This is a genomic window from Streptomyces liliiviolaceus, assembly GCF_018070025.1.
Classification (GTDB): Bacteria; Actinomycetota; Actinomycetes; order Streptomycetales; family Streptomycetaceae; genus Streptomyces; species Streptomyces liliiviolaceus.
In genome coordinates, this window is sequence record NZ_JAGPYQ010000001.1 from 4120738 (window position 1) to 4177274 (window position 56537).

Annotated in this window: 52 protein-coding genes and 2 pseudogenes (2 of these 54 only partly in view); 41 read left to right on the forward strand and 13 right to left on the reverse strand. The window is 69.8% G+C overall.

All coding sequences use genetic code 11. The features are described 5' to 3' along the window. Together J8N05_RS18045 and J8N05_RS18050 are read right to left on the reverse strand one after the other, a co-directional pair. Positions 1-895: pseudogene (locus tag J8N05_RS18045) on the reverse strand (branched-chain amino acid ABC transporter permease) (its annotated part extends 953 nt beyond the left edge of the window); the annotation flags it as partial. 23 nt (positions 896-918) lie between these two features. Then, on the reverse strand, positions 919-1452 hold the full coding sequence (locus tag J8N05_RS18050; RefSeq protein ID WP_210884021.1) for a hypothetical protein: 534 nt from the start codon (positions 1450-1452) through the stop codon (positions 919-921). 127 nt (positions 1453-1579) lie between these two features. Here J8N05_RS18050 and J8N05_RS18055 point away from each other — a divergent pair, with 127 nt between their 5' ends. The 4 genes from J8N05_RS18055 to J8N05_RS18070 all read left to right on the forward strand — a co-directional run bounded on the left by J8N05_RS18055 (position 1580) and on the right by J8N05_RS18070 (position 5634). Then, entirely contained in the window at positions 1580-2119 is a 540-nt protein-coding gene (locus J8N05_RS18055; RefSeq protein WP_210884023.1) for a hypothetical protein, read from the forward strand. Next, entirely contained in the window at positions 2094-3392 is a 1299-nt protein-coding gene (locus J8N05_RS18060; RefSeq protein WP_210884024.1) for an ABC transporter substrate-binding protein, read from the forward strand. Before J8N05_RS18055 ends, J8N05_RS18060 begins: the two co-directional genes overlap by 26 nt. 143 nt (positions 3393-3535) lie before the next feature. Beyond that, a complete protein-coding gene (locus J8N05_RS18065; protein WP_210884025.1) occupies positions 3536-4804 on the forward strand; it encodes a glycosyltransferase family 4 protein in 1269 nt (422 codons plus the stop codon). After that, positions 4801-5634 (forward strand): hypothetical protein, encoded by an 834-nt coding sequence (locus J8N05_RS18070; RefSeq protein ID WP_210884026.1) that lies wholly within the window; start codon positions 4801-4803, stop codon positions 5632-5634. The genes J8N05_RS18065 and J8N05_RS18070 overlap by 4 nt, the downstream gene beginning before the upstream one ends. Before the next feature lie 70 nt (positions 5635-5704). Here J8N05_RS18070 and ctaD read toward each other — a convergent pair whose 3' ends face one another. Next, entirely contained in the window at positions 5705-7435 is a 1731-nt protein-coding gene (gene ctaD / locus J8N05_RS18075) for an aa3-type cytochrome oxidase subunit I (protein ID WP_210884027.1), read from the reverse strand. Positions 7436-7870: 435 nt separating this feature from the next. On the opposite strand from ctaD, the gene J8N05_RS18080 reads away from it, so the two are divergent. Next, positions 7871-8086 (forward strand): I78 family peptidase inhibitor, encoded by a 216-nt coding sequence (locus J8N05_RS18080; RefSeq protein ID WP_210884031.1) that lies wholly within the window; start codon positions 7871-7873, stop codon positions 8084-8086. A gap of 342 nt (positions 8087-8428) precedes the next feature. Here J8N05_RS18080 and J8N05_RS18085 read toward each other — a convergent pair whose 3' ends face one another. Together J8N05_RS18085 and J8N05_RS18090 are read right to left on the reverse strand one after the other, a co-directional pair. Further along, the gene (locus J8N05_RS18085) at positions 8429-9460 is read right to left on the reverse strand and encodes a phosphatase PAP2 family protein (protein WP_210884032.1); all 1032 of its coding nucleotides are present in this window, start codon (positions 9458-9460) and stop codon (positions 8429-8431) included. 237 nt (positions 9461-9697) lie between these two features. Then, a complete protein-coding gene (locus J8N05_RS18090) occupies positions 9698-10867 on the reverse strand; it encodes a glycosyltransferase family 39 protein (RefSeq protein WP_210884034.1) in 1170 nt (389 codons plus the stop codon). A gap of 271 nt (positions 10868-11138) precedes the next feature. On the opposite strand from J8N05_RS18090, the gene J8N05_RS18095 reads away from it, so the two are divergent. Then, complete coding sequence (locus tag J8N05_RS18095) at positions 11139-12752, forward strand: MFS transporter (protein ID WP_210884036.1); 1614 nt, start codon at positions 11139-11141, stop codon at positions 12750-12752. Between the two features lie 219 nt (positions 12753-12971). Further along, complete coding sequence (locus tag J8N05_RS18100; RefSeq protein WP_210884038.1) at positions 12972-14162, forward strand: acyl-CoA dehydrogenase family protein; 1191 nt, start codon at positions 12972-12974, stop codon at positions 14160-14162. A gap of 81 nt (positions 14163-14243) precedes the next feature. Here J8N05_RS18100 and J8N05_RS18105 read toward each other — a convergent pair whose 3' ends face one another. Beyond that, positions 14244-14687 carry a cell division protein SepF gene (locus J8N05_RS18105; RefSeq protein ID WP_210884040.1) on the reverse strand — a complete coding sequence of 148 codons (444 nt, stop codon included), beginning with the start codon at positions 14685-14687 and terminating at the stop codon, positions 14244-14246. A gap of 288 nt (positions 14688-14975) precedes the next feature. Between J8N05_RS18105 and J8N05_RS18110 the strand changes: the two genes are divergently transcribed. Next, the gene (locus J8N05_RS18110; protein ID WP_210884042.1) at positions 14976-16154 is read left to right on the forward strand and encodes a DUF5685 family protein; all 1179 of its coding nucleotides are present in this window, start codon (positions 14976-14978) and stop codon (positions 16152-16154) included. A 221-nt stretch (positions 16155-16375) separates the two neighbouring features. Here J8N05_RS18110 and J8N05_RS18115 read toward each other — a convergent pair whose 3' ends face one another. Next, on the reverse strand, positions 16376-17350 hold the full coding sequence (locus J8N05_RS18115; protein WP_210884047.1) for an ABC transporter substrate-binding protein: 975 nt from the start codon (positions 17348-17350) through the stop codon (positions 16376-16378). 471 nt (positions 17351-17821) lie between these two features. Between J8N05_RS18115 and J8N05_RS18120 the strand changes: the two genes are divergently transcribed. The 9 genes from J8N05_RS18120 (at position 17822) to J8N05_RS18160 (ending at position 27443) form a co-directional block, all read left to right on the forward strand. Continuing rightward, positions 17822-18667, forward strand: a complete 846-nt coding sequence (locus J8N05_RS18120) for an amino acid ABC transporter permease (protein WP_210884048.1) — start codon at positions 17822-17824, stop codon at positions 18665-18667. Next, positions 18664-20472 carry an FAD/NAD(P)-binding protein gene (locus J8N05_RS18125; RefSeq protein WP_210884050.1) on the forward strand — a complete coding sequence of 603 codons (1809 nt, stop codon included), beginning with the start codon at positions 18664-18666 and terminating at the stop codon, positions 20470-20472. Before J8N05_RS18120 ends, J8N05_RS18125 begins: the two co-directional genes overlap by 4 nt. Before the next feature lie 90 nt (positions 20473-20562). Further along, positions 20563-21444, forward strand: coding sequence for an amino acid ABC transporter permease (locus J8N05_RS18130; RefSeq protein ID WP_210884051.1), 882 nt, complete (start codon positions 20563-20565; stop codon positions 21442-21444). 59 nt (positions 21445-21503) lie between these two features. Further along, positions 21504-22256, forward strand: coding sequence for an amino acid ABC transporter ATP-binding protein (locus J8N05_RS18135; RefSeq protein ID WP_210890238.1), 753 nt, complete (start codon positions 21504-21506; stop codon positions 22254-22256). 79 nt (positions 22257-22335) lie between these two features. After that, complete coding sequence (locus J8N05_RS18140; RefSeq protein WP_210884052.1) at positions 22336-23307, forward strand: ABC transporter substrate-binding protein; 972 nt, start codon at positions 22336-22338, stop codon at positions 23305-23307. A 113-nt stretch (positions 23308-23420) separates the two neighbouring features. Beyond that, a complete protein-coding gene (locus J8N05_RS18145; protein WP_210884053.1) occupies positions 23421-24398 on the forward strand; it encodes an LLM class flavin-dependent oxidoreductase in 978 nt (325 codons plus the stop codon). Beyond that, positions 24395-25414 carry an LLM class flavin-dependent oxidoreductase gene (locus J8N05_RS18150; RefSeq protein WP_210884054.1) on the forward strand — a complete coding sequence of 340 codons (1020 nt, stop codon included), beginning with the start codon at positions 24395-24397 and terminating at the stop codon, positions 25412-25414. The genes J8N05_RS18145 and J8N05_RS18150 overlap by 4 nt, the downstream gene beginning before the upstream one ends. 4 nt (positions 25415-25418) lie before the next feature. Further along, the gene (locus J8N05_RS18155) at positions 25419-26204 is read left to right on the forward strand and encodes a DUF1684 domain-containing protein (protein ID WP_210884055.1); all 786 of its coding nucleotides are present in this window, start codon (positions 25419-25421) and stop codon (positions 26202-26204) included. Between the two features lie 333 nt (positions 26205-26537). Next, the gene (locus tag J8N05_RS18160; protein ID WP_210884056.1) at positions 26538-27443 is read left to right on the forward strand and encodes a S1 family peptidase; all 906 of its coding nucleotides are present in this window, start codon (positions 26538-26540) and stop codon (positions 27441-27443) included. Positions 27444-27643: 200 nt separating this feature from the next. Here the strand turns inward: J8N05_RS18160 and J8N05_RS18165 are convergent, their stop codons facing one another. Next, positions 27644-28525, reverse strand: a complete 882-nt coding sequence (locus J8N05_RS18165) for an alpha/beta fold hydrolase (RefSeq protein WP_210884058.1) — start codon at positions 28523-28525, stop codon at positions 27644-27646. Between the two features lie 89 nt (positions 28526-28614). Here J8N05_RS18165 and J8N05_RS18170 point away from each other — a divergent pair, with 89 nt between their 5' ends. Together J8N05_RS18170 and J8N05_RS18175 are read left to right on the forward strand one after the other, a co-directional pair. Then, positions 28615-29727: a slipin family protein gene (locus J8N05_RS18170; protein WP_247706312.1), complete on the forward strand. Its 1113-nt coding sequence runs from the start codon at positions 28615-28617 to the stop codon at positions 29725-29727. Between the two features lie 286 nt (positions 29728-30013). Beyond that, a complete protein-coding gene (locus J8N05_RS18175) occupies positions 30014-31096 on the forward strand; it encodes a S1 family peptidase (protein WP_210884060.1) in 1083 nt (360 codons plus the stop codon). Positions 31097-31355: 259 nt separating this feature from the next. On the opposite strand, the gene J8N05_RS18180 is transcribed toward J8N05_RS18175, so the two are convergent. Further along, a complete protein-coding gene (locus J8N05_RS18180) occupies positions 31356-32393 on the reverse strand; it encodes an ABC transporter permease (RefSeq protein ID WP_210884061.1) in 1038 nt (345 codons plus the stop codon). 166 nt (positions 32394-32559) lie between these two features. On the opposite strand from J8N05_RS18180, the gene J8N05_RS18185 reads away from it, so the two are divergent. From J8N05_RS18185 to J8N05_RS18195, 4 genes and pseudogenes are all read left to right on the forward strand, one after another. Further along, positions 32560-36159 carry a DNA polymerase III subunit alpha gene (locus J8N05_RS18185; RefSeq protein WP_210884062.1) on the forward strand — a complete coding sequence of 1200 codons (3600 nt, stop codon included), beginning with the start codon at positions 32560-32562 and terminating at the stop codon, positions 36157-36159. After that, entirely contained in the window at positions 36156-37130 is a 975-nt protein-coding gene (locus tag J8N05_RS18190) for a DNA polymerase Y family protein (protein WP_210884063.1), read from the forward strand. Before J8N05_RS18185 ends, J8N05_RS18190 begins: the two co-directional genes overlap by 4 nt. A 118-nt stretch (positions 37131-37248) precedes the next feature. Beyond that, positions 37249-37332, forward strand: a pseudogene (locus tag J8N05_RS47335) (MarR family transcriptional regulator); the annotation flags it as partial. 171 nt (positions 37333-37503) lie between these two features. After that, the gene (locus J8N05_RS18195; RefSeq protein WP_210884066.1) at positions 37504-38382 is read left to right on the forward strand and encodes an esterase/lipase family protein; all 879 of its coding nucleotides are present in this window, start codon (positions 37504-37506) and stop codon (positions 38380-38382) included. 85 nt (positions 38383-38467) lie between these two features. Here the strand turns inward: J8N05_RS18195 and J8N05_RS18200 are convergent, their stop codons facing one another. Then, positions 38468-39502 (reverse strand): lytic polysaccharide monooxygenase auxiliary activity family 9 protein, encoded by a 1035-nt coding sequence (locus J8N05_RS18200; protein ID WP_210884067.1) that lies wholly within the window; start codon positions 39500-39502, stop codon positions 38468-38470. 618 nt (positions 39503-40120) lie between these two features. Between J8N05_RS18200 and J8N05_RS18205 the strand changes: the two genes are divergently transcribed. The 3 genes from J8N05_RS18205 (at position 40121) to J8N05_RS18215 (ending at position 43211) form a co-directional block, all read left to right on the forward strand. After that, positions 40121-42067 carry an AAA family ATPase gene (locus J8N05_RS18205; protein WP_210884068.1) on the forward strand — a complete coding sequence of 649 codons (1947 nt, stop codon included), beginning with the start codon at positions 40121-40123 and terminating at the stop codon, positions 42065-42067. 134 nt (positions 42068-42201) lie between these two features. Continuing rightward, positions 42202-42639, forward strand: coding sequence for a GntR family transcriptional regulator (locus tag J8N05_RS18210; protein WP_210884069.1), 438 nt, complete (start codon positions 42202-42204; stop codon positions 42637-42639). 11 nt (positions 42640-42650) lie between these two features. Then, positions 42651-43211 (forward strand): HD domain-containing protein, encoded by a 561-nt coding sequence (locus J8N05_RS18215; RefSeq protein WP_210884071.1) that lies wholly within the window; start codon positions 42651-42653, stop codon positions 43209-43211. On the opposite strand, the gene J8N05_RS18220 is transcribed toward J8N05_RS18215, so the two are convergent. Further along, on the reverse strand, positions 43208-43681 hold the full coding sequence (locus J8N05_RS18220; RefSeq protein WP_210884073.1) for an NUDIX hydrolase: 474 nt from the start codon (positions 43679-43681) through the stop codon (positions 43208-43210). The genes J8N05_RS18215 and J8N05_RS18220 overlap by 4 nt on opposite strands. Continuing rightward, on the reverse strand, positions 43678-44448 hold the full coding sequence (locus J8N05_RS18225; RefSeq protein ID WP_210884075.1) for a helix-turn-helix domain-containing protein: 771 nt from the start codon (positions 44446-44448) through the stop codon (positions 43678-43680). Before J8N05_RS18225 ends, J8N05_RS18220 begins: the two co-directional genes overlap by 4 nt. Positions 44449-45085: 637 nt before the next feature. On the opposite strand from J8N05_RS18225, the gene J8N05_RS18230 reads away from it, so the two are divergent. The 14 genes from J8N05_RS18230 to J8N05_RS18295 all read left to right on the forward strand — a co-directional run bounded on the left by J8N05_RS18230 (position 45086) and on the right by J8N05_RS18295 (position 55655). After that, the gene (locus tag J8N05_RS18230; RefSeq protein ID WP_210884077.1) at positions 45086-45388 is read left to right on the forward strand and encodes a hypothetical protein; all 303 of its coding nucleotides are present in this window, start codon (positions 45086-45088) and stop codon (positions 45386-45388) included. Next, entirely contained in the window at positions 45385-45552 is a 168-nt protein-coding gene (locus J8N05_RS18235) for a hypothetical protein (protein ID WP_210881319.1), read from the forward strand. The genes J8N05_RS18230 and J8N05_RS18235 overlap by 4 nt, the downstream gene beginning before the upstream one ends. Next, positions 45549-45878 carry a hypothetical protein gene (locus J8N05_RS18240; RefSeq protein ID WP_210884079.1) on the forward strand — a complete coding sequence of 110 codons (330 nt, stop codon included), beginning with the start codon at positions 45549-45551 and terminating at the stop codon, positions 45876-45878. Before J8N05_RS18235 ends, J8N05_RS18240 begins: the two co-directional genes overlap by 4 nt. Continuing rightward, positions 45875-46753 carry a DUF2637 domain-containing protein gene (locus tag J8N05_RS18245; RefSeq protein ID WP_407699915.1) on the forward strand — a complete coding sequence of 293 codons (879 nt, stop codon included), beginning with the start codon at positions 45875-45877 and terminating at the stop codon, positions 46751-46753. Before J8N05_RS18240 ends, J8N05_RS18245 begins: the two co-directional genes overlap by 4 nt. A 17-nt stretch (positions 46754-46770) precedes the next feature. Then, positions 46771-47154, forward strand: coding sequence for an RRQRL motif-containing zinc-binding protein (locus J8N05_RS18250; RefSeq protein WP_210884081.1), 384 nt, complete (start codon positions 46771-46773; stop codon positions 47152-47154). A gap of 33 nt (positions 47155-47187) precedes the next feature. Continuing rightward, the gene (locus tag J8N05_RS18255) at positions 47188-47652 is read left to right on the forward strand and encodes a hypothetical protein (RefSeq protein WP_210884083.1); all 465 of its coding nucleotides are present in this window, start codon (positions 47188-47190) and stop codon (positions 47650-47652) included. An 18-nt stretch (positions 47653-47670) separates the two neighbouring features. Then, entirely contained in the window at positions 47671-48285 is a 615-nt protein-coding gene (gene traA / locus J8N05_RS18260) for a plasmid transfer protein TraA (protein ID WP_247706313.1), read from the forward strand. Between the two features lie 12 nt (positions 48286-48297). Continuing rightward, the gene (traB, locus tag J8N05_RS18265; RefSeq protein WP_247706314.1) at positions 48298-50391 is read left to right on the forward strand and encodes a plasmid transfer protein TraB; all 2094 of its coding nucleotides are present in this window, start codon (positions 48298-48300) and stop codon (positions 50389-50391) included. A 171-nt stretch (positions 50392-50562) separates the two neighbouring features. Next, positions 50563-50874, forward strand: coding sequence for a hypothetical protein (locus J8N05_RS18270; RefSeq protein WP_210884085.1), 312 nt, complete (start codon positions 50563-50565; stop codon positions 50872-50874). 88 nt (positions 50875-50962) lie between these two features. Beyond that, on the forward strand, positions 50963-51871 hold the full coding sequence (locus tag J8N05_RS18275; protein WP_210884086.1) for a bifunctional DNA primase/polymerase: 909 nt from the start codon (positions 50963-50965) through the stop codon (positions 51869-51871). Between the two features lie 164 nt (positions 51872-52035). Next, positions 52036-53496, forward strand: coding sequence for a DNA primase family protein (locus tag J8N05_RS18280; protein WP_210884088.1), 1461 nt, complete (start codon positions 52036-52038; stop codon positions 53494-53496). Between the two features lie 26 nt (positions 53497-53522). Next, positions 53523-53771 carry a helix-turn-helix domain-containing protein gene (locus J8N05_RS18285; RefSeq protein WP_210884090.1) on the forward strand — a complete coding sequence of 83 codons (249 nt, stop codon included), beginning with the start codon at positions 53523-53525 and terminating at the stop codon, positions 53769-53771. Positions 53772-53838: 67 nt separating this feature from the next. Beyond that, a complete protein-coding gene (locus J8N05_RS18290) occupies positions 53839-55032 on the forward strand; it encodes a site-specific integrase (RefSeq protein ID WP_210884091.1) in 1194 nt (397 codons plus the stop codon). Between the two features lie 158 nt (positions 55033-55190). After that, a complete protein-coding gene (locus J8N05_RS18295) occupies positions 55191-55655 on the forward strand; it encodes a GNAT family N-acetyltransferase (protein WP_210884093.1) in 465 nt (154 codons plus the stop codon). Between the two features lie 42 nt (positions 55656-55697). Here J8N05_RS18295 and J8N05_RS47905 read toward each other — a convergent pair whose 3' ends face one another. Continuing rightward, complete coding sequence (locus J8N05_RS47905; protein WP_107021143.1) at positions 55698-55832, reverse strand: hypothetical protein; 135 nt, start codon at positions 55830-55832, stop codon at positions 55698-55700. Positions 55833-56054: 222 nt separating this feature from the next. Here J8N05_RS47905 and J8N05_RS18300 point away from each other — a divergent pair, with 222 nt between their 5' ends. Then, positions 56055-56537: the 5' portion of a class I SAM-dependent methyltransferase gene (locus tag J8N05_RS18300; RefSeq protein ID WP_210884095.1), read on the forward strand. Its footprint extends 132 nt past the window's final position; only the first 483 of its 615 coding nucleotides appear in the window; it begins with the start codon at positions 56055-56057; the stop codon falls past the right edge of the window.

The following is a 56537-nucleotide window of genomic DNA, read 5'->3' on the forward strand; positions in this document are numbered from 1 at the left end:
GGGTCGGTACGCGGGCCGTCGCCGTGCGCGGGAGGGCGTCCCGGGCGCCGATCCCCGGCAGCACGAGGGCGGCGACCAGCAGGGCGACGACGAAGAGGTTCGCGCCGACCGCCTGGAGGAGGGGTTCGAGGCGGCCCCCGGGGTGCAGCCGGGTCAGCTGGCTCTGGGCGACGCCGATGCCCAGGGCCGCCACCACCGCCACCGGCAGGCTCCGCATCCGGGCGGCCACCGCGACCGCCACCACCTCCATCACCAGCAAGGGCATGCCGTACGGGTCCAGACGTACGTACGGAGCCAGCAGCACCCCCGTCAGGCCCGCGGTGAACGAGCCGAACGCCCAGCCCGCCGCGGCCACCCGGTCCGCGTCGACGCCGGTCAGCGCGGCGAGCGAACGGTCGTCGACGACGGCCCGCAGTTCCCGGCCGAAACGGGTCCACCGGATCACCGCTCCCACCCCCGCGGCCAGGACGAGCGTCACCGCCAACTGCCCCCAGGGGTCCGCGGAGACGAGCGTCGGCGCGTCCGGGCGCGCGCCCGGACCCCATACGAGCGCCGCCCCGCCGACGAGCAGGACGAACACGCCGATGGACGCGACGAGGGTCTGCGCGGGGTCGCCGCCCAGGACGGCCAGGGGACGGAAGACGAATCGTTCCAGCGCCACACCGATCGCCGGGGCCACCACCAGCAGGGTGAGCGGCGCGGCGAGCGCGAGCGGCCAGCCCCACTCGACGGTGAGCCCGCGCAGCAGATAGGCGCACACCATCGCGATCGCGCCGTGCGCGAAGTTGAGCACGCCGGTCGCCCGGTGCGTGACGACCAGTCCGATCCCGGTGAGGGCCGCGGCGCTGCCCACGGAGAGCCCGGCGAGCGTGAGGTCGTACGTCAGCGATGACATCGGTGACGACATGAGTGACGACATCAGCCGGCCGCCCCGGACGAGGAATCGTCCGGGGCGACGTCGGGCGGATCGTCCGGCGGGTCGTCCGAGGCCGTGGGTTCGCAGATCGGGCAGGGGGCGAGGTCGCCGCCCGCGAGGACCCGTGAGTCGACCGGCAGGGCCTCCGGTTTCCCGGCGACCAACGGGCAGTCCGCGCGGTGCCACAGCGTGCCGCCCGGCACCATCAGCAGATCCCCGCCGACCGCCACGGGCGCGGCGGCCGTCCCGTCGGCGGAGGCGGCGTCCTCGGGGTCGGCCGCCACCAGGAGCCCGTACAACTCCTCCACGCGGGCCGCCGCGAGGGCGTTCCCGCCGTGGGCGAGGAGGACCGCCGCGGCGATGATCAGGGCCGCTCCGGGCACCGTGCAGGACGCGAGGTACGGCAACTGCCGTTCCGCGTACCGCTCGCCGGAGATCCCGTACCAGCCCAGGACGCACAGCACCGCGCCCGTGGCGAGCGCCGCCCACCCGGCCCAGAGGACGGGACGCACATTCCGCAGTCGAGCAGTCCGCATGGGGGCTCCACATGATGTGTCCGGCTGTCTTCCAAGTCCGCCGACGGACTTGCACTATGCCTTCTGGAAGCTGTCCCTGAAAGCTCCGGGCGCGCATGGCCCGGACCGACACCCGGTGGTGGGCCAGATGGTTCTCGGGAGTGATCTCAGGCGGGGTACGGGCCGGGGGCTGGTGGTGGCGGTGCTCCTTCTCGCCCCGGCCCTCACGGCGTGCGGCGACGACAGCGGCGGTGACGACACGAGTCCGCCCTCGCCCTCCGCGGAGCGGACCTCGCAGGCCGGACCGAGTCCGAGCGCGAGCGCCCCGGACGACCCGGCGGCGGCCGAGAAGGAGATCGAGGAGAACTGGAAGAAGTTCTTCGACCCCGCCGTCCCCACGAAGGAGAAACAGGCCGTCCTGGAGAACGGCGACGCGATGGGCGCGGTCCTGAAGAGCTTCAGCGGCGACGAGCGCGGCGGGCAGGTCGAGGCGACGGTGAGCAAGGTCGCCTTCACCTCGCCGACCGACGCGGACGTCACGTACACACTCACCCTGAAGGGCGCCACGGTCATGCCGGACGCCGCCGGGACCTCCGTCGAACAGGACGGCACCTGGAAGGTGTCGGTCAAGACGCTGTGCGGTCTGGTCACGCTGAGCGGCAATGCCTCGCCGGGTCCGGGCTGCTGAACCCGCTGTCGTGGGCCTGCTGTTCCTGCTGCTCCTGGTGGGCACGGCCTGCGGCAGCCGCCTCCCGGAGAGCGACTTCGAGAACCGGCCCGACCGCACACCCGCCCCCACCACCGCGGAGCCGATCCGCGTGGGCATCGTCACGAGCGCCACCAGCCCGGTCGGCGGCGACGCCTTCACCGGGCCCCGCGACGGCGCGAAAGCCTGGTTCGACGCCCTGAACGCGCGCGGCGGCATCGCGGGACGCCGGGTCGAGGTCCGTACGTGCGACGACGGCGGCAGCGGCGTCGGCAACAACGAGTGCGTGCACCGGCTCGTCGACGAGGACCAGGTGGTGGCCCTCGTCGCCACCACCGCCCTCGACTACGCGGGCGCCTCCCGGGTCTCCCGCGCGCGCGTGCCCGACATCGGCGGACAGCCCATCGGCGCGGCCTACGACACCTGGCCGCACCTCTACGGGATCTACGGCAGCCTCGCGCCCCGGAACGGAAAGCCCGGCTGGGACGGCGAGTTGTACGGCGGCACCGAGATCTACCGCTACTTCAAGGAGAAACAGGGCGCCCGAACAGCGGCCGTCGTCTCGTACAACCAGTCCGCGTCGGCGGCGTACGCGCGGCTCGTGGTCCGGGGCCTGCGCGCCGAGGGGTACGAGGTCGTCACCGAGCAGGTCGACTTCGCGCTGCCCAACTTCCGTGCCGCCGCGGCCGATCTGAAGGAGCGGGGCGCCGACCTGGTCTTCGACGCCATCGACACCTACGGCAACGCCCGGCTGTGCCAGGCGATGGACGACGTCGGCGCGGAGGTCCTCGCCAAGGTCACCAACGTGCAGAACTGGACGTCCACCGTCCGCGAGGACTACAAGGACGCCCCGCGCTGCCGCAACACCCTGTGGGCGACGGGCGCGAGCCGCAACTACGAGGACACCGGCCACGAGGCCGTACGGGAGTTCAGGGACGGCACGAAGGCACTGAAGACCCGCTCGCAGTGGCAGGTGGAGGGCTGGGCCGCCGCGATGTGGTTCACGGACGCGGCCCGCTCCTGCGCGAAGACGGGCGTCACGCGCGCGTGCGTCGACCGGTACCTGGCCACGGGCAAGCCGTACACCGCGAAGGGACTGCTGCTGCCGGTCCGGTTCGCCCACCTGCCCGAACCGCCCAGGACACGCAGGACGTGTCTGTCGGTGGCCCGTTGGGAGGACGCCCGCGGATGGGTGAGCCAGGGGGACATGGACCGCGACTGCTACGACGTCCCGCAGCTCTCCTACAAGCCCTGATGCGTACGGGCCCCGAAAGGTTCCCTCATCCGGTTACCGATGGCGCAACTGTTGGGGAACAGAGTGATAAGCGAGCCCAACCATCACATCCGTACCCCGGTCTAACCCTCTGGTAGCTGGATGAGCCGGAGATACGGGGACGCATGCAGATTTCCTTCCTTATACACAACGCCTACGGAATCGGTGGGACGATCCGGACGACGTACAACCTTGCGAACACCCTGGCCGAACAGCACGACGTGGAGATCGTCTCCGTCCTCCGCCACCGCGAGGAGCCGGTCTTCGCACGCAACCCGCGCGTGCGCCTGCGCCACCTCGTCGATCTGCGCAAGGGCGGCCCCGGATACGAGGGCGACGACCCCGACCACCGGAAACCGGCCCGGGTCTTCCCGAAGGGAGAGATCCGCTACGAGCAGTACAGCGCCCTGACCGACCGCCGTATCGCCGAGCATCTCTCCACGACCGACGCCGACGTCGTGGTCGGCACCCGCCCCGGCCTGAACGTGCATCTGGCCCGCGAGACCAGGCGTGGCCCGGCCCGTGTCGGCCAGGAGCACCTCACCCTCGACAGTCACTCGGTCGGCCTGCGCACCGAACTGCGCGGCGCCTACCCCCGCCTCGACGCCGTCACCACGACCACGGAGGCGGACGCCGCCGCCTACCGCACGAAGATGCGGCTGCCCGGGGTGCGGGTCGAGGCCGTGCCCAACTCGGTGCCCGCGCCCGTGATAGAGCCCGCGGACGGCACCGGCAAATGGGTCGTCGCGGCCGGCCGGCTCGCCCCGGTCAAGCGGTACGACCTGCTGATCAAGGCCTTCGACCTGGTGCGCGCCGAGCGGCCCGACTGGCGCCTGCGGATCTACGGCAGCGGGAAGCAGAAGGACAAGCTGCGCCACCTCATCGACGAACGCGGCCTCTACAACCACGTCCTGCTGATGGGAGCGGCCCATCCCATCGAGCCGGAGTGGGCCAAGGGCTCCATCGCGGCCGTCACCTCCAGCCTCGAATCGTTCGGCATGACCATCGTCGAGGCCATGCGCTGCGGCCTGCCCGTCGTCTCCACCGACTGCCCGCACGGCCCGGGGGAGATCATCGACAACGGCGTGGACGGACGCCTCGTGCAGGTGGGGAACGTTCAGGCCATCGCGGGCGGCCTGCTCGAACTCATCAACGACGACGCGCTGCGCCGGCAGATGGCGGACGCGGCGCTCAAGGACTCCGAGCGCTTCGACCCGGCACGGATCGCCGAGCGCTACGAATCGATCTTCAGCGGTCTCGCCTCGCGGGGCGGCACCTCGAAGATCGGCCGGGTGCGCGGCTCACTGCACCGCACCCGAGGGGCCCTGCTCGGCGGCGCGTACGCCGTGCGGGACGCCGGACTGACCGTGTTCGGGAAGGAGCGTTCCGCATGATGACGCTGGCTCCGCAGACCGCGCAGACGCCCACCGACGAGGACGCCGCCGTGCCGCCGCGCGCCGACTGCCTCGCCGACTCCGCGGGCGGCCTCACCTTCGACATGGCCGAACCCGCCGAGAACGGGGACACCCACCTCGTACTGATCCACCGCGACGGCATCCAGGAGGTCCGGCTGCCGCTCGCCCCGGCCGCCGACGGACGGCTGCGCGCCGCGCTGCCCAGCTTCGTCGAACTGCCCGAGGGCCGCTGGGACGCCTTCGCGCAGACCGGCGACGGCGAGCCGCAGCGCCTCACCCCCGGCCTCAACGACCTGCGCTCGCTCGTCGACCGGGTGCCGAGCGGCGCACGCGGCCATGTCGCCGTCCGTATCCCGTACGCGACCAAGCACGGCAACCTCTCCGTCCGCAGCTGGCTGCGCGCCCCGCACGCGGAGGCCGGCGAACTGCACATAGGAGAGGGCGGCCTCGGCGTCCACGGCCAGGTGTACGGGGTCGCGCTCACGCCGGACGCGTACGCCGAACTGACCGGCCGCGGGGAGACGCACCCCGGGGCGAGGCTCGGGGTCCACCGGGACCAGGCGCTGTTCCGCTTCACCGTGGACTACGGCGACCTGCCCGAGGGGGTGTGGGACCTGTGGCTGCGCCCGGCGGGGGAGAGCGGGCCGCGGGTACGGATCGCGCGGCTGCTCGACGACATCGCCGACAAGAAGCCCATCTTCACGTACCCGAAGGTCACGGTGGAGACGGAGTACGGCCCGGTGACGGCCGGCCCGTACTACACGAGCGACAACGACCTCTCGGTGACCGTCACGGCGGCGGCCGGCTAGGCCGCGCCCCGAAGGGGCGCGGGGAACTGCGCGCCCGGCCACGACGCGCCCGCGGCCGACGCCGACACGGTCAGTACTGCTCGGGGCCGGCCCCCGGACGCTCCTGGCCGAAGCGGATCTGCGGGCTGTCCTCCTGGCCGGAGCGCGTCCGGGGCGGTGTGATCGCCGCGAACCGCGGATGGTGCAGGTCGAACGCCGGTGACTCGGAACGGATCCTGGGCAGCGTGGTGAAGTTGTGCCGTGGCGGCGGGCACGAGGTCGCCCACTCCAGCGAGCGGCCGAAGCCCCAGGGGTCGTCGGCCTCGACCGGCACGCCGTACCTGGACGTCTTCCAGACGTTGTAGAGGAACGGCAGCGTCGACATGCCCAGCAGGAACGCCCCGATCGACGAGATGGTGTTGAGCGCCGTGAACCCGTCGGCCGCCAGATAGTCGGCGTAGCGGCGCGGCATGCCCTCCGCGCCCAGCCAGTGCTGCACCAGGAACGTGGTGTGGAAGCCCACGAAGAGCGTCCAGAAGTGCAGCTTGCCGAGCCGTTCGTCGAGCATCTTGCCGGTGAACTTGGGCCACCAGAAGTAGAAGCCGCCGAAGGTCGCGAACACGACGGTGCCGAACACCACGTAGTGGAAGTGCGCCACCACGAAGTACGTGTCCGTGACGTGGAAGTCCAGCGGCGGCGAGGCCAGGATCACCCCGGTGAGGCCGCCGAACAGGAACGACACCAGGAAGCCCGTCGCCCAGAGCATGGGCGTCTCGAAGGACAGCGAGCCCTTCAGCATCGTCCCGGTCCAGTTGAAGAACTTCACCCCCGTGGGCACCGCGATCAGGAACGACACGAACGAGAAGAACGGCAGCAGCACCGCGCCCGTCGCGAACATGTGATGGGCCCACACGACCACGGACAGACCGGTGATGGCCATCGTGGCGCCGACCAGTGTCAGATAGCCGAAGATCGGCTTCCTGCTGAAGACCGGGATGATCTCCGTGATGATCCCGAAGAACGGCAGCGCGATGATGTAGACCTCGGGATGGCCGAAGAACCAGAAGAGGTGCTGCCACAGCAGCGCCCCGCCGTTGGCCGAGGCGAAGACCTGCGAGCCGAACCTCCGGTCCGCCTCAAGGACCAGGAGCGCGGCGGCGAGCACCGGGAACGCCAGCAGGATCAGGATCGACGTGAACAGCGTGTTCCACGTGAAGATCGGCATCCGGAACATCGTCATGCCCGGGGCGCGCATCCCGATGATCGTCGTCAGGAAGTTCACCGCGCCGAGGATCGTGCCGAAGCCGGCCAGCGCGAGCCCCATGATCCACATGTCGGCGCCGATGCCGGGGGACCGCTCCATGCTGTTCAGCGGGGCGTACGCGAACCATCCGAAGTTGGCGGGCCCGCCGGGCACCAGCAGCGACCCCAGCACGATCAGCCCGCCGAAGAGGAACAGCCAGTACGACAGCATGTTCAGCCGGGGGAAGGCGACGTCGGGCGCGCCGATCTGCAGCGGCATGATCTCGTTGGCGAAACCGGCGAAGGTCGGCGTCGCGAAGAGCAGCAGCATGATCGTGCCGTGCATCGTGAACATCTGGTTGAACGTGTTGTTGCCGATGAGCTGCGTGCCGGGCCGTGCCAGCTCGGCCCGCATCAGCAACGCCATCAGACCGCCGACCAGGAAGAACGCGAACGACGTGATGAGGTAGAGGTGGCCGATCTTCTTGTGGTCGGTGGTCGTCAGCCAGTCCACGATCAGCCGCCCCGGCCGCTTCACCGGTACGGGCCGTGACGTCGCCTGTGCGGTGTCCGTCCCCATCGCCGCCCCCTCGCTCGTCGCGTTCCGGGCCTCCTGAAGCTCACGCCATGATGCTCGCGGGGCACCACGCTCCGACAGGGGGCGTACGGGGCTCTGTGCTCGGACCGTTCATTTCCTGTGGCGGGCCAACTTCCTTGCGGGGCCGCGCAATCGGAAAGGAAAGGCAGGGAAACCGGTCCGGTTACCCGCTTTCGGCCGGGGTATTCACGGCCGGTTCGGAGATAGTCCCGAGGGGTTCGGAATTACGTTCCGAGGCGGGCGGAAAACGTGTGGAACCGCCCGTTCGTGTGACGGTTCGCTGCGTAACCGCCGATGTCCGCGGGGGCGGAACGAGTGTCGTTGTCCTGTGACAGAAGCGTGACCGGAGGGGGACCGGTGACTGATGGTGGCGGGGCCGGGGTTCCGTGTCCGCACGGGGGCGCCTAACGTGGCGGCATGGCACCGATTCCCACTCCGCCCGCGGAGCCCTCGGACACTCCGGACGCGTACGTCGGCCTCGACGCGGGGGGTGCGGAGCGGCAGGCCCGTGCGCGCGGGTGGTCGACCGTGCGGTCGTTGCCGCCGGGGGCGATCATCACGATGGAGTACTTGTCGGGACGACTGAACTTCGAGGTCACGGAGGGCCGGGTCACGCGCTGCTGGAAGGGGTGACCTGACCTGGTACGGCGTGTGCGGGCCGGTGGGGCCGGTGGGGGGCTTGTCGCGCAGTTCCCCGCGCCCCTGAAAGCGCCCCTGACGGGGCGGAATCGGGTGCGTGCGTGCGATCGTGCGGGTGCGTGGGGGTTGGCCGCGCAGTTCCCCGCGCCCCTAAGAGCGCCCCTGACGGGGCAAAAGCCGGGGCGCAGCCCCGCTTTTGAGGGGCGCGGGGAACTGCGCGCTCAGCCCCCACCGGCCCGCAGATTCAAGCGCACGGGCAGGGGCCCATCAGGGGCGCGGGGAACTGCGCGACAAGCCCCCACTCACCCGCAGGTTCAAGCGCACGGGGCGACGCGTTCAGCCGCCCGCGACGGGCCGCGCCGAGGTCGTGCCGCGGGTCACCCGGTCCGACTGCGGGGGCCGCCGGCTCCCGAGCGGAGTCACCGGCGTGCGCTCCGAGCGGCTCAGATGCGGCCCGGGGGCCATATGCCCCGGCGCCCGCACGGGCCGGGACGCGGCCACCGGCTCACGCACCACCGGCTCCTGCTCACCCGCACCGGTCGCCACCGTCGGGCTGCCGACAGGGGTGAGGGGCGCCGGAACGGGAACCTCGACCGGAGCCGCGCCACGCCGGCGGTCGCGCCAGGCATCACGCAGGTCGAAGATGCCGGACTCCGCGCGTGCGATCAGCGGTTCGAACCAGGGCAGCGCCAGCAGGATCAGCAGCCCCGCGGCCCACCCGAGCACCACATCGCTGAGCCAGTGCGTACCCAGGTACACGGTGGTCAGGCCGACGCCGAGGGAGACCACGGCGGAGAAGGCCGACAGCCAGCGGCGAGCGTTCGGCGTCGAGGCCAGATAGGCGAGGATGCCCCAGGTCACGACGGCGTTGGCGGTGTGACCCGAAGGGAATATGTCGCCGCCCAGCCACATCTCGTTCGAGCCGACGCTGGTGGCGTAGTGCGGACCGAGGCGGCCCATGCTGATCTTCGCCGCGCCGACCGTGAGGTTCAGGAGCAGCAGCGAGGCGCCCAGCGTGAGCAGCGGGCGCAGCGTGTGCTGCCGCCAGGAGCGCCAGCCCAGCCAGGCCGCGATCATCACGGCGGTGGGCCCGCGCTGGCCCAGGACCACGTAGTAGTCGAGGAACGCGTGGATCTCCGGCCACTGCTGGTACGGCCGGAAGAACATGACCTGCCAGTCGAGCCGGACCAGCCATGAGGTGATCACGACGGCCCACACGATGGCCGCGTAGAAGGCGAGCGTGGACGCGAAGAGGACCACCCGGTGCCGGCTCATCCTGGGCACGTCGATGTGGGCCGGCCGTTCCGGCTCACGGTCCAGCCGGGCGAAGACCCGGTCCAGGCGAGTCAGCTTTCGTTCGGTACGCACCCAATCGACGTTACAGCGAGTGAGCTGTGTTCCAGGCCGAAGCACCGTCTTTGTGATGACGATGTGATGTGGGATTGCTCTCAGAAGGGGGTTTATCGCCGTGGATTATGGAATCCCCCGTCCGCTCTTCCTTCAATTCGATTGATCATTCCGGAGCGGAGTTTTAGGGCGCTTTCGAATTCGTTCACCGAATGCTTGCGTGCGCTTCTCCGGGCGCTCACCGGCAACCGTGAGTGATCACGGCGGACCGGACCCGTTCAGCCACCAGGCGCCGTACACCGCCGACGCCACCGCCACACCGGCCAGCACCCACGCCGACCTGGACGTTCGCAGTCGCGCGAGAGCCACGGCGAGGGGCAGCAGCAGGGGGAAGGCGGGCAGCAGAAGGCGTGGTTTCGAGCCGAAATAGCTCGACGCGCACAGGGCGAGGGCGATGACGACCCCCGCGTACACCAGGAGCGGCAACGGCTGCCGCTGCCGTACGCAGATCACGTACAGCCGTACGAGCAGGCCGACCCCGGCGATCAGGCCCAGGCCGGCCAGGGCCGACGGGAACGAGGTGAACTTGTCGGCGACGAACCGGGCGAACGCGTAACCGCCGTCGAAGCCGTTGCGCCAGCCCGCCTGGACGTCGAGATAGCCCAGCGGGCCCCCGCCCGTGCGATGACCGACCCACAGGACGTAACCCGCGGCGCCGAGGGGCGCGATCAGCATCGCCAGGGCGCGCCGCCACCGGGACGCGCCCTCCCCGCCGGGCACGCTCCGCTCCCGTACGAAAGAGGCGATCGCCGTCACCCACACGGCCGCAACGACCGCCGCGCCCACCGGGCGGGTCAGACCGGCCAGCGAGGCGAGCAGGCCCGCGGTCGGCCAGCGGCCGGTCAGGACCGCGTACAGCGACCAGGCCGCGAGCGCCGTGAACAGCGACTCGCTGTACGCCATCGACTGCACGATCCCGACCGGCAGGACCGCCCACAGCAGCACGGCGCAGACCCCGGCCCGGCGGCCGTACACATGGTCCGCGACCGCGAAGATCCCCCAGGCCGCCGCGAGCGAGGCGAGCCAGCTCACCAGCAGGCCCGCGTGCGCGGGGGAGAGAGGGGACACCGCCGACACGGCCCGCTCCAGCCAGGGCAGCAGCGGGAAGAACGCGAGGTTCGAGTGGACGTCCCCGTTGGGCAGGCGCACCTCGTAGCCGTAACCCAGCTCGGCGACCCGCGAGTACCAGAGGGAGTCCCAGCGGGACGAGAGCAGCCGCAGCGCGCTCTCGTCCCGGGTGGCGCTCCACACCGCGAGCACCACCAGGCCGAGCGCGCGCACCGCCGCGTACCCGAGGAGCGCGGGCGCGGCGCGGCGCCAGGACGGCCCCGGACGGGGCGGCGCGGCGGGCGTCTCAAGATCGGTCACGGGCTCGATTATCGAGGGGGCCCGCAACCGCGGACCCTGGCGGGGGGCGCGCCCGGACACGAGACGGGCGGGCGGCGGCGTGGCGCACGCCACACGTGTCCCAGGAGAACGTGAGAGGTCCGCCACCCGACGCCGGGAGGAACTCGCGTACTCTGACGTCCCACTCGCCTTTGTTGCGTGGGCCGGGACACCGCTCCTCCCGAGCCGCAGCCGCAGGGAGTCCCCACCCAGCGGATCGCCGAACGCGAGGGAACATCTGGGAGGTACGTACATGTCCGGGACGACCACGGCTGCCGCGCGTCGCCGTCGGGAGACCGGGGCCGGTGCAAACCGCTGGGTCGTCCTCGTGGTGCTGTGCGTCAGCCTGCTCCTGGTCGCCGTCGACGCCACCGTGCTCCACGTCGCCGTGCCCGCCGTCACCGAGGACCTCACGCCCGGCGCGATAGAGCTGCTGTGGATCGTCGACATCTACCCGCTCGTCTGCGCCTCGCTCCTCATCCTCTTCGGCACCCTGGGCGACCGGATCGGCCGCAGACGCGTCCTCCTCCTCGGCTACGCGCTCTTCGGCGTCGCCTCCGCCGTCGCAGCCCTCGCCGACAGCGCGCAGGTGCTGATCGCGGCGCGCGCCCTGCTCGGCGTCGGCGGCGCGATGATCATGCCCGCGACGCTGTCCATCCTGCGGCAGGTCTTCCCCGCCCGGCGCGAGCGGGCCCTCGCCATCGGCGTCTGGAGCGCCGTCGCCGCGGTGGGCGCGGCCGTCGGACCGCTCCTCGGCGGATTCCTCCTGGAGCACTTCTGGTGGGGCTCGGTCTTCCTCATCAACATCCCGTTGATGCTCGTCAGCCTGCCCGTCGGCCGGCTCCTGCTGCCCGAGTCGAAGGGCGAGCGCGACGGGCCGTGGGACGTCGTCGGCGCGCTGATGGCCGCGGCCGGCCTCTTCGGCGTCGTCCTCGGCGTGAAGCGGCTCGGCGGTGGGGACAACCCGCTGAGCCTGTTCACCGCGGTGCCGCTGATGCTGGGGGCCGGCCTCCTCGTCGGCTTCGTACGGCGGCAGCGGCGGCGCCGGCATCCGCTGGTCGACCTCACGATGTTCGCCCGGCCCGCCTTCAGCACCTCCGTCGGCTGCATCGTGCTGGCGATGCTCGCGCTGGTCGGACTCGAACTGATCGCCGCGCAGTATCTCCAGCTCGTCCTGAAACTCTCCCCGCTGGAGACCGGGCTGCGGCTCCTGCCGCTCACCGTCGCCGCGATGGCCGCGGGGCTCGCCGGGGCGAAGCTGCTGCAGCGCTTCGGGCCGCGGACCATGGTGTGCTCCGGCTTCTGCCTCACCGCCGCCGCGGTCGTCACCCTGACGGCGATGGGCGGCGAGGACAACGCGCCGCTGCTGCTGACCGGGTTCGTGATGCTCGGCTTCGGCCTGGAGGTCACGCTCTTCGGCGCGTACGAGTCGATGCTGAGCGAGGCTCCGCCGGAGCAGGCGGGTGGGGCGGCGGCGATCGGCGAGACGTCGTACCAACTCGGGGCCGGGATCGGCATCGCGCTTCTCGGGAGCGTGATGAACGCGGCGTACGCGCCCGGGCTGGCGTCCGTCTCCGGGGTGCCTCCCCGGGACGCGGCCGCGGCGGGGCATTCGCTGGGGGAGGCGTACGAGGTCGCCGCGCGGCTCGGTGGGGGGTCGGGGGAGGCGCTGCGGTCCGCCGCGCGGCATGCGTTCGTGCACGGACTGCATGTGACCTTGCTGGTCAGCGCGGGGCTGTTGTTGCTGGGGGCGGTGATGGCGTTGCGGTTGCCGCGGGCGATGGAGTGCGTTGAGCCCTCTCGGGCGGAGGTGCCGGGGCCTCGGGAGGGGTCCGGTGCGCCCGTGCGGGTCGAGTCCGTTCGCTGACCGTGCGTCGTGGCTCGCGCCCATGCCTTTCCCGCTCGCACAGCCCGTGGAGGGGGGCTTGCACCGTGCGGGTTTCCCGTGGGGCATTCCCGCCGTCGGCGCCCGCGGGCCGTACCGGGTCGAGAGCCTTCCGGCGATCCTGGACGTGCGCCGTACCTCGTCGTAACGTCGAGGATCGTCCGTAGTTACCACTGCTAGTTTTACGTGTCGGAGGCTCCCATGTCCGCTTCCTCGAAGTTGCCGCCGTTCGACCCCGCCGATCCGCTGGGGGTCGACGACCTGCTGAGCGCGGAGGATCTGGCGGTCAGGGACACCGTGCGGGCCTGGGCCGCGGATCGGGTGCTGCCGTACGTCGCCGAGTGGTACGAGCAGGGGGAGCTGCCCGGCATCCGCGAACTGGCGCGCGAGCTGGGCGAGATCGGCGCCCTCGGGATGTCGCTCGACGGCTACGGCTGCGCCGGCGCCTCCGCCGTGCAGTACGGCCTCGCCTGTCTGGAACTGGAGGCCGCCGACTCCGGAATCCGCTCGCTCGTCTCCGTGCAGGGCTCGCTCGCGATGTACGCCATCCACCGGTTCGGCAGCGAGGAGCAGAAGCAGACCTGGCTGCCGCGCATGGCCGCCGGCGAGGTCATCGGCTGCTTCGGGCTGACCGAGCCCGACCACGGGTCCGACCCCGCGGGCATGCGGACGTACGCCAAGCGGGACGGCGGCGACTGGGTCCTCACCGGACGCAAGATGTGGATCACCAACGGGTCCGTGGCGGGCGTCGCCGTCGTGTGGGCGCAGACCGACGACGGCATCCGCGGGTTCGTCGTGCCGACCGACCGCCCCGGGTTCTCCGCGCCGGAGATCAAGCACAAGTGGTCACTGCGGGCGTCGGTCACCAGCGAGCTGGTCCTGGACGAGGTGCGGCTGCCCGCCGACGCCGTACTGCCGGAGGTCACCGGACTGAAGGGCCCGCTCAGCTGTCTGTCCCACGCCCGGTACGGGATCGTGTGGGGCTCGATGGGCGCCGCGCGGGCGAGTTTCGAGGCGGCGGTGGAGTACGCGAGGACGCGTGAGCAGTTCGGGCGGCCCATCGGCGGATTCCAGCTCACCCAGGCCAAGCTCGCCGACATGGCGGTCGAACTGCACAAGGGGATTCTGCTGGCCCACCACCTGGGCCGGCGGATGGACGCGGGACGGCTCCGTCCCGAGCAGGTCAGTTTCGGCAAGCTCAACAACGTGCGGGAGGCGATCGACATCTGCCGCACGGCACGGACGATCCTCGGTGCCAACGGGATCTCGCTCGAATACCCCGTCATGCGCCACGCGACGAACCTCGAATCGGTGCTGACCTACGAAGGCACCGTCGAGATGCATCAACTGGTACTGGGCAAGGCGCTCACCGGTCTCGACGCGTTCCGGTAGGACCCCGAGGGGGATCCCGCAGGAAGCCCGTGGGGACGTCCCACCGCGGCGCCCGGAGGCGGGTCCGGTGAGCGGCCTTGCCTAGCTCTGGTTGAAGAAGCCGTCCACACGGCGGGCGGCGGGCTCCCCGCTGACGATCTCGGTGTCGGCGGGGGTCAGCAGGAAGACCCGGTTCGACACGCGCTCGATCGAGCCGCGCAGGCCGAAGATCAGGCCGGCCGCGAAGTCGACGACGCGCTTGGCGTCGGCGGGCTCCATGGCCGTGAGGTTCATGATGACGGGCACGCCGTCGCGGAAGAGTTCACCGATGCCACGGGCGTCCCGGAAGCTGTCCGGGGTGACCGTGCCGATCCGTCGGCCCTTCTCCTCGGCGGCCTCCGATGCCACCTTGACCCGAGGATCCGTGACCCAGACCTCCCGGCTCCCGGTCTCGGATCCCTCGGCGTAGTCGTCGTCGTAGTAACGCTCGTCATCGTTGTCGTCGACGAGGCCAAGCCAGGCACTCGCCTTGCGCACCGATCCCATGGACGCCTCCTCTCACAGCGGTCTTCTCTCTTTCCGCATCCCCATGGTCGTGCATGATGCGGATGTCGCGCCAAGGGGATAGACGCCGCGCTGGGGTTTCGTGACGGTACTGGTGCACAGCCAATTCGTCGAGAGCCCGCGTACCCCAAGGGTCCTGCGCTACACCGCTGCTGACTGAGAGTGAAATATGATTCTTCGCGGCGGACGGGTGACGGCTGGAGCGTACGGGTGAACGAGCCGTCGCCACGACGCCGCAGCTCAACGTCGTACACACCACGGGGGAACGTCGTGTTCGGAATCGTCAGGCCCTGCCGGCATCGGCTGGGAGAGAACCTCAAAACCCAATGGATGGCGCATTTGTGCGGGCTTTGCCTCGCGCTGCGCGGAGATCACGGGCAGTTCGCGCGGGTCGTCACGAACTACGACGGCTTGCTGATCTCGGTTCTGACGGAGGCTCAGGCCGCACCGGGAAAGGAGTGGCGGCGTACCGCCGGGCCGTGTCCATTGCGCGGAATGCGGAGCGCGTCGGTAGCTCAGGGTGAGGGCGCACGGCTCGCCGCGGCCGTTTCGCTGGTGCTCGCCTCGGCGAAGATGCGCGATCACATGGCCGACGGGGACGGGCTGCTGGCGCGCCGCCCGGTGGCGCTCGCGGCGCGCCGCGTTGCCACGAACTGGAGCCGGGCGGGCGCCAGGACCGGCTCGGCCGTCGGGTTCGACACGGCGGTGCTGGTCGACGCGGTGGACCGGCAGGTCGGCATCGAGACGCTCGCCGGGCCCGGCACGCCGCTGCTGACCGTCACCGAGCCGACCGAGTCCGCGACCGCGGCGGCCTTCGCGCACACCGCGGTCCTGGCGGGCCGGCCCGGCAACGCGGCGCCGCTCGCCGAGGCCGGGCGGCTCTTCGGGCGGCTCGCCCATCTGCTGGACGCGGTGGAGGACCGGGCGGCCGACGCCGCCGCCGGTGCCTGGAACCCGCTCACCGCGACGGGGGCGTCCCTGGCGGAGGCCCGGCGGCTCGCCGACGACGCGCTGCACGGGATGCGGCTCGCGCTGCGTGACGTGGAGTTCACGGACGCGAAGCTCGCGCATGTGCTGCTCGTGCACGAGCTGCGGAACTCGGTGGACCGGGCGTTCGGGACGGCGTCCTGCGCGCACGGCGCTTCGCACGGCACCGCGTACGGCAACCCGTACGCGCCGTCCGGTCCGGGCGGCCCGCCGCCACCGCCCGAGCCTCCGCGGCGCGACCGGCGGGGGCTGCTCGCGGGGTGCGCGGTGTGGGTGGGGCTGGCCTGTACGTGCCAGATGTGCTGCGGGGAGTACCACGATCCGTGGTCGCGGGAGCAGAAGCCGGGGTTCTGCCAGCGGTGCGACTGCTCTGACGGATGCGATGGCTGCGACGGGTGCTGCGACTGCTGTGACGGGTGCGATTGCTGTTGTGACGGGTGTGGGTGCGACTGCAGTTGCTGACAAGTTCCTTGCGGCGGGCGGGGGTGCGTTGTCGGGTGCGCTGTGGCTGGCCGCGCAGTTCCCCGCGCCCCTGAAAGGCGGGGCTGCGCCCCTGCCTTTCATCCCGGCTGCCCACGAGGCACCTAGGGGCGCGGGGAACTGCGCAAAAGGGGGCGAGGGGGCGGAGCCCCCATGTGTGGACGGGAACGGGTAGGGGCGGCGGGGGCGGGAATCTCGGTGGGTCAGTCCTTGATTTCCGGTGGGGAGATCTGCGATTTCTCGATCGCCGAGCCCGTCGTACCCCACTTCTTGAGAATCCTCGCGTACGTACCGTCCGAGATCAGCTCGTTCACGGCCGCCCGAACCGCCGGCGCCAACTCCGTCCCCTTCTTGAACGCGAACCCCACATCCAGCCGATGGAACTCGTTCAGGAACTTCAGCCCCTCCTGCCGCGAGACGGCATAGCGAAGCCCGTTGATCGTGCTCATCACCACATCGCTGCGCTCCTGCTGGAGCGAGGACCACAGAGCACCCTGCTCGCTGTACGTCTGCACCTTGTACGCCTTCTCGCCCGCGTCGGAGCACACATGCTTCTGCTCCTCCAGCGTGGCCTCGAACGTGGTCCCCGCCCCGGTCGCCACGTTCAGCCCGCACAGCTGGGCGAGGTCGGTGACCTTGTCCAGGTCGCTGTCCTCGCGGGTCGCGAACCCCTGGCCGTCGTTGATGTAGGTGACGAAGTCGATGGTCTCGCGGCGCTCGTCGGTGACACCGAAGTTACCGACCCCGACGTCGTACTTGCCGCTGTCCAGGGCAGGGAGAATCGCCTCGAAGCTCGCGGCCTCGCGCTTGAGCCGGACGCCGAGCGTCTTCGCGACGGCGTCCGCGAAGTCGACGTCCTGGCCCGCGAGGGTCTTGCCGTCCGCCAGGTAGTTGGTGCCGGGCGGCGAGCCGCCGACGCTGACGGCGAGGGTGAGCGAGTCGGTGCCGGCGGGCAGCAGTTTCGCGGCGGCGGCGTTCTTCTCGACGGCGGAGACGACGTCCGTGGTGGGGATCTCGTCGCTCTTGCCGGCGGCGGCCTGGGCGGTGCCGCCCGCCGCGCCGTCGTCCCCGCCCGAACCGCACGCGGTGAGCAGCAGGGTCGCGGAGGTGATCAGGGCGAACGGCAGCAAGAGCGGATTGCGGGCACGGTCGGTGCGGGCACGCGTGAACGTACGCATGGAGCGGTCTCCTGGAAGCAGAGCGCGGGACTGGGCGGCGCGCGGTGAGGAAACGCGAAAAGAGCATGAAAGGGCAGGAAGCGCGTGAAAGGGCACTCAGTGCGAAAGCGCGAGGGGGAGGGGTACGCGTGTGAAGGCCATGCTGGGGGTGGAGAAACGAAGAAGGCGCCCGCCCTGGAAGGGCCCGGGCGCGCAGGGGGTCAGCTCAACAGGACGAGGACCACACTCGACCGAAGTCGATGTGGGAGCGCGTGACCAGCCACTGCTGCGAATACATGCGCACAAGTGGAACAGGCATTCGTTTGCGCGTCAACTGACGTGAGACGTACCGCTCACAGTGTGGACAGCCTTGACAGCCCGGGGAAACGCCCCCGTACTCTCAACGGACGGTCCTGCTGAGGGGCTTGGCCGTGATCCGTGTGAAGGCACCACCCGTGTTCGACTCGACTCGACGCATCACGGAGCCTTCGCATGTCCTCGCACACCCTCACCAAGGTGGCCGCACCGGAAGACGCGGTGCCCTCGCGCATCGTCCCCCGGCGCCGGACCGGCCAGTGGACCGCCGCGGGCCTCGTCCTGATCCTGCTCGGGCTCGCCGTCAACTCCGTCGCACGCAACGAGGCGTTCCAGTGGGACGTGGTCGGCGACTACTTCACCTCGGCCTCGGTCCTGCGCGGCCTCGGCCTCACCCTGTGGCTGACCGGGCTCGTCATGGCGCTCGGGTTCGCCCTCGGCGCCCTGCTCGCCGCGGGCCGGCTGTCCGGCAACCCCGTGCTGCGCGCGGTGAGTTGGGGTTACGTCTGGCTCTTCAGGTCGATGCCGATCCTGGTGCAGCTGCTGTTCTGGTTCAACATCGGGGCGCTCTACCCGACGCTCTTCGGCGTCAAGACGGTGAACCTGCTCGGCCCGGTCACGGTCGCGATCATCGGCCTCACCCTGCACGAGGCCGCGTACGCCGCCGAGGTCGTCCGCGGCGGCATCCTCTCGGTGGACCGCGGCCAGATCGAGGCCGCCGAGGCGCTCGGGCTGAGCCGGTGGCGCCGCTGGTGGAGGATCGTGCTGCCGCAGGCCATGCGCTCCATCGTGCCGCCGGCCGGGAACATGCTGATCGGGACGCTCAAGGGCACCTCGATCATCAGCGTGATCGCCGTGCAGGACCTGCTCTACTCCGTGCAGCTCGTCTACCACCGCACCTACCAGGTCATCCCGCTCCTGATGGTGGCCACGCTCTGGTACATCATCGTCACCTCCGTGCTCAGCGTCGGCCAGTACTACGTCGAGCGGCACTACGGACGCGGTTCGGAGCGCGCGCGATGAGCGGGGCGGGCGGGGTGCGCCCGTCGCTGGTGATCGTGGGCGCGGGCCCGCGCGGGACCGGACTCCTGGAGCGGATCGCCGCCAACGCGCCCGAGCTGTACGCCGATTCGGGGCTCGACGTGCATCTCGTCGACCCGTATCCGCCGGGCGGCGGACGCATCTGGCGCGAGGAGCAGCCGCCGCTGCTGTGGATGAACTCGCAGGCCCAGGACGTCACCATGTTCACCGACGACACCGTGGACATGGCCGGACCCGTACGGGAGGGCCCCACCCTGCACGAGTGGGCCGAGCTGGACGGACGCCATTTCGCGGACCGGCAGCGGCAGGGCGCCTATCTGCGCTGGGTGTACGAGCGGACTGTCGCCGCCCTCCCGCCGGGCATCCGGGTCCGTCACCACCCCCACCGCGCCGTACGGATCGGCGGTCCGGCCGAGGGCCGCCAGCAGGTGTGGCTGGAGGGCCGGCCGCGTCCGCTCCTCGCCGACCTCGTCGTCCTCACGCTCGGCCATCTCGACGCGGAACTCGACCAGGAACAGCGCGAGTTGGCCGCGTACGCCCGTGCCCACGGCCTCGTCCATCTGCCGCCCGACTTCACCGCCGACAGCGACCTGTCCGCCCTCGCCCCCGGCGAACCGGTGCTCGTCCGCGGCTTCGGGCTCGCCTTCGTCGACCTCATGGTCCTGCTCACGGAAGGCCGCGGGGGCCGCTACGAGAGCGGTCCGGACGGGGAGTTGACGTACCGGGCGTCCGGGCGCGAGCCCGTGCTGCACGTCGGGTCGCGGCGCGGGGTCCCGTACCACTCGAAGATCGGCTACGACTGGACCGGTGAACGCCCGCCGCTGCCACGGTTCTTCGGACCCGGCGAGGTGGACGAACTGCTGGCGCGCCCCGGTGGGTTCGACTTCCGGCGGGACGTGTGGCCGCTGGTCGAGAGGGAACTGGGCTTCGCCCACTACCACCGGCTGTTCACGGCCCACCCCGAGCGCACGGCCATGCCCTGGACCGACTTCGAGCAGCGGTACGAGAAGTACTCCGCCGTCGACGGCGCGGGGCGCGCCGAACTGCGGGCGCTGGTCGCCGCCGCCGTGCCCGACCCCGCCGACCGGCTGGACCTGACCGCGCTCGACCACCCCCTGGACGGCGTACGCCGTCCCTCGTACGACGCGCTCCAGGACGGTCTGCGCGCCCACATCGAAGGGGACCTCGCCCGGCGGCACGATCCCGCGCACAGCCCCGACCTCGCGGTCTTCCTCGGACTCCTGTCCGTCTACGGGCAGTTGGTGCGGCTCGGCGACATCGGGCCCTGGTGGCACGGCTTCTTCAGCTACCTCGCCTCGGGGCCGCCCGGACCCAGGCTGCGGCAGATGCTCGCCCTGTCACGGGCGGGCGTGCTGAACTTCCTCGGCGCCGGGACGACCGTGACGGCCGCGGACGGAGTCTTCCGCGCCACGAGCACCACCGTGCCCGGCCGGTACGTCGAGGCCCGCGCACTCGTCGAGGCACGACTGCCGCACCCCACCGTCGAGCGGACCCGGGACACCCTGCTGCGCGAGCTGTACGCCGAAGGGGCCGCCGCCACGCCCGAGGGCCTGCTCGCCGTCGACCCCGCCGACGGACGCGTCCTCGACCGGTCCGGCGCCCCGCACCCACGGCGCTTCGCGCTCGGCCCGCACACCGACGCCCGCGGTTCCGGCGCGTTCACCCGGCCCCGTACCGGCGGGCCCGCCTTCCGGCAGAACGACGCCACCGCGCGGGCCGCGCTGGCGTTCCTGCGCGACCTCTCCTGTCGCGCCACCGCCGCGTAACCAGCGCCCCGCAGCCGCGGGCGCCGCACCGCACCCGCATTCCGCGCCCGCACCGCGCACCCCGTTCCCTCCTTCCGCCCCGAGGACCCCATGTCGCTGACCAGTGATCCACCCATCGTCAAGGCGCCGGCCGAGCCCGAGGACTACGGCGCGCTCAAGGTGGTGCCCGTGCGGCACCCCTGGCGCTGGGCCGCCGTGATCGTGACCGCCGTGCTGCTCGCCCAGTTCGCCCACGGGCTCGCCACCAACCCCGGCTGGGAATGGGAGGTGTTCGCCGAGTTCTTCACCGCCGAGGTGATCCTCAAGGCGGTCTGGGTGACCCTTCAACTCACCGCCTACGGAACGGCGTTGGGCTTCGCCCTCGGGATCGTCCTCGCCTTCATGCGGCTCTCCGACAGCCCGTTCCTGAAGGCCGTCTCCTTCGCGTACATCTGGGCGTTCCGGTCCATACCGCTGATCGTGCAGCTGCTCTTCTGGTTCAACCTCGCCTATCTCTACAAGGAGTTGAAGTTCGGCATCCCCTTCGGACCCGGCTTCTTCACCTTCGACACGATGGGCCTGGTCGGCGCGATGAGCGCGGCCGTCCTCGGACTCGCCCTGCACCAGGCCGCGTACGCCGCCGAGATCGTGCGCGGTGGCGTACTGGCCGTCGACAGCGGCCAGTTGGAGGCCGCCGCGGCCCTCGGCATCCCCCGCCTCAGGCAGATCCGCCGGATCGTGCTGCCACAGGCGATGCGCTCCATCCTGCCGAACGCCGCCAACGAGGTGATCTCCCTCTTCAAGGGCACCTCGATCGTCTCCGTCATGGCGATCGGCGAACTCTTCTACCAGGTCCAGGTCATCTACGGACGCAACGGCCGGGTCGTACCGCTGCTCATGGTCGCCACCGCCTGGTACATCCTCCTGACCACCGCGCTCTCCGTCCTCCAGCACTACGTCGAACGGCACTTCGCGAAGGGAAGCACCCGATGAGCGCGCCCACCACCCCCGCCGCCGACACCGACGGCACGGCCGATACGCCGGCCGCGCCCATGGTCGACGTCAGGGCCGTCCACAAGAGCTTCGGTTCGCTGGAGGTGCTCAAGGGCGTCGACCTGGAGGTGCGCACCGGCGAGGTCACCGTCATCCTCGGCCCCTCCGGCTCCGGCAAGTCCACCCTGCTGCGCACCATCAACCACCTGGAGAAGGTCGACCAGGGCTGGATCAGCGTGGACGGCTCGCTGGTCGGCTACCGGCGCTCCGGCGACAAGCTCTACGAACTGCGCGAGCGCGAGATCCTCAAGCAGCGCACCCGGATCGGGTTCGTCTTCCAGAACTTCAACCTCTTCCCGCACCTCACGGTCCTGGACAACATCGTCGAGGCCCCGGTCTCCGCGCTGAAGCGGTCCCGCAAGGAGGTCACCGAGGCGGCGCGCAGGCTGCTCGACCGGGTCGGGCTCGCCGACAAGGCCGACGCCTACCCGAAGCAGCTGTCCGGCGGGCAGCAGCAGCGGGTGGCCATCGCCCGCGCGCTCGCCCTGGAACCGAGGCTGCTCCTCTTCGACGAGCCGACGTCCGCGCTCGACCCCGAGCTGGTCGGCGAGGTCCTCGACGTCATCAAGGACCTGGCCCACCAGGGCACCACGATGATCGTCGTCACGCACGAGATCGGCTTCGCCCGTGAGGTCGCGGACACCGTCGTCTTCATGGACGACGGCCGCATCGTCGAACAGGGCGCCCCCGGCGACGTACTCGACGCGCCGAAGCACGAGCGCACCCGCGCCTTTCTCTCCAAGGTCCTCTGAGACCCCGACCGGCTCTCGGAACGGCGTTCCGGCCGAGGCCGTATCCGTCCACCGTCCCTTTCCAGCACAGGAGTTCACCGTGATATCCCGACGCACCCTCGCCGCCTCCGTCGCAGCCCTCGTCGTCGCCCCGCTGCTCAGCGCCTGCGGCGGTGACAGCGACGCGGCGACCGGGGCGGGCTCGTCCGGCACGAAGAAGGTCGGCGACGTCAACATCGGCCCCGACCAGAACCGGATCCGCGGCAAGAAGGCCGACGAGATCGCCGCGCTCGTCCCGGCGGCGATCCGCGAGCGCGGCACGCTGAAGCTCGGCCAGAGCGCCGACGCCTCGCCGCCACTCGGCTTCTACGCGACCGACGACAAGACGAGAATCGGCTCCGAGATCGACCTCGCCACCCTCGTCGCCGACACCCTCGGCCTGAAGCTCGACAACGACGAGGTCTCCTGGGAGAACCTCTTCGTCGGCCTGGACAGCGGCAAGTTCGACGCCGTCTTCTCGAACGTCACCGTGACCGAGGAGCGCAAGGAGAAATACGACTTCGCCACCTACCGGCTCGACAACATCGCGTTCGAGGCGAAGAAGGGCAGCGGCTGGAAGGTCGACGGGCCCGAGGACGTGGCGGGCCGGACGATCGCCGTCGCCTCCGGCACCAACCAGGAGAAGATCCTCGTCGACTGGAGCAAACAGAACGAGAAGGCGGGCCGCAAGGCCGTCACCATCAAGTACTTCCAGAAGGACACCGACTACTACCTGGCGCTCCAGTCGGGCCGTATCGACGCCTATCTCGGCCCGAGCCCGTCCGCCGCCTACCACGTTTCCAGCGCCGGGCAGTCGGAGATCGTCGGCACGCTCTCGGGCGCCGGTGACGACCTCCAGGGCAAGATCGCCGCGACCACGAAGAAGGGCAGCGGACTCGTCGACGCGTACGCCGCCGCCGTCAACCACGTGATCGAGGACGGCAGTTACGCGAAGGTGCTCAAGCGCTGGGGCCTGTCGAGCGAGGCCGTCCCGAAGTCGGAGATCAACCCGCCGGGCCTGCCGAAGATCTGACGCCGGAACCGTTCCGCCTCTGGTCCGTCGCGCCTACGGACCCTTCCACCCATGCCCCGTGCCGCCGCCCGTCGCGGCGGCGGCACGGGGCCTCCAGAAAGGTTCTCCCTCCCATGACCCCACCGAACGGCCGGGGGCTTCTGCACCTGGCCGCGGCCGTCGACCGGACGGCGGCCCACGACGACGTCGCGGTCCACGTCGAGCTGACGCGGCTCGCGGAGAGCGGCGGATTCGACTTCGTGACCCTGGGCGACAGCTTCGCGCGGCCCGGGTTCGACGCGCTCGCCGTGCTGGCGCGGGTCGCGCCCGCCACGACCCGCATCGGTCTGGTGCCGACCGTCACCACCACCCACACCGAGCCGTTCCAGGTCCAGGCCGCCGTGGCGACCCTCGACTGGGTGAGCCGCGGCCGGGCGGGCTGGTGTATCGACGTGTCGACCACCGAGGGCGAGGCCCGCCTCTTCGGTCGTCGGCACGCGGCGCCCGTCGACGCGCTGTGGCACGAGGCGGGCCAGGTCGCCGAGGTGGCCGCCCGGCTGTGGGACAGCGCCGACCGCGCGGGCCCGCACCCCGGCCACCACCCGGTGCGGGTCGTCGACGCCACGGACCGGCACGCCCGGGCGACCGCCGCCCGGTACGCGGACGTGGCACTGGTCCAGGGCACGAACCCGGCCCAAGTGGGCGCTGTACGGGCAGAGTTGCAGGCCTCCGCGCTCGCCCACGGCCGGGACCCGGACGAACTGAGGGTCCTCGCCGCACTCACCGTCGACCTCGGTGACGGCGAACGCGCGGCCGAGCCGGGCCACGGCGGGGGAGGCCCGCGTCAGACCGCGCAGGGCCCGCTGTACCGCGGCGGGCCCGTCGACCTCGCCGAACTGATCGCCGCCTGGCACGAGACCGGTGCCGCCGACGGCTTCCACCTCACCCCTGTCGAACCGCGCCGGGACCTGGAACGCCTGGTCAACGGCACGGCCGCACTGCTTCAGCACCGCGGGCTGCTCCGCACCTTCTACCCGGGCAGCACGCTCCGCGAGCATCTGGGGCTCGGCCGACCCGCCCATCGGTACGCCGTGACAGGGGGAACGTCATGACGACCGTACGGACGCCCGCCGGGCAGCCCTCCCAGGAGTCCTCCCGCACGCAGGTGCACCTCGCCGCGTACCTTCCCGGAGGCGGTGACACCACCGCCGGGGCCGGCTTCGCGTCCTTCGAGCGACTCGCGCGCACCGCCGAGCGGGGCCTGTTCGACTTCCTCCTCCTGGCCGGGGAGGTGCCGCCGGCCGGGCACGGCGGACACGCGCCCGAGCCGGTCACCGTGCTGAACGCGCTCGTCGCCGGCACCGAGTGGATCGGGCTCGCCGCCACGGTCGACACGGCCTCCCACGAGCCGTACGAACTCGCCCGCAGGCTCGCCACGCTGGACCACCTCAGCGCGGGGCGGGCCGCCTGGAACGTGCCGGCCTCCGCCGACCCGCCCGCCCGCGCCGCCGAATTCGTCGACGTGTCGCGGGAGTTGTGGGACTCGTGGACACCGGACGGCATCGTGCGCCCCTTCGCGCACCGCGGCCGGCACTTCGACATCGCGGGCGAGTTCACCGTGCCGCGCTCCCCGCAGGGCCACCCCGTCGTCATCCGTCCCTGCGACGAGTCGCCGGAGGGAGGCGAGTTCGCGGCGTCCACCGCCGAGGTGATCCTCACGCGGTACGGGACCCCGGAGGCGGGCCGCGCGCACCACGCCGCGGTGAAGGGACGCCTCGCGGGGTACGGCCGTGACCACGCGGACCTGAAGATCATGGCCGAGGTCACCGTCGTGCTCGGCGACACGGCCGCCGAGGCACGGGAGAGGGCCACCGCGCTCGGGGCGCCGGACGGCCGGCCGTCCTTCGTCGGCACACCGGAGTCGGTCGCCGCGGAGATGGAGGACTCCGTACGAACCGGTGCGGCCGACGGTTTCGTCCTCGTACCGCATCCGGCACCGGGCGGTCTGGACGCCTTCGTGGACCGGGTCGTGCCGCTGCTGCAGGAGCGTGGCGCGTTCCGGACGCACTACACGGGCAGGACACTGCGCTCACACCTCGGGTTGCCGGAACCCGTGTGGAAGGGTTGATCACATGACGACGGACGCGGCCGAGGACTGGAAGCACTGGCACGAGCAGCGCACCGCGACGGTCTCCGCGCCCCATGGGCCCCTGGCGCTCCGCGCGACCCACTGGATCGAAGATCATCCGGAGGGGCGAATTCCGGACATGCCCGGCCGCTGGGCCGTCGACGGGGACGCGGTGCTGCTGACGGCCGGGGAGTCCGATGGCGTCCGGGTGGCCGGGCGGCCCCTGAACGGGCAGGTCAGGCTGGTGGCGGATCTCGGTCCGGCGGGTGACGCCCGGGTCGCGTACGGGGAGCGCCGGTTCGTCGTCCTCGTACGCGAGGGCGTCTGGGGTGTACGCGACTTCGACCCGGCCTCACCTGCCCGGCAGGCGTTCCGCGGCATCGAGGCCACCTCGTACGACCCGCGCTGGTCGGTGCCGGGGCGCTTCACGCCGTACGTGCGGAAGCGGACCGTGCGGGTGGGGAACGCCGACGGGCGTGAGCGGGGACTCGGGCTCGGCGGGGAACTCGCCTTCACGCTGGACGGCCGGGAGTCGACGCTGCAGGTGACGGTCCAGGAGGACGGCTCGCTGTGGGCGGTCTTCGCCGACTCCACCAGCGGGCACGGAAGTTACCGCTTCCGGTTCCTGAAGCCCGCGGCGCCCGACGCGCGGGGGCGCACGACGGTGGACTTCAACCGGGCCCTGCTCCCGCCGTGCGCATTCGCGGACCACTTCATCTGCCCATTCCCGCCGCCGGGGAATACTCTGGGCGCGGAGATTGCGGCCGGAGAGCGCAATCTGCTCCGGTGACGCGCACCGCCCGATCCGCACCGCCTGATCCATCTGATTCGCTCCGACCCGTCTGACCTGCACGGTTCGACCCGCACCCGTGATCCGCACCGGCTGATCCGCACGCACCCCACACATCGCGTCGAAGAGATCAACTTCCGTGGGACATACGTAAGTTGAACGCCGTACGGCCGAAAGGCGCCCTTGCGTCGTTCGGGTGCACGGCCAAATACTCCCCCCAGCGCCTTGTCAGGGGCACGGCGTATCCGGAATCCGGACACTCTGCCTCTGGCGTGCGCCTCACGGGCCCCGACCCCACGCGGGCCCCCGACTTCCCTTTGGAGGGAACGAACAGTGAGGACCAAGCGCACCACCCCCCGTAGTGGCATAGCGAGACGGACCCGGCTGATCGCCGTGAGCACCGGACTCGTGGCCGCGGCAGCGTTCACCGTCCCCGCGGCGAACGCGAACGACGCGTCGACGTTCAGCACCACCCAGCTGAAGAGCGCCAACTCCGCGGTGCTCAAGGCCGATGTGCCCGGTACCGCCTGGGCGACCGACGCCAAGACCGGCAAGGTCCTGGTCACGGTCGACAGCACGGTCTCGAAGGCGGAGATCGCGAAGATCAAGCAGGCCGCGGGCGCCAACGCGGGGGCTCTGGAGATCAAGAGCACCCCCGGCAAGATCAACAAGCTGATCAAGGGTGGCGACGCCATCTATGCGAGTAGCTGGCGCTGTTCGCTGGGCTTCAACGTCCGCAGCAGTTCGGGCGTCGACTACTTCGTGACCGCCGGTCACTGCACCGACGGCGCCGGCACCTGGTGGTCGAACTCGGGGCACACGACCACCCTCGGCACGACGGCCGGGTCCAGCTTCCCGACCAACGACTACGGGCTGGTGCGCTACACCAACACCTCGGTCACCAAGTCGGGGACCGCCGGCAGCGTGGACATCACCAGCGCGGCCACCCCGGCGGTGGGCACCAACGTCATCCGTACCGGTTCCACCACCGGTACGCGCACCGGACGGGTCACCGCCCTCAACGCGACCGTCAACTACGGCGGCGGCGACATCGTCTACGGCATGATCCAGACCACGGTCTGCGCCGAGCCCGGTGACTCCGGCGGTTCGCTCTACGGCAGCAACGGCGTCGCCTACGGTCTGACCTCCGGCGGCAGCGGCAACTGCACCTCCGGCGGCACCACGTTCTTCCAGCCGGTCACCGAGGCCCTGAGTGCCTACGGCGTCAGCGTGTACTGACCGGTACGCGTCAAAGTAGGATCTGTCCGAACGGTCTTGACCTGCAGCCAGCAGCAGACGAGCCCCCGCACACCGTTCGCGGTGCGGGGGTTCGTCCTTGCCGCACACGAACGACGCCGGGCCGCCCGGGAGCCGAGCGGGGTCCTTGCGGGTGGCCCGTGCCGGATCAGCCGTCGGTCCGGTTCAGCTGTCGGTCCGGTTCAGCCGTCGGTCCTCGGGGTGGCGCACAGCCAGTCCAGTACGTCGGGGAGGGCCTCCAGCGCCGAGAAGTGGCCCCCCTTCGGGTCCAGGACGGGGCGGGCGCGGGGGATGGCACGGGCCAGCCACTCGAAATGGCCCACCGGGGAGAAGGTGTCCTCGGCGCCGTGCCACAGCAGCACGGGCCGGGTGATACGCGCCGGGTCGAAGCCCCAGTGGCTCAGCAGCGCGAGATTGTCGTCGAGCCAGCCGTACGCCGAAGTGTGCAGCGCCTCACGGTAGTTGCGCAGCAGCATGTCGCTCACGGCCGGGGTGGAGACGATCCGCCGGTCGGAATCGGTGAGGCCGTCCCGGACCGACGCGAGGAGCTGCGCCGGGTCCGTCCGGATCCCGGCGGCCCGCGAGGCGAGCCGCTCCGCGAAGTCCACGGGGTCGGTCAGCGCCCCGGTGAACTCCTCGACGCTCGACTCCGCCATCCCCTCGAACCAGTTCAGCCCCTCGCTGGAGGGCGGCGCGAGGCTCGCCAGCGCGGCGGCCCGCCGTACCCGGGTCGGCAGCAGCGCCGCACAGGCCAGCGCGTGCGGGGCCCCGCCCGCCCGGCCCAGCACCGCGAACGGACCCAGTTCGAGGGCGTCGGCCAGCGCCGCCACGTCCCGCGCCGCCTGTGCCACCCGGCGTCCCGGGCCGCGGTCGGAATCCCCGTACCCGGGGCGGTCGTACGCGATGAACCGCACCTCGGGGCGCGCCTCGATCAGGTCCTGCGGCACCACCCCGGTCCGGCAGCCCGGAGTGCCGTGCAGCAGCACCACCGGCGTGCCCTGAGGGTCGCCCCATTCCTCGAACGCCAGCCGCCGTCCGTCCCGCATCCGTATCCCGCCAGGCACCGCTGTCCTCCATCTCCCCTTCGTCCGAGCGCCGGAGTTACCGTCGAAGTACACACCTTTTGCGCCCGTTACGGACCCTGGGGGTCGTCATGGTCGAGGAGCTGGTGACGGCGGGAGTGGCACTCGCGTCCGTCGGAGCGGTGTACGGGATGGCCGCGGCCCGGGTCGTCAAACAATACGAGCGCGGAGTGGTGCTCCGGCTCGGAAGGCTGCGATCCGGGATACGAGGTCCGGGCTTCACCATGATCATGCCCTTCGTGGACCGGCTGCAGAAGGTCAATATGCAGATCGTGACGATGCCGGTGCCCGCGCAGGAGGGGATCACCCGGGACAACGTCACGGTCAGGGTGGACGCCGTCGTCTACTTCAAGGTGGTGTCCGCCGCCGACGCGGTCATCAAGGTCGAGGACTACCGGTTCGCGGTCTCGCAGATGGCGCAGACCTCGCTGCGGTCGATCATCGGCAAGAGCGAGCTGGACGATCTGCTCTCCAACCGCGAGAAGCTGAACCAGGGCCTGGAGCTGATGATCGACAGCCCGGCCGTGGAGTGGGGCGTCTCCATCGACCGGGTCGAGATCAAGGACGTGTCGCTGCCGGAGACGATGAAGCGGTCCATGGCGCGCCAGGCGGAGGCCGATCGTGAGCGGCGGGCCCGGGTCATCAACGCGGACGCCGAACTGCAGGCCTCCAAGAAGCTGGCGGAGGCCGCCGGGGTGATGTCGGAGCAGCCCGCCGCGCTCCAGCTGCGGCTGCTGCAGACCGTGGTGGCGGTCGCGGCGGAGAAGAACTCCACGCTCGTGCTGCCCTTCCCGGTCGAGCTGCTGCGGTTCCTGGAGCGAGCCCAGCCAGGGCACGGCCCGCATCCGGCGCATCCGGCGCATCCGGGGACGGCTCATGTGCAGTCCCGGCCGGCGCCGCAGCCGCCGCAGGCGGAGCAGGCTGAGCAGTCACCGCGGGAGCTGTCCGAATCGCAGCAGGCACTGGACGGGGCGGTCGGGGCAGCCGGGGCGGACGGGGAGGGCGGGGCTTCGGAGCAGGCCTCGGGCCAGAGCTCGGACCGCGCGTTGGACCGGTCCCTGGAGCTGGCGGCTCAGGCGCAGAAGTTGCTGACCCAGTGGCAGCAATCGATGCAGGAGCAACTCCCGCCCGTCGAGGCACCGCTGGATCCGGACTTCCGAGGGTCGAATTCAGGACAGGACTAGACCTCACAGAGGGGCGTTGGTTACTCGCTCGTAGTATTTGCAATGGGGATCGACGTGGTGGGACGGCGTTCTTGTCAACGCGCGTCAACCGTGCGGGGGCGCACGTCGGTTGTCGTGCGCGCGTCCTGAAGTCGACCTTGTGTGCCCCGGTGCGGCCTCGGAATAGTGGGTGGTGTCCGTTGGCATGGACGCGGCTTTTTTTGCGAGTCGTCACCATTGCCACACACCTTTCGGTCGCGATGGTCCCCACTACCGCCGCGTCCGACCCCCCACAGGAGGACACGAGTTGAAGCACCGACGCATACCCAGGCGACGGGCAGTCGCAGTTGGCGCGGGCATCGCCGCACTCGTCGCGGGTGGAGTCACCTTGCAGAGTGCGAACGCGAGTGAGAACGCGCCCACCCCCGAGCTGAAGGTCCTCTCGGTCACGGCGGCCGGAAAGCTCGCCTCGACGCTCGGCAAGGACCTCGGCGGCGACGCGGCGGGAACGTATTACGACGCGAAGGCCAAGAGCCTCGTCGTGAACGTGCTCGACCAGGCCGCGGCCGAGACCGTCGAGTCGGCGGGCGCCAGGGCCAGAGTCGTCGAGAACTCTCTCGCCGACCTGAAGAGCGCCCGTACGACGCTGAAGCAGGACGCGACCATCCCCGGCACCTCGTGGGCGCTCGACCCCGCGACCAACAAGGTCGTCGTCACCGCGGACCGTACGGTCACCGGTGCCGAACTGACCAAGCTGACCAAGGTCGTCGACGGGCTCGGCGGCACGACCGAACTCAAGCGGACGAAGGGGGAGTTCAAGACCTTCGTGGCCGGCGGTGACGCCATCACCGGCAGCGGCGGCCGCTGCTCGCTCGGCTTCAACGTGGTCAAGGGCGGCGAGCCGTTCTTCCTCACCGCCGGGCACTGCACCGAGGGGATCACCAACTGGTCGGACTCCTCCGGTACCGAGATCGGCGAGAACGCGGACTCCAGCTTCCCCGACAACGACTACGGCCTGGTGAAGTACACCGCGGACGTGGAGCACCCGAGCGAGGTGAACCTCTACAACGGTTCCGCTCAGGAGATATCGGGGGCCGCGGAGGCGACCGTCGGTATGGAGGTCACCCGGAGCGGGTCCACGACCCAGGTGCACGACGGGTCGGTGACCGGTCTGGACGCGACCGTGAACTACGGCAACGGCGACATCGTCAACGGGCTCATCCAGACCGATGTCTGCGCCGAGCCGGGGGACAGCGGTGGGTCGCTGTTCTCGGGGAGCAGCGCGGTCGGACTCACGTCCGGTGGCAGTGGTGACTGCACCTCCGGTGGGGAGACGTTCTTCCAGCCGGTGACCGAGGCGTTGTCCGCGACGGGTACGCAGATCGGCTGACGATCGGCTCCGCCGTGGTGTGAAGGCCCCGGTCCCGCTTGCGCGGGGGCGGGGCTTTTGCGTTGCGCTGCGTTGTGTCGTGGGTGCGGGTTCGGTGGGGGTGTGCCTCAGTGATTGCGCAGTTCCCCGCGCCCCTGGAGGTTGTCTGGAGGGTGCGGGTTCGGTGTGGCGCGGCTAAAAGATTGCGCAGTTCCCCGCGCCCCTAGGTCGTTCGGAGGGTGCGGGTTCGTTGTGGCTGGTCGCGCAGTTCCCCGCGCCCCTAAAGGCCTCGGGGCTGAGCTTGTCTGTTACGTGAGCCTGCAGCCAGGGTGATTGCTGTGCCCAGGGCTGCCCATGCTGCCAGGATCAGCATGGAGGCGGTGATGTCGTTGGACTTGAAGTAGGCGATCGAGCGGGTCGCCCAGGTTCCGGCGCCCGGGGGGAGGGCGGGGCCGATCGCTCTCCAGAACGGGGGGAGCATCGGCGGGGGGAGCGCGCCGCCCGCGCTCGGGTTGCCCAGGATCACCACCAGCAGCACCGCCACTCCGATGCCGACGATCCCGAAGACGCACTGGAGTGCCAACGTGGCGGCGCCCACCGCGAAGGTGATGAGCGCGCCGAGTCCCCAGAGGGCGGCCACGCTTCCCGGCAGGGCGCCCAGGACCGGTCCGACGATGACCGCCCCGCCGAGCCCGCCGACGATCGCGACCAGGGCCATCGCGGCGAGCCGGATCACCGCGCGCCGCAGATTGGCCGGCCGCGCCCCCGTACTGATCGCCAGCGCCGACGCGCACAGATAGCCGCCCACGCACCAGCCGACGACCAGGTAGAACGGGGTGAGCCCGTTGGCGTCCTGCGCGTCGGCCGGGACCACGTCGACGGTCCGTACCGTGCGCCCCTGGTCCTTCTCCACCGCGGTGGTGAGGGAGACCAGGGCGTTCGACAGGGCCTTGCCGCCGCCGGAGGCGACCAGCAGGGTGTCGGTGGTGCCGTTCGGGTCGACCAGCAGGGCGCCGTCGATGTCACGGTTCACGATCCGCTCACGTGCCGTCGCCTCGTCGGCGAGCGCCCGGGGGTTCAGGGGGCCGCCCGGCAGTTTTTCCAGCCGGGCCACCGTCTGCTCGGCGGCGGCGCCCGGCGCGACCACCCCGAACGCCACGTCCTTCGGCTTCGGGTGGTGCAGTGCCCCCACGTAGGAGGCGATGAAGAGCAGCTGCAGGGCGACCACGCCGACGACGAGCAGGGTGGCCCGCGGAGTGACCGCGTCCTTGACCTCGGCGAGGAAGGACTTGGGCGGGGCCTCTGCTGTCCGTGACATGTCCCCACGGTCCGGGGATCGCGACGTTTGCGCAGGTGGGACGGGTCCGAACGGATGTCGTACAGATGTTCGATGCGGGTGTCCGGAAATGGTCTATGGTGGGGGTGAGGAACTTGGGAACTAATGTTCGATGGCCGGGTGAAAGCCCCTGGTGGTGGAGGTGCGCGTGTCCGGCTTCACGCATCTGCACACCGCTTCCGGGTACTCCCTGCGGTACGGGGGATCCCACCCGGAGCGCCTCGCCGAACGCGCCGTCGAGCGGGGCATGGACGCGCTGGCGCTCACCGACCGGGACACCGTCGCGGGCGCGGTCCGCTTCGCGAAGGCCTGTGCCGCGCAGGGCGTGGGCGTGCGCCCGCTGTTCGGGGTCGACCTCGCGGTCGAAGAGCCCGCCGGAGGGTCCGGGAAGGGGGTGTCCGGAGGGCCCGCGGGGGTCGCGGGAAGGGCTGCCGTGGAGTCCGTACGGGGTGAGCGGCGCCGGACTCCCGTACGGGGCGGCGCCTTCATCGACGAGTCGACACCCCGCGTCACCTTCCTCGCCCGGGACGGCGCGAAGGGCTGGGCCGATCTCTGCAGGATCGTTACTGCGGCGCATGCGGGCGAGGGACAGCCGCTGCTGCCCCGGGCGGAGAACCACGCCGAGGGGCTGACCGTGCTGCTCGGCCCGGCCTCCGACGTCGGCCGCGCGCTCACCGCCGGACGGCCCGACCGGGCTGCGGCACTGCTCGCACCCTGGCGGGAGGTGTACGGCGACGCCCTGCGCCTGGAAGCGGTCTGGCACGGACGCGAGGGCACAGGACCCGGCTCCCTGCGGCTTGCCGCCCGTACCGTCGGCTTCGCCGCCGAGCAGCGGGTGCGCCCGGTGCTCACCAACGCCGTCCGGTACGCCGACCCCGGCATGGGCCCGGTCGCCGACGTGCTGGACGCCGCCCGCCGGCTGGTCCCCGTAGACCCCCGCAAGGAGCTGGACAGCGGAGAGGCCTGGCTCAAGGACGAGGGGGCCATGCTCGCCGCCGCCGAACGGATCGTCGAGGCCGCCGGCTACCGCCGCGACACCGCCCACCGGCTGCTCGAACAGACCCGGGCCACTGCCGACGAGTGCCGGGTCGACCCGGAGGACGACCTCGGGATCGGCGCGGTGCACTTCCCCGAGGCGCACCTCGTCGGCGCCGGGCGCCGCACCGCGCAGCGCGTACTGGCCTCCCGGGCGGCGGCGGGGATGACGCGCCTCGGGTACGACCGCTCCTCCCGGGCGCGGGAGTACTGGGAGCGCATGCACCGCGAGCTGGACATCATCGCCCATCACCACTTCGCCTCCTACTTCCTGACGGTCTCTCAGGTCGTGGACGACGTGAAGGGGATGGGCATCCGGGTCGCCGCGCGCGGCTCCGGGGCGGGCTCGCTCGTCAACCACCTCATCGGCATCGCGCACGCCGACCCCGTCGAACACGGACTGCTGATGGAACGCTTCCTGTCCAAGCGCCGCGCGGTCCTGCCCGACATCGACATCGACGTGGAGTCCGCGCGCCGCATCGAGGTCTACCGCGCGATCATCGGCCGGTTCGGCACCGAGCGGGTCGCGACGGTGGCGATGCCGGAGACGTACCGGGTGCGTCACGCGGTACGGGACGTCGGCGCGGCCCTCTCCATGGACCCGGCCGACATCGACCGTATCGCCAAGTCCTTCCCGCACATCCGCGCCCGCGACGCCCGCGCCGCGCTGGCGGAACTCCCCGAACTCCGTTCCCTGGCCGAGGAGTCCGCGCGGAAAGGGTCGAAGTACGGGCGGTTGTGGGAACTGGTGGAGTCGCTGGACGCCCTGCCGCGCGGAGTCGCCATGCACCCGTGCGGGGTCCTCCTCTCCGACGCCTCGCTCCTCGCCCGTACGCCGGTCGTGCCGACCAGTGGCGAAGGGCTCCCCATGGCGCAGTTCGACAAGGAGGACGTCGAGGACCTCGGGCTGCTCAAGCTCGACGTGCTGGGCGTGCGGATGCAGTCCGCGATGGCGCACGCGGTGGCCGAGGTGAAACGGGCGACGGGCGACGAGGTCGACCTGGACGCCGTCGCCGTCGAGGAGGGCGACCCGCGGACGTACCGGCTCATCCGGTCCACGGAGACGCTGGGCTGCTTCCAGATCGAGTCGCCGGGGCAGCGGGACCTGGTCGGCAGGCTCCAGCCCGCGACCTTCCACGACCTCGTCGTCGACATCTCCCTCTTCCGCCCCGGACCGGTCGCGGCCGACATGGTGCGCCCGTTCATCGAGGCACGGCACGGCCGCGCGCCGGTCCGCTATCCGCACCCGGATCTGGAGGAGCCGCTGCGGAGCACGTACGGGGTCGTGGTCTTCCACGAGCAGGTCATCGACATCGTCGACATCATGACCGGCTGCGGACGGGGCGAGGCGGACCGGGTGCGGCGCGGGCTGTCCGACCCCGAGTCGCAGGAGCGGATCCGCTTCTGGTTCGCACAGCACGCGGCCTCGCGGGGGTACGACGCGCAGACGATCACCCGTACCTGGGAGATCGTCGAGGCCTTCGGGGCGTACGGCTTCTGCAAGGCGCACGCGGTCGCGTTCGCCGTGCCGACCTATCAGTCGGCGTGGCTGAAGGCGCACCACCCGGCCGCCTTCTACGCGGGGCTGCTCACGCACGATCCCGGGATGTACCCGAAGCGGCTGCTGCTCGCGGACGCGCGACGGCGGGGGGTGCCGATCCTGCCGTTGGACGTGAACCGATCGTCGGTCGCACACAGTATCGAACTGGTGTCTGAATCCTCTGAAGGGGTACGGGACTCGGAGGGGACCTGGGGAGTGCGGCTCGCGCTCTCCGACGTGCACGGGATCAGCGAGGCCGAGGCGGCCCGGATCGAGCAGGGGCAGCCGTACGCCTCGCTGCTCGACTTCTGGGAACGGGCCCGGCCGAGCCGCCCGCTGGCCGGACGGCTCGCGCAGGTGGGCGCGTTGGACACCTTCGGCGCCAACCGCCGTGATCTGCAACTGCACCTGACCGAGCTGCACCGGGGCGCACGCGGCGCCGGCGGTGCGGGAGGTTCCCAACTCCCGCTGAACGGAGGCCAGCAGACCGCGTCGGCCGGGCTGCCCGACCTCTCCTCGGCGGAACGGCTCAGTGCCGAACTGGGCGTGCTCTCCATGGACGCCTCACGCAATCTGATGGACGATCACCGGACGTTCCTGGACGAGCTGGGCGTCGTCACGGCACGCCGGCTGCGGGCGGCCGAGCACGGCGAGACGGTGCTGGTCGCGGGCGCCAAGGCCGCCACCCAGACACCCCCGATCCGCTCCGGAAAGCGGGTCATCTTCACCACCCTGGACGACGGTACGGGCCTGCTCGACCTCGCCTTCTTCGACGACTCCCACGACGCGTGCGCGCACACCGTCTTCCACTCCTGGCTCCTGCTCGTGCGCGGCGTGGTGCAGCGGCGCGGCCCGCGCAGCCTCAGCGTCGTCGGGGCGGCCGCCTGGAACCTCGCCGACCTGGCGGAACTGCGGCAGGAGGAAGGGCTGGAGGGAGTGGCGATGAGACTGGCCGAGCCGCGGGGAGGGCCGGAGGGCGGGGTCGAGGGGGCGCCCGGGGGTGAGTCCGGGGCCGGGGCCGGTTCCCGGGGGTCGGGGGATCCGACGGGCGGCCGTCGCATCCAGTTGCCCACGGGATACGAAATGCATCCGTGGGCCGATCTGCGCCCGGCGGGCGAGGGGCCCGCGAGCGGAAAGAAACTGTGGCACCAGAGCCCGGGGAGTGCGGGATGACCATCCTCTGCGTACGTTTCCAACTGCCGCCGATGTACGAGGCCGCCCTGCCCGGGCTCCTCGGCACGTTGGAGGAGTTCACCCCCGTCGTCGAGGCGCTGCCGCCCGACGGGGCGCTGGCCGATCTGCGGGGCGCCGAGCGGTACTTCCGGCGGGACGTCGTGGAACTGGCCTCGCTGATCCGGGTACGGGCGCTCGCCTGGCACGGCGTCGACTGCGCGATCGGGGCGGGGCCCGGCCCGATGTTCGCGCGGATGGCCCTGCGGGAGGCCGCCCCCGGGGAGATCCGGGTGGTCCCCGAAGGCCCCCTCGCCCTCACGGAGTTCCTGGCGGAACGGCCCGTCGGGGCGCTGCCGGGAGTCGGTACGGCCACCGCCCGCACCCTGTGCGAGTACGGACTGGACAGCATCGGCAAGGTGGCCGCCGCGCCGCTGTCCACACTGCAGCGGCTCACCACCGCCCGTACCGGCCGCGAACTGCACGAGAAGGCGCGGGGCATCGACCGCGGCCGGGTCGTACCGAACGCCGTCTCCCGGTCGCTCGCCGCCGAACGGCCCTTCCCGCGCGACGAGTTGGACCCCGCGCAGCATCGGCGCGCGCTGCTCTCCGCCGCCGGGGAGCTGGGCTCGCGGCTGCGCGCCCTGGAGAAGGTGTGCCGCACGCTCACCCTCACCGTCCGCTACGCCGACCGATCGCTGACCACCCGCAGCCGGAAGCTCCCCGAGCCGACCGCCCACTCCTCCGCGCTCACCGATGCCGCGTACCGCATGTACGAGGCGCTGGGCCTGCAGCGGGCCCGGGTCCGTGGTGTGGCTCTGCGGGCCGAGGGGCTCGACCCCGCCGACCAGGCCTCGCACCAGCTCACGTTCGATCCCGTGGACGAGAAGGTGCGGCGCCTTGAGGAGGTGGCGCACCGGGTGCGGGAGAAGTTCGGGGCGGGGGCGGTGGTGCCGGGGGCGCTTGCGGCGTAGCCGCGTTGTGCTCCGCAGGGGGGGCCGGGGGAGTGTGTCGGGTGCGGGCCGGTGGGGGCTTGTCGCGCAGTTCCCCGCGCCCCTTTCGGGGCCCTGGGGCGTTCGGTCGTGGGTCGAACTAATCGGGGAGGGTGAAGTGCGGGCGTTGCGCGATCATTTGTTGCGCATTGCCCCCTACGGTCCCATCAGGCCCGCCTGGTGACGGTTCAACGGCACGTGTCAGTGCTCCCGGCTATCACTGGAAGTTTTTACTGACGCGTAACTTCACACATTTACTACTCGCCCGTAACTTGAAAAAAGAACAGCATCCTCGTGATCCGGATCACAGGGCGTATGGCCTCGTCACTCCCTTGAGCCGCAAGGAGATCACCCGATGCTGCCCTGGAAGCACCTGCTCAGACCGCTGTCGGCGCTGCTGCTGACCGCGGTGGTCACGATCGTCCCCGCCACCACGGCCACCGCCGCCGGCACCGACCGGGCCGCGACCGCGACCAGCAGAGGCTGGAACGACTACTCCTGCAAGCCGTCCGCCGCCCACCCGCGCCCCGTCGTCCTCGTCCACGGCACCTTCGCCAACTCCGTCGACAACTGGCTGGGCCTCGCGCCCTATCTGGTCAGCCGCGACTACTGCGTCTACGCCCTCGACTACGGGCAGCTTCCCGGCGTACCGCTCGTCCACGGGCTCGGTCCCATCGACAAGTCGGCGGAGCAGCTGAAGGTCTTCGTCGACAAGGTGCTCGCCGCTACCGGGGCGGCCAAGGCGGACCTCGTCGGCCACTCGCAGGGCGGCATGATGCCACGCCACTACCTGAAGTTCCTCGGCGGCGCCGCCAAGGTGAACGCCCTCGTCGGTATCGCCCCCGACAACCACGGCACCACCCTGAACGGACTGGCCAAGCTGGTCACGCACTTCCCCGGCGCGAGCGAGGTGCTCTCGGCGGCCACTCCGGCCCTGGCCGACCAGGTGGCCGGCTCCGCGTTCCTCACGCGGCTCAACGCGGGCGGCGACACCGTGCCGGGCGTCCGCTACACGGTCATCGCCACCCGGTACGACGAGGTCGTCACGCCGTACCGCTCACAGTTCCTCGACGGCCCGAACGTACGCAACATCCTGATCCAGGACCTGTGCGCGCTCGACCTCTCCGAGCACGCGGCGATCGGACTCGTCGACCGCATCGCCTTCCACGAGGTCGCCAACGCCCTGGACCCGTCCCGAGCCACCCCCACGACCTGCCTGTCGGCGGTCAGCTAGCCCGAGCCCCGTAAGGGGCGCGGGGAACTGCGCGCCCAGCCACAACCGGACCCGCAGTTCCCGTACAGCCGAACCCCTACGATCCCTACTTGCCGGCGGCAGCCCTCCGGCGGACGGACGCGAACATCGCCGCCGCCCCGAGGGCCAGCGCCCCCGCCCCACCCACCGCGAGGTACGCGGTCGAGTCGGACCCCCCGGTCTCGGCGAGGTTCGCCGACGCACCGGCGGGTTCGGCACCGTTCCCGGAGCCGGGCTCGGTCTCGGCCTCGGCGGCTCCGGCCGTCTCCTCGGCCCCGGCCCCGGAGTCCGGGTCCGACTTCGTGCCCGCGGCGGCCGTGACCGAGGCCTGGGTCTTGGGGTCGTCGTCCCCGTGCCCGCCGTGCTCCACGGACGACTCGTCCGCACCGTCCGCGATGTCCTCGTCGGACGGCGCCGACGCGGCCGGGGCCGCGGAGGCCTCCGCACCCGCGCCGCCCTCGCCGAAGACGACGTCCGAGCAGGTGTAGAAGGCCTCGGGGGAATCGGAGCGCTGCCAGATCGAGTAGATGAGGTGGCGGCCCGACTTGACCGGGACGACCCCGCTGAAGACGTAGTCGCCGTTCTCCAGCTTCGGGTCGGTGACCTTGAGGAACGGCGTCGACTCCAGGTCCGACCACTTCAGCGGCTTCGCCGGGTCGTACCCGTCCTTGGTGACGTACAGCTCGAACGACCCCTTGTGCGGGGCGGTCCCCTTGTAGCGGAAGGTGCGGTTGCCCGAGGTCAGCTGCGTGGCGGGCCAGTCGGCGCGGGCCAGGTCGAGGCCCTTGAACTTGTCGTTGCCGGCGCTGCACAGCTTCCCGTCGGGGATGATCTCCTTCGACTTCCCGGCGGCGTTGGCGATGTTGACGCCGTTCCAGTCGTAGAGGGCCTGTGTGCCGCCGGCCGCGACCGCCGCCTTGCAGGCGGCGGACTTCGGGTTCTCCGGACCCTCCGCGAAGCAGCCCGCGACCCGGCTCACCGGGTCCGTCATCGAGCCGTGGGCGACGGCGGGAGCGGCGGCGAGCGCGGTCAGCGCGAGCGGGGCGACGCCGACCGCGACGACGGTGGCGATACGGGCGGCTGCCTGGTGGCGAGCGGGCATGGGGGTACTCCTCGAAACGGATCCGGCGGGTGCCTGTGATGCCTGGGGGCGATCAGCAAGCTAGCCCCTGGAAACCGCGAAATCGCCTGCTGGGAGCGGGTGGAGGCGATCCTTATGGTGCCGTTAAGACAGGGCTAACCGAGGGCTCAGGCAGAGCGGTTGAAGGGCCCTGCCTCACCTGCGGGCGAAAGGCGCCACTGTCCGTGGCAGTTCGCGTCCGTCCGCTGCCGGACGCGTCAGTTGGCTCCCCGTATGGCTCCCGGCTGATCGATGGTTCGACGCAGAAAGACGGGGGGGGCTGGTTTCAGCGCTGGAGGCGACGCAGTGTCAACATTTTGAGGGGGGGGAGGACCATGTCGCACGAGAGGAGCGGGCTCCTTGAACCGTCCGCGCGTCGTCCAGAGCACCTGAACGTCATGCCGACACAGGTGCTTGGGTATCGCAAGTCCGTTCGGCGTCATCGGACTCAGGAGGTGTGTGTGGACGACACTGCTGCCTGACGCATCAAATCCCTGTTGACGGTTGCGTGATCGGACGATATTAAAAGACTGCTACGCCAAACCTGTCGCCCACCCTCGTGCGGCAATTCGGTTTATTCAAAATCTCTCACTGGAATCGGTGAAACAAGAAGTGCAGCTGCTGAAGATCGAGGCAAGAAATTTCAGGGCGTACGACAATCTGCATTTGCCTAATAATCCAGGTGGCTTGACGCTTGTAACTGGACCCAACAATACGGGCAAGAGCTCACTTCTAAACGTTCTAGACGTAGTCGCAATGGTGCCTTCAGAGACATATTTTGGACGCTACGGAACGCAGCCAGAAGTGCGTGTGCGCTTTTCCCTCAGTTTTCGCGAGAGGGTGGAAGCTTTCCACGGTGTAAACGTAGTTGCCGAGGAGGATGCCGAAAAGCTACTAGCCAAATCTGATCTTGAATGGGTGGAGTGGGCATTTGCAGGGCATGACGGAAAGATGGTCCCGATAGAAATCAGGACGTATCTTCACGGACAAGAAAGGTCAATTGCAAAAGTCCTTCAGGATGGATCTCGCTTCAAGATTCTCGCGCCAAGTATGGTGCTGAGCCACTGGGATGGAACTCCGAATACCACTGCCGGGTTCGATCTAGAGACAGCGATTTTGGCTCTCAGTACACCGATAGTCTTGGATCCTCTTGCCAAGCTGCTTGAATTTTTCCTGGAATGGCGGAGAGGATATTTTCATTTTGAACCCCTGCGTCGCTCGCGAGCCCGCGAGGTCTCTCTTGCTTCTCACGAGCGACTGGAAAGTGACGGTCAAAACCTTGCCGAAGTCCTTCTGCACCTGCAACATAACGAGCCTGAAGCGTGGAGACATCTAGGCGAGCTACTTGAGCGTATCGTTCCAAATGTGGGGCAACTCATGACGCCCACCTCGCAAGGTATGTTTCATGTTGCTTTCCGGGAAAAATGGGTGGGGGGTAACTTTTCGCACAACCTTAAGGACGTGGGAACGGGTGTTGAGCAGGTGCTACTAACGCTCGTGGCAGGGCTGACATCAGCAGCGCACACCCTAGTGCTGGAAGAGCCAGAGACGGGGCTACATCCAGCCGCGCAGCGTGCCTTGCTCAGTGTGATTCAAGATTGGGCACGCCAAGGACGCAATTTCTTCATCTCCACACACTCGACAGTCTTCCTCGATTGGGCATCTTCGAACATCTTGGAAGTTCGTAAGGAAGGTGCGGCTTCTAAAGTGCAGTTGGTCTCGACTAACCGCGAAAAAGTACTCCATGCGCTGGGAGTTCGCCTAAGTGACGCTCTGTCCGCTGAAAGGCTGCTCGTCCTCGAAGGGAAATCAGACGAACTGATCATTGAGCAGTGGTTTCCTCATCTAATTGGTGACCCAACCGTCGCCATTATCAGAGGTGAGGGAGGTGACAGTGCACGCCACGTCGATATCCTATCAAAATGGCTGGAGCAAGCGGACCCAGTCGGATTGCGCAAGGTTCTATATATTCGCGATCGAGACGAACTGCCTCATAGGCTCGTGGAAAAACTGAATGCGAAAGATTCAGCTTTCCTTCTGCCCTGTCGGGAAATTGAGAACCTGCTGGTTGATTTTGTTGCACTTTCAGCACACCTGGAGGATTGTGGCGCTCAAAGAAAGCTGTCGCCTAGTGAGATCGAAACGTACGCTCGCACGGTTGCCGATAGTTTGCAACAGGTTGTAGTAATGAAAAGAACATCATGGGACCTTGAGCCTCTCAGGTTCGTTGACAATAGCTCGCGAAATAAAATGGCTAAGGCGAATTTCTCCAGGGAGGAAATGATTGCGCGGACCGTCTCGCAAATTCCCGATAAAATGGAATTCGCCGATTTTGTGCGAACTCGATGGAATGAAAATGAGGGGCAGATTCGGGAGCTTTGGGAGAGGGATTGGCGCATCCTCGCTCCTGGGTATGAGCTGCTAAATTCGATCTATAGAAGGTATCTGGATAGGTCGTACGACAAAATTGCAGACGGCCCTAAGCTTGCCGCCAAAGTCACCCCTATCCCCGAACTGGTGCGAATTGTAGAATCCTTTGTGCGGTAAGTTCTTAGCTGAGAGAGCTGGCAGCCGCGTACTAAAGCGGGGCAGCGAGTGCTCTTGCCTGGAAGTCGGCCTGCCCCGGTGCCGCACTTCGTGGGATCCTTGGCGGCGAACGATGGACGAAGCGAGGGGGCGAAGTGTCAGACGCCAGTCCGCGAGGGACCTATTTGGTCATTGCGGAGGTGCTGCGAGAGCAGATCGTAGAGGGAGAGTCGTTGCCTTCGGAGGCAGCCCTCATGCGCTCTCACGGTGTCTCGCGGAACACTATCCGTCGCGCGCTCAAGACGCTCGAAGCGGAGGGCGTTGTCGAGGCTGCACCCGGCATCGGATGGCGTCCCGCTGGGAGCGGTGACCGCCGGTCGCTTGCCGATCGCATGAACGACGTGATCACGGAAGACTCTCTGAAAGTAGGCGATACCTACCCGTCAGAGGCGAAGCTGTGCGAGCGGTTCGACGCATCCCGAACCGCTGTGCGTCGCATCCTTGCGCAGATGGAAGGGACCGGCCTGCTCGCTACTGTTCACGGGAAGGGGCGCACGGTGCGCGCCCTCCCGACTCCCGCCTCGCGGCCGTAGTCTTGGCAGTCATGGGACTGACTGAGTGGGCTTACTCGCTCTCCGAAGCGATGCTGTCCGAACCGTTGCCGCGCCGGTGGGCGCACTCTCTCGGGGTCGCCAAGCGTGCTCGCTCGTTGAGCCCGATCCTGGGAGCCGATGCGGAGCTGCTGGAAGCCGCGGCCGTGCTGCATGACGTCGGGTACTCGCCGGCCATCGCCACCACGGGCTTTCACCCACTGGATGGCGCGCGATTTCTCCGGGATCAGGAGGGAGCGGACGAGCGTGTCGTTCGTCTCGTGGCTCACCACTCTTGCGCGCTGCTGGAAGCCGAGGAACGCGGATTGAGGCGTGACCTAGAGGGGGAGTTCGAGCTAGAGCGGCCGGACCTGGTCGACGCCCTGGTGTACTGCGACATGACGACAACGCCCGATGGGACACCGACCACGCCGGCCGCGCGGCTGGACGAGATCGTGAAGCGGTACGGTCCCGACACGATCGTCGGGCGGTTCATTCAGCGCGCGTCTCCCGAGATCTATGCAGCGTCGGAGCGTGTTGAGAGCCGGTTGGTGCTGGTCTCTGCCGACGGTTAGCCAATGTAGGGTTCCCGTCGCGATGCATCCAAGCCGTGCCGAATGCGCAGCATCATCGACGGGTGGATATCGAGTCGGTCTAGGTCCGCTGGGTTTACCCAGCGGACCTCTTTTGATTCACTACTTGTGCGCAGAGAACCGCCCGTGGGGTGAGCCCGGAAGCAGATGGAGAACTGTTGCCGGACTTCCCCGTCGTCGTACGCCAGCACGTGAGAAGGGTCAGTGTAAAGCCCGACGATGTTGTCGACCACAACCTGAATTCCTGTCTCTTCCGAGACTTCCCGGACGACTGTTTCGCCGATGCTTTCACCAATGTCGTGACCGCCGCCAGGAAGGGCCCATAGGTCGTTGTCGGTCTTATGGATGAGAAGAAGCTGCCCTGAGTCGTCCTGGACAACTGCGGTGACTGAAGGCACCACTGAGTTGGCTTGCGGAGCGTTCGGGTCGCGGAAGTAGTCGATGCGGCTCATGAGTGCGTGCCTTCCCAATCGGCCGGCGTGGAGATAGGCCGGGCGGACTCCCAGACCCTCTCAACACTCTCAGCGTAGGAGTCGAAGAGTTCTCCGCCGGGGACGCGTCGCAGGTGCAGTACAGGGGCCATGTAGGCGCCGACGCCGTAGAGGTGACCATTCGCCAGCATCTCGTCATCGGCTCGATAGATCGAGTTGTATAGGGTGGTGCTATGTAGGCGAAATTCCACCCCCGGGAGACGGAAGAGCGGGCCGTAGTTGATTAGGGCGTTCCGGATCTTCCCTCCCATTGTCGCGCCGATTCCCTCGTCTTCCCCGCGCACTGCTACAGCGGACGACGTCGGCTCTCCCAGCATGAAGCGGATCGGGACTCCATCGGCGGACTTTTCTTTCACGATGCGATGGAATGTCGCGTCTTCTGTGAGCCAAAATCCGGAGTACACCAGCACGTCGAATTGTCGCGTCGATTTGGAGTAGAGGTTCGTCCACAGCGTCTGCATCACGACGGACCGGTGTGGATAGAGCCTGACTAACTCCGCATTACCAGAAGCCGTGACCTCGGCCGAGGTGCGTTCGTCAGGCCATAGGTACGACACTTCGCACTTTAGTAGTGAGGCGGTCGCGTACTGGAAGCGCCGGTACGGCTTGCGCTCGGGGTCGTTGATCCATCGCTCAACCGTCTTGGGCGCGACCCCGAGCCGCTCGGCAACCTCATCAAGGGTCAGGCCCAAGTCCACTATGGCGCCGCGCAGTCGCTCGTTCGCCATGCCAACCTCCGTCTAGCCGGGACGACTTGGTACGACTTCACGCTATCCAAGAACGACTCAGGTCGTACAGGTGCGAAGTCGATCGTCGTCGCTGTCGGAGTCAGGCTCTAGGTACATCACGGCGAGGGGCTCGCCGAACTTCAGAAAGTCGAAGGGCTTGACGGAGCGAACCCCTCTCTGCATGATGAGGAACACGTACTACATGTACCTCTCGGGGCGGGGACGCTGCAATCCCGCTAAAGGCCAGGTGGAACAGGGTTTCGGCCCGTACTGGCGAGGTGGCCCGGCGACCGCGAGCAACGGCCGGAGTGTGGGGACTGGGTCCCCCTTGCAGTGCTGGTTCTTGTTCCTTCGATCTTCGGGAGTGCTGTGCGTCAACGAATGTTTTGGGCGTCGCCGTGATGGACCGACCGGCGGCGCCTGCAGAGCAACTTTCCGGTCCGTCTTCTGGTTTCGCGGCGCCTTGAGCCGCGGCTGGCTGCCTCTCTCGCCCGTCCGTCCCGCGCACTGCGTGAGGACGTACGGACGGGAGTGCGGGGAGCCGGAACTCCCTGGTTCCACAACGGCGCGCGGCCCCGGTGCTCGAACACCGGGGCCGCTTTTTCGGGCCGTTCCGTCTGCTGAGGAGAGACGACCCATGAAGTGCATCGTTGCTGGTCATGAAGCCGTTACCGCGACGGAGTTCGCGGAGCTGGCGTTCGGTATCGACCCGGAGCTGTTCACCGACCCGGCCATGGAGTCCGAGGGTGATCGGGTGGTGCGGTTGGACGTGGCGCGGGAGGTTCTCGCGGAGCTGCGGGAGTCGGACCCGCCGGCCGCGGCGTACGCGGAGACGCTGCTGCGTACGAGCCCGCTGAGGGACGCGCGGGCTGTGGCCCGTCGGCCGCGGACGCGCCGGACGGCGCGTGGCTCCGTGGTGCGTACGGCGGTGGCGGCATGAGTGAGCGCGAGATTCTCGACAGCTTCCCCGCCGGTCACCCGCGAGGGAGTTGGCCGGCTGAGGAGCGGGCCGCGGCACTGCGGGAGCAGGGCGAGAGCGCCACGGTCGTCATGGACCTGGACACGGACAGCTTCCTGATCGTCTCCGAGGGGGCTGCCGTATGAGCGGGACCCTGACGCTGGACGAGGTGGCCGTTCCCCTGCGGGCGCTGCGTCTGCTGTCCGTGGACTTCGGGCACCTGCCGGCTCCGTCCGTGCACGTGTCGACGATCTACCCGGAACGGCTGGAGTTGTCGTTCTACAACGACCTTTGCGGCTTCGAGATGTGGCGGGAAGCTCTAGGGGTCGCTGCGGACGCGGTTACCTACCGGGAGCAGACCGACGGACGGACCGGAGTCCTGAGCGCGAGCGTCGACCACGCGGGTGCCACGGTGCTCCTGATTGCTTACGCCGACGTCGTCACCCCTGCGTTGGTCGGGGGTGCGGCGTGAGCGCCGCGGCTCGCGTCGACGCGTCGTTGACGCCCGTCGAAACTGCGTCGACGCCCGCCGCGGTGGACCATGCGATCACCGCTCTCGCCGCGGTGCTCACGGTGCTGTTGACGGCGGTGGCGTTCTGGCTCTCCTACGAGCACTTGCAGGAAGTCGCCGCCCGTCACGGCATGCAAGAGGCGGTCGCCCGGTCGTGGGCGTGGCCGGCCACGGTGGATCTGTTCATCGTGATCGGTGAGCTGTTGATCCTGCGGGCTTCGCTGGCGCACCGGGTCGACTGGTGGGCGATCGGCCTGGTCACCGCAGGTGACGGCGCTTCCATCGCGCTGAACGTGGCGGGAGTCGGTGAGGGTGCCGGGGTCCTGAACTATGTGGTGGCCGCGGTTCCTCCGGTGGCCGCGCTGCTGGCGTTCGGTGCGCTGATGCGGCAGGTGCATGCCTACCTTGCCCGCCGTGCGTCGACGGGCGTCAACGTCCCGCCGCCGGGCGTCGAAGCACCCTCGACGCCCGTCATGGTGAGCGTCGACCGCCCGACTGCCCCGCCGGCTGCCCCCGCGGTTCCGGTGCCTGCGGCCGTGGCTGCGCCGATGGCTGTGGAGGCTGCGTCGACGCCCGTCACCACGGATCCGGTCCCCGTCGACACCGCGTCGGCGCCCGTCGACCTGTGCGCCCCGGTGATCTACCCGAACCGGGTCGATCAGTTGGTGCGCGCCCTGTACGGCACCGACTTCACGCAGCCGAGCACGGCCCGCATGACACAGGCCATGGCCGCGGCGGGTCTCGGGACGTCGGAGTCGACGGCCCGCACCGCCCGCGGACGGGTCAAGACCCGCGAGCCGCACCTCGCAGACCTCCCGACCGCGCTCACCGGCTGAACGGGAGGACGGCTCCCATGTCGTACTCCTACGCGAAGTGCTTCGACCCGTCCGGCGCCCGCCACGGGATCCCCACCTTCCCGTGGCGCTGCGCCCCGGACGGCTACGCCACCCGCCGGCAGCTCCGTGCCCGCGGTCTGCGCCCTGGTGGGCAGCCGGTCGCGGGGCAGGTGCTGCGTCCGCGCTACCGGCGCGGCCCGCTGGTCGCCTACCTCTACCGACTCGACTGCGCCAAGCCCGTCCGCCCGATGACGCCGGCGAAACGGGCCGCGCTCGCCAAGGCCAACACCGCGCGCCGCACCTGCCCGCAGTGCCGGCGGGATGCCGGCTACGTCATCCCCACCTCGCTCGGGGTGTGCGTGCCCTGCGCCTACCCCGAGGACGAACAGCGCGCCGCCTGAACATCCCATCGTCCCGTCTGGAAGGGGCCTTTCATGGCCAGCCCGAAGACCGTCCGTATCCCGCGCCAACGTGGCCGCGGACGGCAGCCGTACATCGTCGTCGTGCCGGAACACCGGCACTCCCTGACCGGGCGCGCGGCCTCTGCGCTCGCGCTGCTCGTGTGGGACCACCGCCGTGCGCTCGCCCCCACCGGGCTGGCGTTACTGGCGTTCGTGCTCACCGCCGTACTCCACACGCTCGCGTGGTGGGCGGCTCTCGTGCTCGCCCCGGCCGCGCTCGCGCCCCTCGTCTGGTTCGCCCTCGTCCAGCGCCGCCACCCCGCCGACGGATCCGCGCTCGCGTGGCGGATCACGCTCGCGGCCGTCTCCGCTCTCGCCGGGGGGTGGGTGGCGCTCGCGGTCGCGGTCGGTCCGCTCGCCGGTCCGCTGGAGGTCTGGTGGCTGCTGCTCCTGCTCGGCACACAGACCGCATGGCTCATCGTTCGCCGCACCCACTGACCTGACCAGGAGGAACCTGTGGCTTCAAACAACGCGGGCCAGCGCAACGGCGGCCCGAGCGCTTCCGCGCAGGCCCGCAACTTCGCCCGACACCAGGCGCAGCAGCCGTACCAGAGGCCCAACAACGGCAACAGCAACCACGGCAAGGGCAACAAGTTCACCAACGCGGGAGCAGCGGTCGGAGGGTTCGTCGGCGCGATGGGCGGCTCGTTCGTCCCGCCCGTCAACATCACCGTGAACAACAACCGGGCCCGCGGCAACAGCGGCCGGCGCGGGCACGAAACCCTGCTCCCCGCACCGGACTTCAGCTCTCCCGCGCTGATCCGCAACTACTGCAACACCCTGCGCGCGGCTGCGGTGACCTTGTCCATCGAGGTGGCCATGGGTGCGGAGATTTTGAACGGCGTGCTTGCGGCGGTGCCGGACCCGGAGGGCCGCGCGTTCGGCTCCCGCCTGCGTGCGGCCAAGGTGTCGCGCAAGATGCGCCGCGCCTCCGACGACCTGCGCCACGCGGCCAAGAGCGCGGCTGCGGCCTACGCGACGTTCCAGCAGGAGTACGAGGAAGAGATCAACCGCGTCCGCCACCGGGCCCGCAAACCGCAGGCGCCCGTCATCGACTGGTCGCAGCAGTAAGGAGGGTTGACCATGGCAAGGAACAGCAGCGGTGGCCGCGCGCGGCACACCGACTACCTCGGAGACGGCATCGTCGCCGACTACCGGGGTGAGGGTCTGCTCCCCGGGCAGGGCTCCGGGGGCGGGATCGGCGCGTACCTCCTCAACCGGGCCAAGCCGCATCTGCCGCCGTGGCTGGGAGTCGGTGCGGCCGGTGTCGCGGGCGCGTTGGGGAACTGGCGGTGGGGGGAGAGCGCTCCGGCCGGAGTCGGCCTCACCCTCGCCTCCGTCGCCCTCACCGGCGTCACCTGGTGGGTCGGCCGCAACACCTCCGCACAGCGCCGGCTGCACTCCGCGATCACCGTGGCCGCGGGCTCCGCGTGGGTGACCGGAGCATGCCTCGCCGGGCCGCTCGCGGGACCGCTGGACGACCTGTATCTGATGGGCGGGCCGGTCGTGGCCCTGTCGTGGAACGTGCGCATGATCCTGCGCACCCCGGACGGGGAAGCGAGCGGACAGGGCGGCGACAAGGGACTGCTGGAGAAGATCGGTCTGGCCCGTGCGCAGATCGGCGCCGCGAAAGTCGAGCCGAACCGGGTCACCGCGCCCATCGCGCTCGCTGCGGGGGAGCAGACCAACGACGACGTGACGAAGGCGCTCGGACTGCTCGCGTCCGCGCTGGACCTGCCCGCCTCCGCGGTGCGCTACCAGCCCGACCCGGACTCCGTGCGCCGCGGCGAACTCGTCATCGTCCCCGAGGACATGCTTGCCGAGTTCGTCGAATACGACGGGCCCTCCAACCTCGGAGGCTCCATCGCGGACCCGCTGCTCCTCGGCCGGTACGACGACGGCGCGCCGATGCACCTGTGGCTGCCCGGCGACCCGGAGGCCGACCGCAACGGCACCCACGTGCTCATCGCCGGCGGCTCCGGCTCCGGCAAGGGCGACACCGCCCTGAATCTCCAGACGGAGATCCTTTCCCGCTCCGACGTGCTGCTGTGGCTGTCCGACCCGAAGATGTTCCAGGACTTCCGCCCCCTGCTCCCCGGCATCGACTGGGCAGCCGAGGGCGGCACCCCCACCGAAGTCATGGTCGAAGCGTTGCAGGAGGTCATCCCTGCCCGGACCCGCTGGCTCGGGCAGCACTCCTACCGGCAGTGGCTCCCGCAGGCAGCCCAGCAGCAGAACGACCCCCAGCACTCCTGCCGGCCGGACGGCACCGCGTGCGGCTGCGCGGGGATGCCGTTCCTCGTGGCCTGGATGGAAGAGGCCGCCAGCACCCTGCGGGCTCTCGGGGACGACGCGTTCACCGGGATCTCGCAAGAGGCCCGTTCCGCGGGTGTCTCCCTGATCGTCTCGTTGCAGCGCCCCTCCTACGACCAGATGTCCACCAGCACCCGCGCCGCCCTGCCGTCCGTGATCGCACTCGGCTGCGACCCGCGCGACGAGGGATTCTCCCTCCCGGACCGGGTCTTGGACGCGGGCGCGCACCCGGGAGCGTGGGGCAACCGCAAGCCCGGTTACTGCTACCTCGTGAGCACGGGCGTGCCCGAGGACCGCTACGCCTCCCCGGGGCGCACCCGTGCCTTTACCCACCGGTCGGTGTCCCTCATGGAAGTCGTCGCCGCGTGGGCACAGCGCAACGGCGCCACCGCCGACCCGATCACCGCCGGGGCCGCCGCATCCATCGCGGGCAACGCCTACGGCGGCCGGCCGGTACCCGGGGACGGGCACGGCGCACCGCATGCCGCTCTCGCTGCGGTCGATCCGGAGGACGACGACATGGACGACGCCCCGCGACACGACCCCGAGGACGAGCAGATCGACCCGGAGGAGGAACTCCCCGCGGCGCAGACCGGAGACGATGCCCCGATCTTCGGAGAGGGCACCGGCCGCAAGCCGAAGGGGGAAGAGGCCCGCCGGCTGCTCGCGGAGGCGCTCGCGGAGTTCGAACGAGACGGACAGATGATCATCGGTCCCAAGGATCTGTCCGACTGGTGCGACCGCCACAACCTCTCCCGCCCGTGGGTGTCCAAGAAGCTCGCGGAGGCAGCCGCGGAGGGCCGACTCGCCCCGACGAACACCACCGGCCGGTGGCGCATCGTCCCCTCCCTGACCCGCGCGTGACACCTGACACCGTCACGCCCCTGTGACACCCAAACCCCTAGGCGGGGGCAGGTGTCACGCGCCCTGACACCCGTCCCTGACACCCCTGTGACACCCGCCTGACACCTCACCCGCACGCGCCCCCGCAGCACCCGCGGACACGAGCGCGCGCCTCACCCAAGGAAGGCTCCAATGACCTACCGCGACCCGCCGGGGATCATCGCCCCGCACATCCCCGCCGACGCCTACCGCCGCGCCGAAGCCACCGGGCAGCCGGTCGTCATCGTCGTCCCGACCACCCACCCGACCACCCTCCCGTGGCGCCGGATCATGACCGCGCTCGCCGTGGCCGGGGCCGTCGCCCTCGGTGGGTGGGGGCTGGTCGTCGCGCTGTGCGCGCTGCTCGATGCCGCCGCCCACACCGCGACCGTCATCGCCGGCGCCGCCGGACCCATCGGATTCGGAGGAATCACCCTCCGGCTCGCCCGTACCAAGCACCTCTAGTTACGCCAAGGGCGGCCCCCTCGTCTCGCCAAAGTCGCGGGGCCGCCCTTGCCACCAGCATCCATCGAAGGAACTGGAGACCTCCAGCATGACCCATGACCCCCGTACCGCGCTGCTGTCCGCAGCGCTGGATGCCGCCGCGCGCGGGTGGCACGTCTTCCCGCTCCGGCCCGGCACGAAGCGGCCCGCCCTGCACGGCGCCGACCGCTGCCGCACCACCGGCGACTGCGCCGGCGGGCATCTGAAGTGGCAGGAGCGGGCGACCGTCGACCCGCACCGCATCACCCGGTGCTGGGAGGCCAGCCCCGCGAACGTCGGGCTCGCTACCGGCCCCTCCGGGCTGGTCGTCGTGGACCTGGACGTGCCCAAGAATCAGGACAACAGCAGTGCGGACGCGCCTGACGGCGCGGCGACCTTTGAGGCGCTCTGCGAGCGCACCGGCCACACCGTCCCCACCACCTACCGGGTCCGGACCGCGAGCGGCGGACAACACCTGTACTTCACCGCCCCGGCCGGCGTCCGGCTGGGCAACACCGCGGGCACCCTCGCACCCCTGGTCGACACGAGGGCATGGGGCGGATACGTCGTCGCCGCCGGCAGCACCATCCCAGGCGGATCGTACGAGACCGTCAACGACACCGCCCCAGCACCGCTGCCGGGATGGCTGCTGGAGGTGCTGCAGCCCGCCCCCGCACAACTGGTGGTGCCGTTGCCGTTGCCCGCGGTCGACGGCAGCCGCGCAGCGCTGGCTGCGCTGGAAGCCGAATGCGCGGTCGTCGCGGCGGCGCTGGAGAAGCAGGGCAACATCACGCTGAACCGGTGCGCGTTCAAGGTGGGGCGGTTCGTCGCGTGGGGCGACCTCCCCCGGCACGTGGCAGAGAACGCCTTCCAAGCGGTGGGAGAGGCCCGGGGACTCACCGCTGCGGAGTGCCGGAGCACGATCCGCAGTGCCCTGGACAGTTCCCTGCGCAAGGTCAGGCCCCGGGAGACGGCATGAACACCCCTCCCCGCCCCCGCTTGGAAGGCCAACCAGAACCGAGCAGCCCGCACCCCGCCCAACCGGCCGCACCCGGGCCGGTCATGGGCGAGCCGAAAAGCGCCGCCCGCAAGGGCGTCCGCACTGCTCCTGGTCCTGACTTGGACGTAACCACGGGCAGCAGCATGAAAGACCCGCAGGCGTTCGAGGATGAGGAGCTGCCCGCACCGTCGAACCCGCTGGCGGTCGCGCGTCGACTGCTGCCCGACTGGCAGACCGAGGACGGACAGCTCATCTGCCGGCGCTGGCGTGCCTCCTGGATGTGGTGGAACGGCGCCAGCTGGCGGGAACAGGACGAAGCGCAACTGCGCGCTTCGATGTACCGGCGCCTGGAACACGCAGTCTTCTACGTGCCCGGCAAGGACGAACAGCCGGAGCCGCGGGAGTGGGCGCCGACCAAACAGAAGATCAGCAACCTTCTAGACGCGATGGGAGCCATCACCCTGCTGCCCACCGGTACCGACGCTCCGGTCTGGCTCGACACCAATGGCGACCCGAGCGAGCAGGACTGTGGCCCCATCGTGGCATGCGCGAACGGCTTGCTCAGGATCAGGGACCGTGTCCTACTTCCGCACGGTCCGCACTTCTTCAACCTCGTCTCCGTCCCCTTCGCCTACGACCCGACTGCGACCGCACCTACCTGGGAGAGGTTCCTGGGGCAGATCTGGCCTGATGACCTGGATGCGATCAACGCCCTGCAGGAGTGGTTCGGCTACGTGTTGTCCGGCCGCACTGACCAGCAGAAAGTCATGCTGATCGTCGGCCCGTCCCGCTCCGGCAAGGGCACCATCGCGCGCGTACTCAAAGAACTGGTCGGCAAAGAGAACCTCGCCGGGCCCACGCTCGCCGGACTCGGCACCAACTTCGGACTGTCCACCCTGATCGGCAAGCCGCTCGCGGTCATCTCCGACGCCCGGCTGTCCGGCAGCGACAACAGCCAGGTCGTGGAGCGGCTACTGACGATCTCCGGGGAGGACACCATCGACGTGGACCGCAAGTACCGTGAACAGTGGACGGGCAAGCTCCCCACCCGACTGATGCTGCTGTCCAACGAACTGCCGCACTTCGGCGACTCCTCCGGCGTCATCGCCAAACGGTTCATCCTGCTCAACATGCGCGTCTCATGGCTGGGCAAGGAAGACACCACCCTCACCGACCGGCTCGCAACGGAGATGCCCGGCATCCTGAACTGGGCTCTCGACGGCATCGCCCGACTCCAGCAGACCGGCCGGATCACAGAACCGCAGTCCAGCCGCGAAGCAGTCACCACCATGCAGGACACCGCCTCACCAACGAGCGCGTTCGTCCGCGAGCGCTGCGCCACCGGTCCCACGTGCAGCGTCCCCGTGGATGTCCTATGGAACGTGTGGCGGGAGTGGTCTGAGGACAACGGCGTGCGACCCGGCACGAAGCAGATGTTCGGCCGCAACCTGCTGTCCGTCGTTCCCCAACTCAACCGAACTCGCCCCCGCGACGCGTACGGCCGGCAGGTGATCACCTACAACGGGATCACGCTCGCCCTGCGCGAACCACATTTGCCAGAGTCGCGACTCAGCGACGCTCAAGACCCCTCTGAGCGCCGTTGAGTGCCGATGAGTCGCGACTCAGAGGAATGTATTCCCAACTCGTGGAGGTCTCCGTGAGTGCATCTGTGACGGAGGCCGCCGTTCCGGCACTGCCCCGTCTGTGCAGCGTGGAAGTCGCAGCAGAGCTCCTTGGCATCGGGCGCACCGCGACGTACGACGAGATACGCCTTGGGCGGCTCCGTACCGTCCGCCGTGGTCGCCGGCGTCTCGTGCCCGTGGAGTGGATCGATGAGTACGTCGAACTTCTGAAACACGAAGCTGACACAGCCGCCTGACGTCACCACAGAGCAGGGCCGCATCCACGGATGCGGCCCTGCTCTTCTGTTTGGAAGGTAACGACGCATGACCGAGACCCCCGATCGGCGTCCCAGAGCGGGACACGGCGACGACTCGATCTACTGGGACAAGTCCAAGAACCGGTACATCGGCGCGGTGTCTCTCGGCTACACCCCGGCCGGCAAGCGCAACCGCTCGAAGGTGTCAGGCAGGACAAAGGCCGAGGTCCGCCAGAAACTCCGTGAGTTGCGGAAGGAGTTGGAGAAGGGAGCCAAGGCGCCCGCCAACTACAGCGTCGCCCAAGCCGTGACCGACTGGCTGTCCCAGGGGCTCAGGGGCAGGGAGGCGACGAGTGTCGATACATACAAGAGCCTCGCGGATCACCACATCATCCCGCATCTCGGTAAGGCCAAGATGCGGGATCTTGAGGCCGATGATCTTGACGAGTGGTTGGAGGCAGAGGCCGAGGTTCTCGCGACTCAGTCTCTGAAGATGGTTCATTCGATCCTGCGGCGGTCGATCAGCCACGCTCAGAGGAGAGGCAGGGCTATCCGTAACGTGGCTGATCTGGTCGAGGTACCGGACGGGCAGGCTGGCCGGCCGAGCAAGTCGCTTTCGCTGAAACAGGGGGAGGCGGTTCTTCGTGCGCGGGAGGGCAGTTGGATCCACGCCTACGTGGTCTTGTCGCTTCTCGTGGGCGTCCGCCCGGAGGAAGCGCGCCCCCTCACGTGGGCCCACATTCACCTGTCAGGCTCCGGCAAGGACAAGCCTCACGTCGACGTGTGGCGTTCAGTGCGTCGACACGGCGATACGAAGACCCGTAAGAGCCGACGATCACTGGCTATGCCGCGGCAAGCCGCTCTCGTCATGAAGGCGCACAAGCGTCAAGAGCAGGCCAGATGCCTGGCAGGCGGGAAAGCGTGGAGTGATGAGACTCTCGTCTTCCCGACCGAGACCGGCGAAGTGCGTAGCGCTCTGAATGTGCGCCGGAACTTCCGAGGGCTGCTCAAAGAGGCGGGTTTCGTGCATCCGCATGAGTGGACTCCGCGCGAGCTGCGGACAAGCTTCGTGTCCCTGCTGTCGGACCATGGGATTCCGATCGAGGTCATCGCGCGCCTTGTCGGGCACATGGGTAGCGGAACGACTGAGCGGGTCTACCGCAAGCAACTGCGCCCCGTCATCTCCGAGGGCGCGGAAGCGATGGACGACATCTTTGGTGAAGACGACGCGAAGGATGGAGGTACCCCTGAGGCAGGCTGACTCGCGCGCGGTGGCTCCCTGTTTGGCTCCCCGTGCCTAGATGAGGTCCTCGGGTACCGCCTCTGACCTGCGAGCGAGGCTCTTGCGGCAGGTCAGAGGCCCTTACGGTGCCGTTAAGGGAGTGCTGAGACTGGGCTCAGGTAGGTACCGTTCCGGGCATGGAAGACAGTGCGCGGGAGCCGGGGATCCGGCCGGCCGTCCTCGCCGACGCGGCCGTCGTGCGGGCCGTGACCGATGCGGCGTACGGCCCCTACATCGAGCGGATCGGGGTCGTGCCGCAGCCCATGCGGGCGGACCACGCGGCCGAGATCGCCGCGGGGCGGGTGTTCGTCCTGGGGGAGCCGGTGGTCGGGCTCGTGGTGGTCGAGGCGCACGAGGACCATCTGTTCCTCGACAGCGTCGCCGTCCGCCCGGACGCCCACGGTCAGGGCGTGGGACGGCGGCTGCTCGCCTTCGTGGACGCGCACGCGCGGGCGCTGGGGCTGCCCGAGGTCAGGCTCTACACGAACGCGCTGATGTGGGAGAACCGGAACCTCTACCCCCGGTACGGGTACGAACTCGTCGAACGCCGCGTGGACGGCCCCTACGACCGGCTCCACTACCGCAAGCGGCTCGCACCCTGACCGTCTCCGACCCGACCGGGGAGGCGTTCTGCCCCGGGGCGCTCACCCGTCCGGCCACCAGGTGCGATGGATGTCCTTCCGGACTTCCGGACGCTCGGCCGGGCGCTGGTCGGCCTCTTCCCGTACGCGACGGGAATCCGACTTCTTCAGGGGCTTCTGCATGGTCATGCGGCGCATAGGGGCCTCCCTGCGGCTGGTCTGCCGAGTACCGCGTTCTCACGGGGTCAGACCATTTCCGGGAGGGTGACTCATCGGTGGCCGCTTGTCAGTGGCGACTGTCACGTTTCATCAATGAGTCCACATGTCGGACATCTTGTCGGTTTGTACGAAGGATGGGCCCGGGTGGGGGCCCGGACCGGGACTCGGCCCGTTGTCAGTGGCGGGTGCCACTCTGGGTGCATGACGGGTGACAGTGCTGGTGGAGAGCGGTCCGGCGTCGACTGGGACGTGGAGGCCGACACCTTCGACGACGAGCCGGACCACGGACTGCGGGACCCCACCGTGCGCGAGGCATGGGCGGCCAGACTGCGCGGCTGGCTGCCCCGCAGCCCCTCGGACGTGCTCGATCTGGGCTGCGGCACGGGCAGCCTGTCGCTCCTCGCGTCCGAGGCGCGGCACCGGGTCACCGGCGTCGACCTCTCGCCCCGCATGGTCGGGCTGGCCCGCGCCAAACTGGCCGGACGCGACGCCGCGTTCCTGGTCGGTGACGCGGCGGCCCCGCCCGTCGGGGAGCAGCGGTTCGACGTCGTCCTCGTCCGCCATGTGCTGTGGACACTGCCCGAGCCCGGCCGCGTCCTGCGGCACTGGCGCGGGCTGCTGCGCCCCGGCGGGCGGCTCGTCCTCGTCGAGGGCGTCTGGGGGACGGTGAGCCCGGTCGGCATA

Coding starts and splice junctions, on each gene's coding strand:
- J8N05_RS18050 (WP_210884021.1), bottom strand. CDS start 1,452: ATGCGGACTGCTCGACTGCGGAATGTGCGTCCCGTCCTCTGGGCCGGG.
- J8N05_RS18055 (WP_210884023.1), top strand. CDS start 1,580: ATGGTTCTCGGGAGTGATCTCAGGCGGGGTACGGGCCGGGGGCTGGTG.
- J8N05_RS18060 (WP_210884024.1), top strand. CDS start 2,094: ATGCCTCGCCGGGTCCGGGCTGCTGAACCCGCTGTCGTGGGCCTGCTG.
- J8N05_RS18065 (WP_210884025.1), top strand. CDS start 3,536: ATGCAGATTTCCTTCCTTATACACAACGCCTACGGAATCGGTGGGACG.
- J8N05_RS18070 (WP_210884026.1), top strand. CDS start 4,801: ATGATGACGCTGGCTCCGCAGACCGCGCAGACGCCCACCGACGAGGAC.
- ctaD (WP_210884027.1), bottom strand. CDS start 7,435: ATGGGGACGGACACCGCACAGGCGACGTCACGGCCCGTACCGGTGAAG.
- J8N05_RS18080 (WP_210884031.1), top strand. CDS start 7,871: ATGGCACCGATTCCCACTCCGCCCGCGGAGCCCTCGGACACTCCGGAC.
- J8N05_RS18095 (WP_210884036.1), top strand. CDS start 11,139: ATGTCCGGGACGACCACGGCTGCCGCGCGTCGCCGTCGGGAGACCGGG.
- J8N05_RS18100 (WP_210884038.1), top strand. CDS start 12,972: ATGTCCGCTTCCTCGAAGTTGCCGCCGTTCGACCCCGCCGATCCGCTG.
- J8N05_RS18105 (WP_210884040.1), bottom strand. CDS start 14,687: ATGGGATCGGTGCGCAAGGCGAGTGCCTGGCTTGGCCTCGTCGACGAC.
- J8N05_RS18115 (WP_210884047.1), bottom strand. CDS start 17,350: ATGCGTACGTTCACGCGTGCCCGCACCGACCGTGCCCGCAATCCGCTC.
- J8N05_RS18120 (WP_210884048.1), top strand. CDS start 17,822: ATGTCCTCGCACACCCTCACCAAGGTGGCCGCACCGGAAGACGCGGTG.
- J8N05_RS18125 (WP_210884050.1), top strand. CDS start 18,664: ATGAGCGGGGCGGGCGGGGTGCGCCCGTCGCTGGTGATCGTGGGCGCG.
- J8N05_RS18130 (WP_210884051.1), top strand. CDS start 20,563: ATGTCGCTGACCAGTGATCCACCCATCGTCAAGGCGCCGGCCGAGCCC.
- J8N05_RS18135 (WP_210890238.1), top strand. CDS start 21,504: ATGGTCGACGTCAGGGCCGTCCACAAGAGCTTCGGTTCGCTGGAGGTG.
- J8N05_RS18145 (WP_210884053.1), top strand. CDS start 23,421: ATGACCCCACCGAACGGCCGGGGGCTTCTGCACCTGGCCGCGGCCGTC.
- J8N05_RS18150 (WP_210884054.1), top strand. CDS start 24,395: ATGACGACCGTACGGACGCCCGCCGGGCAGCCCTCCCAGGAGTCCTCC.
- J8N05_RS18155 (WP_210884055.1), top strand. CDS start 25,419: ATGACGACGGACGCGGCCGAGGACTGGAAGCACTGGCACGAGCAGCGC.
- J8N05_RS18170 (WP_247706312.1), top strand. CDS start 28,615: ATGGTCGAGGAGCTGGTGACGGCGGGAGTGGCACTCGCGTCCGTCGGA.
- J8N05_RS18180 (WP_210884061.1), bottom strand. CDS start 32,393: ATGTCACGGACAGCAGAGGCCCCGCCCAAGTCCTTCCTCGCCGAGGTC.
- J8N05_RS18190 (WP_210884063.1), top strand. CDS start 36,156: ATGACCATCCTCTGCGTACGTTTCCAACTGCCGCCGATGTACGAGGCC.
- J8N05_RS18195 (WP_210884066.1), top strand. CDS start 37,504: ATGCTGCCCTGGAAGCACCTGCTCAGACCGCTGTCGGCGCTGCTGCTG.
- J8N05_RS18200 (WP_210884067.1), bottom strand. CDS start 39,502: ATGCCCGCTCGCCACCAGGCAGCCGCCCGTATCGCCACCGTCGTCGCG.
- J8N05_RS18215 (WP_210884071.1), top strand. CDS start 42,651: ATGGGACTGACTGAGTGGGCTTACTCGCTCTCCGAAGCGATGCTGTCC.
- J8N05_RS18220 (WP_210884073.1), bottom strand. CDS start 43,681: ATGAGCCGCATCGACTACTTCCGCGACCCGAACGCTCCGCAAGCCAAC.
- J8N05_RS18225 (WP_210884075.1), bottom strand. CDS start 44,448: ATGGCGAACGAGCGACTGCGCGGCGCCATAGTGGACTTGGGCCTGACC.
- J8N05_RS18230 (WP_210884077.1), top strand. CDS start 45,086: ATGAAGTGCATCGTTGCTGGTCATGAAGCCGTTACCGCGACGGAGTTC.
- J8N05_RS18235 (WP_210881319.1), top strand. CDS start 45,385: ATGAGTGAGCGCGAGATTCTCGACAGCTTCCCCGCCGGTCACCCGCGA.
- J8N05_RS18240 (WP_210884079.1), top strand. CDS start 45,549: ATGAGCGGGACCCTGACGCTGGACGAGGTGGCCGTTCCCCTGCGGGCG.
- J8N05_RS18250 (WP_210884081.1), top strand. CDS start 46,771: ATGTCGTACTCCTACGCGAAGTGCTTCGACCCGTCCGGCGCCCGCCAC.
- J8N05_RS18255 (WP_210884083.1), top strand. CDS start 47,188: ATGGCCAGCCCGAAGACCGTCCGTATCCCGCGCCAACGTGGCCGCGGA.
- traB (WP_247706314.1), top strand. CDS start 48,298: ATGGCAAGGAACAGCAGCGGTGGCCGCGCGCGGCACACCGACTACCTC.
- J8N05_RS18270 (WP_210884085.1), top strand. CDS start 50,563: ATGACCTACCGCGACCCGCCGGGGATCATCGCCCCGCACATCCCCGCC.
- J8N05_RS18275 (WP_210884086.1), top strand. CDS start 50,963: ATGACCCATGACCCCCGTACCGCGCTGCTGTCCGCAGCGCTGGATGCC.
- J8N05_RS18280 (WP_210884088.1), top strand. CDS start 52,036: ATGAAAGACCCGCAGGCGTTCGAGGATGAGGAGCTGCCCGCACCGTCG.
- J8N05_RS18285 (WP_210884090.1), top strand. CDS start 53,523: ATGTATTCCCAACTCGTGGAGGTCTCCGTGAGTGCATCTGTGACGGAG.
- J8N05_RS18290 (WP_210884091.1), top strand. CDS start 53,839: ATGACCGAGACCCCCGATCGGCGTCCCAGAGCGGGACACGGCGACGAC.
- J8N05_RS18295 (WP_210884093.1), top strand. CDS start 55,191: ATGGAAGACAGTGCGCGGGAGCCGGGGATCCGGCCGGCCGTCCTCGCC.
- J8N05_RS47905 (WP_107021143.1), bottom strand. CDS start 55,832: ATGCGCCGCATGACCATGCAGAAGCCCCTGAAGAAGTCGGATTCCCGT.